Origin of the sequence: Kribbella sp. NPDC050281 (assembly GCF_040655855.1) — a bacterium.
In the GTDB taxonomy this organism is placed as follows: domain Bacteria; phylum Actinomycetota; class Actinomycetes; order Propionibacteriales; family Kribbellaceae; genus Kribbella.
On the sequence record NZ_JBFAKS010000002.1, the window covers coordinates 1 to 57,671 of the forward strand.

The following is a 57,671-nucleotide window of genomic DNA, read 5'->3' on the forward strand; positions in this document are numbered from 1 at the left end:
ATGTCACCGGAGCGGTCCTCGATGTAGGACTTGCCGTCGGAGAAGGTGTCCAGCGGCACCAGCCCGCCCTGCTTCTGGAACTGCGAGACCGAGGCAGGCGAGGTGTTGAAGATCAGGCAGGGCGCGTTACCCGCCGTGATCGCGGCGCCGATGACCTCCTCGGAGCTCTTCCCGGTCGGAATCTCCTGCGCGGTGATCTTCTGGTCCGCGTGGGCAGAGTTCCAGCCCGCGACCATCTGCTTGGCCCAGGCCACTTCCTCGGCGTTGTTCGAGTACCAGATGCTGATCGGCCCGCGGGCCGAGGCAGCGGCGTCGGCGTCACCAGAGCCACCGCCACTGTCGCCACACGCGGCGAGCGAGCCGGCCAGTACCAGCGCCAGCAATCCAGCTTGCAACTTCATGATGTTCCTCCAGCTAGGCAGGGGAAGGGGACCCCAGTGATGGTGGCGCGCCGGTGGAGCGCCGTACGACGAGCTGCGCCGGTGGCAACTCGACGTCGGGGACGTCGGTGGCGCCGTCGACGACCAGGTTGAGGGTTTGGGCCGCGGCCTCTCCGAAGGCGAACGGATCGGCGCGGACCGTGGTCAGGCCGGGGTGGACGTACTCGGCCAGTTCGCTGTCGTCGAAGCCGGCGATGCTCAGGTCGTCGGGCACGGTGAGCCCGGCGGCCTGGGCGGCACCCAGGCCCGCGATCGCCATCCGGTCGTTGGCGTAGACGATCGCGGTCGGCGGCTGCGACAGGGTGAGCAGCCGCCGGGTGGCTTCGATCCCACCAGCGGCGGTGAAGTCGCTGGTTTCCACCGCGACCGGCTCCAGGCCGGCAGCGGCGAGCGTTGAGAGCAGTGCGGTGGACCGGGCGGTCGCGTGCACGAACGCGGGCGGACCGGCGACGTGCGCGATCCGGGTGTGGCCGAGCTCGACCAGGTGCTCGACGACCGCGGCGGTTCCGGGCCGGTCGTCCAGGATGACGGCGGGGAACGGCGACGTCCCGTCGGGCCGGTTCAGCGTCACGGCGGGCAGGCCCAACTCCGTCAGCAGGGCGATCCGCGGATCGTCGTGCCGGAGGTCGGACAGGAACACCCCGTCCACCCGGGCGTCCTGCGCCAGCCGCCGGTAGCCGGCTTCCTCTTCCTCGCCGGCTGTGACGACCTGCAGCACCAGCGCCTGTCCTCGCGAGGACAGCACGCTCTCGACGCCGGCGATGAAGGCCGGGAAGAACGGGTCCGAGGACAGCACAGCCGGATCCCGGGTGATCACCAGTCCGAGGGCGAACGCCTTCGAGACCGACAGCGAGCGGGCGCGGTTGCTCGGTCGCCAGCCGAGGTCGTCGGCCGCGGCGAGGATCTTGTCGACGGTCGCCCGCGCCAGCCCCGGCCGCCCGTTCAGCGCGAACGAGACCGCGCCCTTGGACACGCCGGCCCGCTGCGCGACATCCGCGATCGTCGGCCGCTGCTTGCTCATCGACACCTCGTCTGGCGGGATTTAAACCGGTTTAAGGTCTATCTAAACCGGTTTAAACGGTGCTCGTCAAGACCACACCGTCGAGTGGTATGTCTCAGACCGCGAGCGCCGTACCGGCGGCTCCGAGGTCGCGCAGCAGGACCTGGCCCTGCGCCCGTGCGCGGCGGTCCGGAGCCGTTGCCAGCACGACCGCCTGCTCGTAGCGATCACCCAAGGCGGCCCAAGCGGCCGCCGCCTCCTCCCAGCGTCCGGCGAGAGTGGCGGCCCAGGGGCCGGGCGCTCCGGCCGGAGCAGCGACGTCGATGCCGGCTCGGACCAGGTAGGCAGACAGCTCGGCCTGCATCGTGCGGTGTTCCGCCTCCTTGACGAGGGTCAGCGCCAGCCGGGCGTCGTCGGTGAAGGCGCCGAGGGAGCCGTCCAGCCATCCGAGCTCGATCCGCGCGACCGCCAGCGTGCCCTCGACGTAGCCGTCGTCCGCGATCGGGCGGGCGGCCAGCGCCGCCGCCAGCACATCACCCGCTTCGCCGTCTCCGCGCCGGGCAAGAAGCCGAGCCAGCAGGTTGCCGGCGAGCGCTGCCATCACACCCGGCTCGCCCGGACTGTCCAGCAGGGCACGGAGGGCGGCGATGGCGCGGTCCCACTGTCCTCTGCTCGCCTGCACCGCAGCCGCGGTGAGGCGCAGGCGGTACTGGCCGGCGAAGAACTCACCGTCCGCCGCGGCCCGCAGGCCTCCGGCGACATACTTCTCCGCATCGTCGAACCGGCCGCTGCGGTAGGCGCCGCCGGCGGCGTTCACGTAGCACCGCACCACTGTCTCCACGCGGCTGTCCGCCCCTGCCAGCGAGATCGCGCGGCGCAGATCCTCGTCGCCGCGCAGGTCACCCCGGGCCAGCCGGGCGTCACCGAGGTAGCACCCGGCCTGTGCCTCCAGATCGCTCCGGCCCAGGCTCTGCCCGATGGCGAGCGCCCGCTCGGCGTAAGCCTCAGCCCGCTCGCCAGGCTCGGCGACAATCCCGATCGTCGCCAGATTGCTGTGAGCGCGGGCCTGCTCGATGAGCGCGGCCGCGAGCCGCGCGTCGTCACCCGTCGGCTCCAGCAGATCCGCAGCTTGCTCGGCCGCCCGCCGCGAGCGGAGCGGGCCGCTCGCGAACAGGGCCACCCGAGCGAGCACCATCAGCGCGTCTGCCTGGAGGATTGCGTCGCCGGCTGCCTCGGCGGCACCGACACCGCACTCGGCGGACTCCAGTGCGGCCTCGAATCGATTCACGACGTACAGCGAGTAAGCCCGTCGGGTGAACAGGTCGGCTGCCTGGTGATCGCCGAGCAGCTCGCGATGCCGCAGTACGACGTCCAGTACGCCGGCCGCCTGGCGGTGGGCACCGAGTCGGGCGGCTTCGAGCGCGGCGGACGGACCGTGCTCCAGGATGACGTCGACCCGTCCGCCGCGCTCCGCGTGGTGCACCAGCCGAGCGGGCTCCACCACAGGACGCCCGAGGAGTACGTCGACCACGACGCGGTTGGCCTGGACCCGCTCGCCCGCAGTGAGCGTGGCCTCGATCACCCGCCTGGCCAGCTCGTGGCGGAACGCGACCGTCGTGTCGGCCCCGATGACCATCCCGGAACGCTCGGCCTCGATCAGTACTGCTGGATCGCCCTCCGCGAGACTCTCGGCCAGCCACCGTTCCGCCCGGGTCGGGATGACCGACAGGCGTTCCACCAGCGTTCGCACCGGAGCCGAGAGTTTGCCCAGGCGCGCCAGTACGGCGTCGCGGACCGTCTGCGGTACGTCGCCACCCCCACCGGCGGCGAGCACCTCGGTGACGAAGAACGGATTCCCCTGGGTGACCCGATGGATCTCCTCGGCCTGACTCGCGGTGGCGGGCCCGAGTTGCCGCACAGCATCGACGGTCAGCGGCGGCAGCGTCACCCGTCGTACCGAGGAACCGGTCAGGCTTCCGAGCAGCTGCCGCAGCGGATGTCCCGGATCGACCCCGGTCTCCCGGAACGTCAGCAGGAGCACGGCCGGGATGCCCGGGAACCTGCGGGCGAGGAAGCGGATCGCGTCGAGCGTCGCATCGTCGGCCCAGTGGATGTCCTCCACCACGACGACCGAGGGACGCTCGGAGAAGACGCGCAACAGCGCGCCGTCCGGCCGATCGGCCGACAACGCGGCCGCGAGCTCAGTGTCATGCTCGGCCATGTCGCGGAACGGCCCGAGGCTGCGTGGCGCGAGCAGGTCGTCACAGTCACCGATCGCCACGTTGATCGCGGGCCCCAGCCCGTCGAGGAACGCGTGGACCAAAGCCGTCTTGCCGGCGCCCGCTTCCCCCGAGACCAGGATGACGACACCGCGGCCTTCGCTGACAGCGGCGCCGGCCGCGCCTCTGAGCTCCGCCAACTCGGCGTCCCGCTCGACCAGGGTCGAAGCGTGCGGTTCCGCGACCAACTCCGTCTGCTTCGATGGCGTCACGGACGTCAGAAGGCGTTCACGCAGTACGACGGCTTCGGGGCCTGGCGAGATGCCGAGCTCGGTGGCCAGGGCGCGTTCCATCCGGTCGTAGCGGCGGAGCCCGTTCGTTCGATCACCAGCCACGACCGCTTCGCGCAGGAGCTCGACGTGGGCCTCCTCGTTCGCCGGGTCCATCGCCAGGAGGTCCTCCCAGCGACCCGCGCACCGCAGCAGCCGCATGACTCGCAGCCGAAGCTGCTCGCGCGGATCGTCCAGCCACGGCTCGGCCAGGTCGTCCGGCAGCAGTTCACCAGCCAGGTCCAGAGCAGTGGCGCACAGTTCGGGCGACGCCGGCTCGCCTGCGAGCGCATCCCTGGCGGCCGCTTCGAACCGTCCGGCATCGACCTCGAGAGACGCGTCGGGAAAGAGCGCGACGACCTCGTCCTTCAGTACGACGGCGTCCCGGTCGTCGAAGACAGCCCGGGCATAGTGAGCGGCCTTGTGCAGCCGCGGAAGGGCGGCCTCCAGAGTGAGGTCCGGCCACAGCGCATCCACGACCCGGTCCCGATGCAGTCTGCCGCCGGGCGCCAGTGCGAGCAGCTTGACCAGCGTCGCGGCCTGGCGGCGGCTCCACCGTCCGTTGGGAATCGGCGTGCCGTCGACAACGACGGTGAACCCGCCCAGCAGCCGAACCCTGACCTGCACATCTCGGATCGTAGGCGCCTGGACGACCCCCAGCTACAGCACGGAGTACGGGATTGGCAGCGACTGCAGGTGTTCGACCTCGTCGCCCATCGCGGAGCTGACCTCCCGCAGCAGAAGCCGGACCTCGTCCATACTCCACGCGTACGACGCGACGCTCTCGGTGGCGTCGAAGAACCGGCGCGAGAGCTGGTCCCGCGTGGCCTGGTACCGCGTCAGCGCGACGGCCTCCGGGCCTTGGAGAATCGCGTCGGTCAGTAGCTCGGCGTCCCGCAGACCGTCCGTCATGCCGTGGGTGGTGATCGGGTCCTTGTAGTAGCCCGCGTCCCCGACCAGCGCCCAGCCCGGCCCCACCGACTGGCGCATGAACCCTGCGGCACCAGCCCAACCATGCAGGCGGCCAGTCGGCTCTGCCGAGAACACGCGCTCGGCCAGGCCGGTCTCCGTGAGCAGTGTGGCGAACGCTTCCTCGGCCCCGGCCCGGCGCAGGGCTCGCATCCGCACCGGAGTCGTCGCAACGAAAACGCAGGTCAGCTCCTCGTTGGTGGGCAGGAAGCCGGCGCCTGCACCGGGTGCGTACGCCCACTCGTACCCGGTAGTCCGCAGCCCGGCGTAGTACCGATAGAGGATGGCGCTGCGCGACTCGCCTCGCCGTACGACGGGAGCGTTGACTGCAGATGCGACGGCGGACCGGATGCCATCGGCGCCGATCGTCAACCTGGCCTGGAGGTCCGCGCTACGCCCGGCACGATCTTGAACGTGAGCACCAGTGACGCGTCCACTGTCGTCTCGCAGCATCATCGTGACCGCAGTTCGGTGCCGTACGTCGGCTCCGGCGTCAGCGGCCGCGTCGACGAGGATCCGGTCGAGCACCTGCCGGCGAGGTGCGTACAAGGCGTCCACACCACCCTTGGCACGGATCGTGACCCGCTGGTCCTCGCGATCGCTGTAGTGGAAGGTCGTCTCGCGGATCGGTGGTGTGCCGGCGGCGGTCAGCGTGTCCAGCAGGCCCCACCTCGACAGCTGCAGAACTCCGGCGCGCATGAGGCCATGGGTGGAGACAGTGTCGCTGCCATAGGCAGACCGCTCGACCAGAGCGACGCGAGCACCTGCCCTGGCGAGCAGCATGGCGGTCGAGGCCCCTGCCACCCGTCCGCCGACGACCAGGACGTCGTACGGCGTGCTCATCGTGCCGACTCCACCGTGCACGCCGTCAACAGGTGCTGTACGACGGTGTGGGCGTCGTGACGGGCGCCGTCGATGAAGCCCGAGTCACGCCGGTACTGGAACCGCTGCCCGACGACGTACACACCAGGAGCAGCAGTGATGCCGCGGTCCTGCTGGATGTAGCCGTCAGGACCGACGATCGGCAACCGGAGCCACGGGTACTCGGGCCGGTAGCCGGTGGCGACGAGCACGGTCCCGATACCCGACATCGACAGGTCGACGCTCTCCGCCGGTGCAGCGAGGCTGGGTAGGCGGATGCCCGGCGGGACCTCGCTGGTGAGGCCGGTGCACGCGATGTACTCGTCGACCGCGTCGAGCAGCCGATGCATCCGTAGATCGGCGGCCGCCGCGCTGTCAGCCAGGTCCGGCCGGAACAGCGCCCGCGATCCGTCCATACCGTCGAAGCGGCCGAGCAACCGAACCCCGGCACGCCGCAGTGTCGGCAGGTCGACCTCGCGCGGCCGCTCTCCCGGCCGGTGCCCGATCAACTGCATCGACGGCTCCCGCCGAGCAGCCGCCCGATCGGGTACGTCGTCGATCGTCCGGGCCAGCCGCCCGATGCTCTCCAGCCACCAGAAGATGTCCATGCCGCGGTAGCAGCGAGGCATCCTGGTGTGTCGGCCGACCGACAGGTGTACCTGCCGGCCGGCCCGGTTGAGCTCGTCGGCGATCTGCACACCGGACGACGAGGCACCGATCACCAGCACGCCTCCGGGAGCGAGCAGGCCCGGCGAGCGGTAGTTGTTCGCGGTCAGGACCTCAGCCGCGCCGAGTCCGGCCGGCACTCGTGGCGCACCGTGCGGCCCGGTTGCGATCACGACATGCCTGGCTCGCCAGCTACCGCGATCGGTGACCACTCGGTAACCCCCGGAGCTCGCCTGGGTGACCTCCAGCACCGTTGCTTCGGACACCACCGGGGCACCGAACGAATCGGCGTACTGCACCAGATGGCGAACGAACCGGCCGGCGCTCAGGTATCCGTCCGGCTCGGGGCCGTCGTACTCCCAGCCCGGCAGCCGCAGCATCCAGTTCGGATTGACCAGCCGGAGCGAGTCCCAGCGCTCGGTGCGCCACCGCTCGGCGATCCTGCCCCGCTCGATCACCACGTGGTCGCGACCGGCCCCGGTGAGCAGCCGGCTCACCGCGAGCCCCGCGTGCCCGGCGCCGATCACGATCGTGTCGATGGTCCGCATCGTGCTCCCCCTCCCTGGCTGCGGCTGAGGTGTCAGCCGGTGACCACGTCGATCACGACGGACGTCGGGTTGGCGAGTACGTCGTATACGGCCGAACGGCGCCGGGACTGCTCGACGATGCCGCGCAGGGTTTCGTCGTCGGCGTCGCCCTCGATGGCGAGCGACACCCGGATCTGCTCGTACCCGTTGCGGACGGACCCGTCCGACAGCCCCAGGATGCCGAGCAGGTCGATGTCGCCCTCGACCGTCGAGGTGACCTTGGTCAGCTCGACACCCCGTGCCGCGGCGATGTTGGCGATGCCGGCCGTCAGGCAGGCGGCGATCGCGTGCAGCAGGTACTCCACCGGAGTCGGCCCGTTGTCCGTGCCGACGAGGACGGCCGGGTGGTCGAAGTCGAGCACGGTGTCGGACTGGTGCCGCAGTTCCTGCATCGCACCGAAGAAGCCCGACGCCGTTGAGCGGCTGTGCGTGCCGGTCTGCCAGGTGTTGCTCGCCCTGAACTGGAACTTCGCGATCTCGTTCTGCCCCTTGACTGCGTCGAGGGTAGCGAAGAGCGTCGCGGTGTCCACGCCGTTGCGGCGTGGCTTCTCGGTCGTCGTGGTCATGAATCCTCCCCTGATCGCGCCGGATGTCCGGCGTCGTGGACAACTGCCGACGACGCTAGGAGGAGCACCTTCCCCGGACCTTCCCGCCCGCTTCCCGGCGGTTGCCTAGAGCAAGCGGGCGGTCGACTCCCGGACGACGAGCTCGGTCGCCAGTTCGATGTGGGACGTGTCCAGGGCACGGCCACCGACCAGACGCATCAGCGATGCGAACGCGAAGGCGCCCATCTGCTGCAGGGGCTGTCGCACGGTGGTCAGCGGCGGCGTCGACGACTCGGCCAGGAAGGTGTCGTCGAAGCCGACGACGCTCAGATCCGCCGGCACGGCAAGTCCCTGCAGCCGGGCCGCTTCGATCACTCCGATGGCGATCGGATCGTTGGCGGCGAGGACGGCGGTGGGCGGTCGCTCCAGCCCGAGCAGGCGCCGGCCCTCCGCGACACCGGTCGCGGTGATGTACAGGCCGTGCGAGATGAGCTCTGTGTCGACGTGCAGACCGGCGTTCGTCATCGCGGCGAGATAGCCATGCAGCCGGGCCTGTCCGCAGGACGACGACTCCGGCCCACCGACGAAGGCGATCCGCTCGTGCCCCAACCCGATCAGGTGCTCGGTCGCACCCAACGCCCCGGTCCCGTTGGTCGCGCCAACAGTGGCCACCTCGATCGAGGGAAGGCTCAGCGCGTCGATCGCCACCAGGGGCAGGCCGGCACGGTCGACGGCAGCGCCCTGCAGCTCGGTGAGTTCACAGGCGACGACGATCATCCCTTCGTGCCCGGCAGCGCGCAGTCGCCGTACCCAGGCATCAGACGACGAGCTGCCCAGGACATCATCGAGCAGGGCGACCACCACGTCGACCTCGGACTCCGCGGCGGCGCCGCTGACGCCGCGCAGGACTTCGACGGTGTACGGCGAGAGGAGGTCGTCGCAGACGAGGCCGACGGTTCGGATCCGCGTCTTCTTCCGTGCGCTCCGCTGGCGTTGCGGGACGTACCCGTGGTCGGCGAGCGCTCGCTCGACCCGAACCCGGGTCTCCTGGCCGACGTCCGGACGTGCGTTGAGAACCTTCGACACCGTCGCCGTCGACACCCCGGCCGCAGCGGCGACAGTCGCCAGAGTCGTCCGCCCGCTGCCCGGTGCCACCTGGTTCACTGGTTGCTCGCGGCCTGGAGGTAGGTGCGGTAACCGGCGAAACCTTCGAGGACCTCGGCGGCTGTCGGTTGGCCGGTGAGGGCGCCGACGCCTTGGCCCGCGTAGATCGACGCGCGGGTGGGGTCGGCGGCGCGGGTGCCCTCGACATAGTCCGCGTGACCGCTGTCCTGCGTCTTCAGTTCTTCCTCGCGGCCGACCCAGCTGTCGAAGAAGTCGTTGCGCAGGGCACGGCCACCGAACTCGTCCGGCCAGCCCGCGCGCGACGCCGCGTCGAAGACCGTGCCGTAGACGGTGTCGGTCTCGTCCGCCTCGATCACCCGACGGCGGACCGGCTCCGACGTCAACGCCTCGGCACAGGTGAGGAACGCCGTACCGATCCAGCCGCCGGCGGCTCCAGCGGCGAGTACGGCGGCCAGCCCGCGCGGACCGGAGATGCCGCCGGCCGCGAGCACCGGGCGATCGGTGAGGTCGAGGATCGCCTGCAGCAGCGGGAGTGTGGCGACCTCGTTGCGGCCGTGACCGCCGGCCTCGGCACCACGCGCGACGATCACGTCGACGCCGGCGTCGATCGCCTGCCGCGCGTCCGCGACGGTCCCCGCCTGGGTCGCGACGACGATGCCTTCCTTCTGCAGCGCCTCGACGTACTGCGTGTAGTCCCCGAAGCTGAGCGACACCAGGGCTGGTTTGAGCTCGAGTACGGCGTCGAGATGTTCGGGCCGCTCGTCCACCGACCAGGCCATCAGCCCGACGCCGTACGGGTTCCCGCCCGCCGCGGCCACGGCCCCCTCGGTCCGGATCCAGTCAGCAGTGACCGCCGACCCGGCCCCCAGCATCCCGAGTCCCCCGGCCGCCGAGATCGCGGCCGTCAGCTTCCCGCCACTCACGTTCGCCATGGGCGCCCCCACCACGGGCACCCCCAGCCCGAACCGCTCCCTCAGCCACATGCGTCCACACCACCACAGCAGTGTGGCTCCCGCCAAGGCGGGAGCCACACTGTGCAGAACTCGACAGGCGTCAGAACTTGTAGGCGTCCGACTGCGGGTCGCCATGGCAGCGCTTGTACTTCTTGCCCGAGCCACACGGGCAGGCGACGTTGCGCGGGGTGCCGGCGTACAACAGGCCACCCTCGTCGCCCGCGTCCTGGTGGAGCGAGACCTCGTCGTCGCCGTCGATGGTCGGAGCGGAGTACGACAGCCGCTGCGGGCGCCGTTCACTCAGGCCCTTGACCTGCAGGCGCGGGGTGTCTCGCGGCCGCGGCGCGTCCTGCGGACGGATCTCGTCCTGGAGCCGGCCCGGGAACTCCGCCACCGGCGCACCGGGAGTCAGGATGTCCTCGTCCTCGGCGACGACCTCGTCCGGTTCCGCGGTGAGCACCATCTGCTCCTGCATCGCCTTCACGTCGACGTTGAAGATGAAGGCGACCGACTCCTCCTTGATCGACTCCATCATCGCGGCGAACATGTCGTAGCCCTCGCGCTGGTACTCGACCAGGGGGTCGCGCTGCGCCATCGCGCGCAGCCCGATGCCCTCACGCAGGTAGTCCATCTCGTACAGGTGCTCGCGCCACTTGCGGTCCAGCACGCTCAGCACGACCTGGCGCTCGAGCTCACGCATCGACTCCTCGCCGAGCGTCGCCTCGCGCCGCTCGTACGCCTCCTTGGCGTCGAGGACGAACCGCTCGATCAGGAAGTCCGAGGTCAGGCCGGCCTTCTCGCCGCCGGCCTCCTCGATCAGGTCGTCCTCGGTCACCTCGGTCGCGTACAGCGTCTTCAGCGCGGTGAACAGGGCGTCCAGGTCCCAGTCCTCGGCGAAGCCGTCGGCGGTCGCGCCCTGCACGTACCCGGTGACGGTCTCCTCGAGCATGTCCTGCACCTGCTCGCGCAGGTCCGCGCCCTCGAGCACCCGGCGGCGCTCGTCGTACACGACGTGCCGCTGCCGGTTCATCACGTCGTCGTACTTGAGGATGTTCTTCCGGGTCTCGAAGTTCTGCGCCTCGACCTGGGACTGTGCCGACGCGATCGCCTTGGTGACGACCTTGTTCTCCAGCGGCTGGCTGTCGTCGTTGTTGCGCGACATCGCCCAGTCGACCATCTCGCGCTTGAACAGCCGCATCAGGTCGTCCTCCAGCGACAGGTAGAACCGGGACAGGCCCGGGTCGCCCTGCCGGCCGGACCGGCCGCGCAGCTGGTTGTCGATCCGGCGGGACTCGTGCCGCTCGGTGCCGAGCACGTACAGGCCGCCCGCCTCGCGGACCTCCTCCTGCTCGTCCTTCACCTGCTTCTCGAACTGCTCCAGCATCGTCGGGTACGCCGCCTCGTACTCCTCGATCGCCTCGGCCGGGTCGATGCCACGGGCGCGCAACTCCTTGTCGGCCAGGAACTCCGGGTTGCCGCCGAGGATGATGTCGGTACCACGGCCGGCCATGTTGGTGGCCACCGTGACCGCACCCTTGCGGCCGGCCTCGGCCACGATCGCCGCCTCCCGGGCGTGCTGCTTGGCGTTCAGCACCTCGTGCGCGACGTTCTCCTTGCGCAGCTGGGCGGACAGCCGCTCGGACTTCTCCACGCTGGTGGTGCCGACCAGGATCGGCTGACCGGTCTGGTGCACCTCGACGATGTCCTGGACCACCGCGTCGAACTTGGCGTCCTCGGTGCGGAAGATCAGGTCCCGCTCGTCGCTGCGGATCATCGGCTTGTTGGTCGGGATCGGGACCACGCCGAGCTTGTAGATCTTGGAGAACTCGGCCGCCTCGGTCATCGCCGTACCGGTCATACCGGCCAGCTTGTCGTAGAGGCGGAAGTAGTTCTGCAGCGTGATCGTCGCGAGGGTCTGGTACTCCTCCTTGATCTCGACGTTCTCCTTCGCCTCGATCGCCTGGTGCAGACCCTCGTTGTAGCGGCGGCCGTGCAGCGTCCGGCCGGTGTGCTCGTCGACGATCAGCACCTCGTTCTCGACGACCACGTAGTCCTTGTCGCGACGGAACAGGTCCTTGGCCTTGAGCGCGTTGTTCAGGTAGCTGATCAGCGGGGTGTTGGCCGACTCGTACAGGTTGTCGATACCGAGCCGGTCCTCGACCTTCTCGATACCGCGCTCGAGGATGGCGACGGTGCGCTTCTTCTCGTCCACCTCGTAGTCGGCGACCGGGCGCTGCTCCTCCGGCACCTTGTCGTCGGCGATCCGCGGCTTCAGCGTGCCGGCGATCCGCGCCATCTCGACGTACCAGCGCTGCGAGTCCTCGGCCGGGCCGGAGATGATCAGCGGGGTCCGGGCCTCGTCGACCAGGATCGAGTCGACCTCGTCCACGACCGCGTAGTTGTGCTCGCGCTGGACCAGGTCCTCGATCGAGTTGGCCATGTTGTCGCGCAGATAGTCGAAGCCGAACTCGTTGTTGGTGCCGTAGGTGATGTCCTTGGCGTAGGCGACCCGGCGCTCGGCCGGGGTCATCTCCGGCAGGATCACGCCGTAGTCGAGGCCGAGGAAGTGGTACACCCGGCCCATCCACTCGGCCTGGTACTTGGCCAGGTAGTCGTTCACCGTGACCACGTGCACGCCCCGGCCGGACAGCGCGTTCAGGTACACCGGCATGGTGGCGACCAGGGTCTTGCCCTCACCGGTCTTCATCTCGGCGATGTTGCCCAGGTGCAGCGCCGCGCCGCCCATGATCTGGACGTCGTACGGGCGTTGGTGCAGGGTCCGCTTGGCCGCCTCCCGGACCACCGCGAACGCCTCCGGCAGCAACGAGTCGAGCGACTCCCCGTTCTCGTGCCGTTGCTTGAACTCCGCGGTCTGACCGCGCAACTCCTCGTCGGACATGCCGACGAAGTCGTCCTCGATCGAGTTGACCATCTTCGCGATGCCCTGGAGCTGACGCAGGATCTTGCCCTCGCCGATCCGCAGGACCTTGTCGATCACCTTCATGGTGGGGAGTTCTCTCCTTGCTGCTGAAGCCTGGGTTGCGGCATGAGCCGACAGGCGCGTCCCACCCACGGGCGGGCGCGCGTGACCCATGGTACGGGGCCGGGTGTGTCAAGCCACGCCCGCTGCGTGCCGTAGGGCTTACCCGACCCACGCTCAGGGAGCCCGAAAAGTTCCGGCTCCGCGCTCAGAAACCGCGGAGTGCGTCACTCAGCGCAGGCGAGAGATCACCGCCACCGACCACCCGGACCTGGTCGAGACCGAGCCAACCCGCGAGCTGGACGAGCTCCGCGGCGAGCTCGTCCGGGGTCTCCACCGGCGCCTTCGGCTCCGCGTGCGCCGACTGGACCAGCAGTACGCCGGCCGTCCGGTCCGACTTCAGGTCCACCCGCGCGACCAGCCGGTCGCCGAGCAGGAAGGGGAGGACGTAGTACCCGTAGATCCGTTTCTCGGCCGGCACATAAATCTCGATCCGGTACCGGAAATCGAACAGCACCTCGGTCCGGGTCCGCTCGAACACCAGCGAGTCGAACGGGCTGACCAGAGCCCGCGTGTTCACCCGCCGTGGCAGCCGCGCGTCCCGGTGCAGGTACGCCGGCCGCTTCCACCCGTCGATCCGCACCGGCAGCAGCTCGCCCTCCTCGACCAACTCCTCGATCGCCTGCGCCGTCGGGTCCGGCGCGGTCCGGAAGTAGTCCCTCAGGCACTGCGCGGTCGCCACCCCATGCGCCTTGGCCGCGATCGACACCAACCCGCGGTGCGCCTCCGCGTCGGACGGCGTCGGCGTCGCCAGCACGGCGGCCGGCAGCACCCGCTCGGGTACGTCGTACTGCCGCTCGAACTGCTGGTTGCGGCGAGCCACCGTGATCTGGCCCGCGTAGAAGAGGAACTCGAGGGCCCGCTTGACGTCGGACCAGTTCCAGCCCCAGTTGTCCCGCTCGCGCTCGACGTCGTCGTCGATCTCGCGGGCGGTCAGCGGGCCGTGGTCGTGGACGTCGGCGAGCACCTGCTTGACCAGGTCCGGCCGCTGCTGCGCGATCGCGCGCGGGCCGCCCCAGGCCTCGGTCATCGCGCGGTCCATCCGCCAGCGCATCAGCGGATGCGTCTCGACCGGGATCAGCGACGCCTCGTGCGCCCAGTACTCGACCAGGCGCCGGGGCGCCTTGCCGCTCGCACGGTCGAGCAGCGCCCGCGGATACGGGCCGAGCCGGGAGTAGAGCGGCAGGTACTGCGCGCGGCTGAGCACGTTCACCGAGTCGATCTGGATCAGGCCGATCCGGCCGAGCACCCGGGCCAGCGCCCGGGCGTCCGGCACTCCCTTCGGCCGTGGGTCCATGAAGCCTTGGGCCGCCAATGCGACCCGCCGCGCCTGTGCCGTCGACAACACCTGCGTAGTCACGTTCGAGATTCTGCCCGACCCCACCGACAGAATCGGCTCAGCGCCGATCCTGGACCGGTACGACGACCAGCCTGTCGACCAGATCCTTGCTCGGCGGGCCGGACAGCAGCCCTCGGGACCACAGCTCGTCGACCGACCGGAAGCGACCCGTCTGCGTGCGGCTCGACACGATGGCCGTCGCGCGCTGCCGATCCAGCCCGGGCAGCGCCGACAATAGTTCGATCGATGCCTCGTTGAGGTCGACCATGCCGCCGTCCTTCCGGCCGCCGATGACCAGTGCGGCCTGGATGGCGGCCACGCCCATGCTGGCCAGCAGTATGAGGACGACGGCGTCAGGGGTCGGGTGATCCGGCTCGCCCCAGCCCGGCACCCAGAAGGCGACGGCCGTGCCCAGATAGACCAGCGCGGACACGGCAAGCAGCAGACTCCGCCGCCGGACGGCCAGGATGCCGAACATGATCGGACTGCCGACACCGATCGTCACCAGGGGAACGGCGGCGCCGGCCAGCTTCAGCCAGACCGTCTTCCAGTTGGTTCGGGGCGCGCGCACGGCCGAACTGTAGTGGGAGCCCGGGCCATAACTCGGAAGTTACCGTAAGTGGGAGGTGCGCTACAGAAGGTGTTCGGGGGACGCTCCAAGGAGGCCACGCCGCCCGTGTGGCCCCTATCAACCTGGAGTGAGGCATGACAGGAAGATTGCAGTTGGTCCGTGCTGCCCTGGCAGCCGGTGTGCTGGCCGCGGCGTCCCTCGGTGCGGTGGCCGTAGCCGGCTCCGCATCGGCCGCGGAAGCGCCGGACGGACCCAAGACCCGGATCGTCGGTGGCACCATCGCCCATACCGCCGACACCCCGTGGGCCATTCAGCTGTCGAACAGCGGCTCCCCCGATCCCACCGAGGAATGGTGCGGATCGACGCTGGTCGCGGCGAACAAGATCGTGACCGCCGCGCACTGCGCCCAGGAGTCGGCGAGCACCTACACCGCGATCCAGGGCCGCGACGTACTGACCGACACGTCCAGCGGCAAGGAGTCCAAGATCAGCAACATCTGGGTGGACCCGGACTACGGCAGTGCACCCGGTCACGACGTGGCCGTGATGACGCTGGCCACGCCGTTCGACGGTGTACCCACCCTGGCGCTGGAGACCGACGCGGGGGCGGACACGGCCGGAGCACCGTCGGTGGTCTACGGCTGGGGCGACACCGAGGGCACCGGACCGGCGGACACCTTCCAGAAGGTGGACGTGCCGGTGCTGGGTGACGCGTACTGCGAGCAGGCGTACGCGAGCGAGGGCTACACCGCCGACGGCGAGATCTGCGCCGGCTACGAAGACGGCGGCAAGGACTCCTGCCAGGGCGACTCGGGCGGGCCGCTGGTCCTGAACGGGCGTCTCTTCGGCGTGGTCTCGTGGGGCGTCGGGTGTGCGGACGCCGGTAACCCGGGCGTCTACGCGGAGGTAGCGACGTACGCCGCCGAGCTCCAGTCCCAGATCGATAGCTAGCCGGCGTTCGCAGGCAAGCGCGAGGGGCCGGGCTGGTCAGCCCGGCCCCTTCGTTGGTGCGCTCCTCCCGGAACCTCGGAGGTCGGCCTCACGCGACCGGAGCGGGGTGGATCAGACGGTCAGGCGGATCACGCCGTAGTCGTAGCCGCGGCGCCGGTAGACGACGCTGGGCTGGTTCTCGTCCGCATCCACGAAGAGATAGAAGTCGTGCCCGACCAGTTCGAGCTCGTAGAGCGCCTGGTCCAGGGACATCGGCTTGGCGGTGTGGGTCTTCTCGCGCATCACCAGGGGACCGTCCCCGGTGACTGTGAGGGATCCGAACTTGTACGTCGCCACTTCGTCGTCGGCGACTGTCTCCTCCACTGCTGGTGTGCCGTTGAGCGGCTGCTTCGCGTTCACGTGCCGAAGGCCTTCCGGCGAACGCTCACCGCGGTGCACCCGGCGCCGGTCCGCCGCCTTGCGGACCTGGGCCCGGAGCCGGTCGAGGCAGACGTCGAACGCCGCCTGCTTGGTCTCGCCGCAGGCTTCGGCGCGGACCACCGGCCCCTTGGTGTACATGGTGAGCTCGACACGCATCGCCCGATCGTGCTGTCGCGGGTTCTTCTCCTGGCTGACTTCTACCTCGCACCGCAGTACCCGGTGATCGACCTTCTCGATCCGCTCGAGTTTTTCCTCGACGTACTGCCGGAAGCGGTCACTGACCTCGCAGTGATGACCCTTGACAACGACGTCCACGGAAACCTCCATCGATCGGCGACTTCTTTTACGTCTCCGGACCCCCGCCAACTGGTGAAATCCACTCCGTCTCGCTGTGTCGGTTGCGGTTGGGGCGCCCGAAACGAGAACACCCGCCTCCACGCCCATCGGACTCCGCGGTGAGGATTCCGGCTGATCCGGTCCTGCACCACTTCCCTGCCCGACAAGCCCGTGCGGGTGTCATAGGCCAACGCTAGTCGGCTTCGGCGAAAACCGGTAGGGAAGTTCTCATGAACCAGACGGCCGGTGCCGGCGGGTCGCGGCCAGCACCGCGCAGCCCAGCACCGGAACACCCCCGGTTTCCAAGGCGCGGCAGGCTTCACTGAGCGTGGAACCGGTGGTGATCACGTCGTCGACCAGCAGGACCGGTTGATCGGTCAGCGTTTCAGCCCAGCGCGAACGAAGCGCGAAAGCCCCGGCCAGGTTGGCCGTTCGGCGTTCCGCGGACAGTCCGGCCTGGTCGTCAGGACGCCGTACGACCGACAGCGCGGGAGCCGGCCGGGCGTCGACGCCGCCGCGCCGGAGCGCCCGCACAGCGGCCTTTGTGATCCGCGTCAACGGGTCGTGGCCACGCTGCCGGACCGTCGAAGGCGCTGACGGGACAGGACAGACCCACACTCCCGGATGGTTGCCGAGAGCCGCGAGTACGGCGGTCGCCAGGACCTGCCCGAGCGGACGAGCAAGCGCGTATCGGGCCTCCTCCTTGTGCGCGATGATCAGCTTCCGCACCTGATCGGCGTACGGCGCTGCCGCTGTGGGTGGCGGCAGTCCGTCGGGACGCGGGTCAGGCCAGGCACGGAACGGAGTCAGCGAGGTCAGTAGCTCGCGGCAACCTCCACAGAGAGTGACTCCGGGCCGGTCGCAGCCCGCGCAGCGCCCACCCAGCACGAGATCGGCGAACGCGTCCCGGACCGACACCGCACCCACGATCGGCGACGCCGCCCCGGCACCGCAACCACCCCGGCCCAGGCCTGTGGATATCTCCGTCAGCCCGGGTAGACCGGAATGAACGGTATGGCGTTCGCGTCGTCCTCCATGGCGGTCCACGTCAGGTCGCGGGTCTGCCAGTGCACGTGCCCGTCGACGTCCTCGACCGCGGGCAGCGTGTCCTTGTTCGGGTTCGAGGCCAGCCGCTGGGTGATGAAGTCGGTGGACGCACCGGGCAGCAACTGGAGCTTGGAACCGTCGGGGTTGACCAGCCACGGCGCGCGGTCGGCGTTGCCCGACGCCCCGGCGACGAGGACGCCTTGCTTGTTCCAGGCCGCGTCGGTGATGTCGGTGAGTGCCAGCTCGAGCTTGCGGAGGCTGCCGAGCAGCAGCTGCTTACCGTCGGGCCCGGTCTGGATCGCCCCGGTCTCGACGTACGGCTTGCCGGTGGCCTTGGACCGCATCACCAGCAGCGCCCGGACACCGTCCGGCGCCATCCGCAGCACCAGCGGGGTGTCACCGCGGAAGTTGACCGTCACGGCGGTGAGCTTCCCGTCCCGGTTGCGGACCCGCAGCCGCGGCGTCGTCGCCTTGTCGGCCCGGTCCAGGATCCACAGGTTGTCGTCGTTGTCGTAGCTCGGCCGCAGCACCGTGCCCAGGGTCTTGATGCGGAGAAGGTCGTCGGTCTTGTCGCTGTTGTCGGTGTTGTCCAGCGGACCGTAGGCGACGACCTTCTCGCCGTCGATGGTGGTCACGATCGCGCCGGAGTCGCCACGCAGGTTCACTGCGAACGACTCGGCGATCTGCCCGTGCAGCAGGCTGGAGTCCAGTGGCCGGGCGGCGATGTCGGACGCTCCGTCCAGCCCTTCGACGCGCTGCACCCGGCCCTGCCGCAGGCCGTACAGCGTGGTCATCGCGCCCCCGGGGATGGAGGGGTCGTACTGGCTGAAGTTGCTGAACGGCAGTACGTCGGGATCGTCCGGAAGCAGCGGTGCGCCGCCGACCGTGATCCGGGTCCGGAGGTTGATCTGGTTGAGCGTCCAGACGATCTGGGCGGCGAGCAGCCGGCGGTCCTGGTCCCGCAGCGCGGCCGCCGTATCGTTCAGCGCCACCGTGGCGACGCCGAACTCGACCGGGACGGACACCTGCACCTCGGTGCCTGGCGGGGCCAGCGACACGACGCCGTTGCCGAGGCTCTTGGTCGGGCCCTTCAACAGCTCCTGGATCAGCTGCGTCGCGGCCTGGCCCTGGGACTGGTTCACCGACAGGTAGACCGGGTCCGGGACCAGCAACTCCCGGCCGGGGTTGAAGAAGTACAGATCGCGCGGGGCCAGCTTGAGGTCCACCTGGTTGCTGCCCAGGTAGACCCCGGGCGGTACCGAAGCGACCCGCAGCTGGCCGTCGACCTTCGCGACCTTGAACAAGAAGTCGGCCCGGTCGGCGCCCGGCGCCGCCGGGATCCACTCGCCCCGTTCGTCGACGGTCGCGATCTTCCGGGCGGTCAGCTTCACGCCACCGCCTGGTTGCGGCGACAGTGATCCGGGGCGCTGGTCGTAGACGATCGTCTGCGTCTCGGGCTTCCAGGCCGCGGCCGCGTCGGCCGTCATGTACTGCCGGGCGACGTCAAAGGCCCGCGTGTCCGACATCGCCTCCAGGAACCCGTTCACCAGCTCCAGCTCGGTGAGGTTGTCCCGCGGCGGCTTCGCCTCGACGCCGACCCCGATCCCGCCCTGGGTCAACCCCTCCCGGCTGCCCTGGCGGATGTTCCCCTGGGTCGGGACGGTCGCGCACCCGGTGACCAGCAACGTCAGCGCCAGCACGGCGCCGAGCAGTCTGCGCCTCACCGCTCCTCACCACCCGTCAGCTTCTGGTACGGCGCTCCGACGTCGACCAGCGACTTGTCGGAGACCACCCGGCTGGCGTCGGCGGGGCGGGCCGGCAACGGCGATCCGGACAGCGTCACGTCGGGCCGGCGCGGCAGGGTGAGGCGGAAGTAGGCGCCTTCGCCCGGTGAACCCCAGGCGTCCAGCCGGCCACCATGGAGCCGCGCGTCCTCCAGCGCGATCGACAGACCGAGGCCGGTCCCGCCGGTGGTCCGGGCACGGGCCGGGTCGGCCCGCCAGAACCGGCTGAACACCATCTCGGCCTCTTCGGCCCGGAAACCGACACCGTGGTCGCGGACCGCGACGGCGGCCGAGTCCTCGTCGTGCGCGGTGCTGATCCGGATCGGCAGGCCCTCGCTGTGCTCGATGGCGTTGCCGATCAGGTTCCGCAGGATCCGCTCGATCCGGCGGGCGTCCACCTGCGCGCGGCACGGCTCCGGCATGTCCAGCTGCACCTCACAGCCCTTGCGACGGAGCAGGGTCTCGTGGTTCTCGAGCACGCGGTTGACGATGTCGCGCAGGTCCACGTCCTCCAGGTCCAAGGCGGCCGCCCCGGCGTCGAACCTGCTGATCTCCAGCAGGTCGGCGAGCAGCTCCTCGAACCGGTTGAGCTCGTTCTGCAGCAGTTCGACCGAGCGACGGCTGATCGGGTCGAACTGGTCCCGGCTCTCGTGCAGCAGGTCGGCGGCCATCCGGACCGTGGTCAGCGGGGTCCGCAGCTCGTGCGAGACGTCGGAGACGAACCGGCGCTGCAGCCGGGACAGCTCCTCGAGCCGCCGGATCTGCCGCTGCAGGTTGCTCGCCATCTTGTTGAAGGAGACCGCCAGCCGGGCCAGGTCGTCGGTGCCGCGGACCTGCATCCGCTCCTCGAGCTTGCCCGCGGCCAGCCGCTCCGCGATCCGCCGCGCCATCCGGACCGGGGTGACGACCTGACGAGTGACCAGCCACGCCACCGCACCGAGCAGCACGACCAGCAGCAGGCCGGCAGTGACCAGCGCTCGCTGGACGACGTCGAGCGTCTCCTGCTGTGCGGTGAGCGGGAAGAGGAAGTAGACGGAGTACCGGTCGCCGGTGGAGTTCACCCGGAGCTGCGAGCCCATCACCAGACCGGGGACGCTGGGCCCGTCGCGGTAGTTGATCAGCGTGTAGGTGTCCCACAGCTTGGAGTCGTCGCTCATCACCGAGGACGCCAGCGCAGGCGGGATGGAGTCGCTGTCGACCAGTCCGGTGTAGCGGATCGCGTTCGAGGTGGCCGTGTCGGTCGGCACGAGCAGGACGTCGTACAGGCCGGGGCGGTTGGTGCCGAGGACCAGCGCGGACAGCTGCTGGTTGATCGTGGTGGGGTCGGCGGCGTTGATGGTGTTGGACAGCGAGCTCAGCTGCGCCCGCGCTTCCGCCTGCGCGCTGCCACGACGAGACTCCAGCACACCGTCGGTGACCTGGCTCATCATCACCCAGCCGACCAGGAGCAGTACGACGGTCGACATCAGCAGGGTGCCGGTGACGATCCGGGCCTGGATGGACCGGCGCCAGATGTCCGGCCAGTGCTTGGGATGCGTCCGCCACAGCGGCTGCGGGTAGGCAGGCCAATCAGCCGCGGCGGCGGTCAGCTCCAGCTCCGTGCCGCGGATCTCGGCCCTGTCCTGCTCGGGCAGGGCCGGCTGCTGCTCCGGCCCCGGCGTCGTTGCCGGGGCGTCCGCGACAGCCTGCGACTCCGGGTCGCGTCCGTACTCGATCAGTCCGCACCCGCCTTGTAGCCGACACCGCGGACCGTGACCACGATCTCCGGGTGCTCAGGGTCCTTCTCGATCTTGGAGCGCAGCCGCTGCACGTGCACGTTGACCAGCCGGGTGTCGGCCGCGTGCCGGTAGCCCCAGACCTGCTCCAGCAGCACCTCGCGGGTGAACACCTGCCAGGGCTTGGAGGCCAGGCAGACCAGCAGGTCGAACTCCAGTGGAGTCAGCTGGATGGTCTCCCCGGCCCGCTTCACCGAGTGCCCGGCCACGTCGATGGTGAGGTCGCCGATGGTCAGCGACTCCGGCCCGGGCTCGTCCATCCGGCGCAGCCGGGCCCGGATCCGGGCCACCAGCTCCTTCGGCTTGAACGGCTTGACCACGTAGTCGTCGGCACCGGACTCCAGGCCCAGCACGACGTCGACGGTGTCGCTCTTGGCCGTCAGCATCACGATCGGTACGCCGGACTCGGCCCGGATCGCCCGGCAGACGTCGATCCCGTCCATGCCCGGCAGCATCAGGTCGAGCAGCACCAGGTCCGGTTTGAACTCCCGGAACCCTGGTACCGCTTTGTCACCGGTTGCGCACAGATAGGTGTCATAACCCTCGTTGCGCAGCACGATGCTGAGCATCTCCGACAACGCTGTGTCGTCGTCGACGATGAGAACTCGGCCCCTCATCGTCCGGTTGCCTTCTGCCACGCCCTGCTCCTTGCCGTCCGATCGTTGTGCGCCCAGCGGATGCTGACCGTACGCACTACGGATAGTGTCCCATTCCCCCGGTAGTGCACACGCCGGATCGCCGAGTGACCCCGAGTTGGGCTGTGATCATGGTGCACTGCGGGTGTCCAAGACAACTCTGGGGACAAGCCTCTGGAGAATCACACGTCGGTGTGCGGCCGACGGTTCAGCGGGGACGGGAGGTGGACGGTGGCCAAGCAGACGGCCGGCGACATCACGCTGCACGAGGGTACGGCGACGGAGCCGCTGCGACCGTGGCTGCCCGCGGACCTGCTCGACAACGCGGCCCGGACCATCTCCGACAACAAGACGATCATGCTGGGCCTCCCGGTCCTCGCGGCGATCGCACTGATCGCGGTCCAGGCCGTGCTGACGGAGGTCGCCGTACCTGGGGGTCTGGGTGGGTTCTTCGGGTCCGATGACCCGTTCCAGCAGGCCGGTGCGGCATTGCTGCTCACGTACGGCGTCCAGCTGGTGCTGTTCACCGTGGTGTCGAGCATGATGGCCGGGATCATCGCCCTCGCTGCCGTGCGGAGCCAGCTCGCACACCGGGTCGGCCCGCGCGAGCTGCTGCGGCTGGTCCGGCCGTCACTGCCCGCTCTGGCGGCTGTCGGGCTGATCCAGTCGCTCTCGTTCGTCATCCTGATCGCCGGTTGGGGTCTGGCGGTGTTCGGTATCGGCGCCGGCACGGACGCGGCAATCTCCTCCGACGTGGCCGGTGCGGTGGCCGTGGTGCTGATGCTGGTCGGCGCTGTGCTCGTGCTGATCTTCGGCATCCGCCTGGTGCTGGCCGGAACCGTCGTACTGATGGAGGGCCGGCACGCACCAGACATCGGCCTCTACATCCCTGTCAGGGTGGGGATCTGGGGTTCGCTGAAGCGGTCCTGGCGGCTGGTGAGGGGCAAGTTCTGGCGGGTGTTCGGCATCCTGCTGTTCGCCGGTCTGGTGGTCAACATCGTCGGGTACGCCTTGCAGTTCGGGGTCACCACGCTGGTCCTCACGGTCGGCTCCTGGGCCGACAGCAGCGACGGCACAGGCGCGACGGTGGCCGCTGTGGTGATCGGTGTGGCGGCAGGCGTGGCGACTGCGATGACACTGATCGCCAGTTTGGCCTTCATGTCCGCCGTCCAGGCCCTGATCTACCTGGATCTGCGGGTCCGGCGGGAAGGCCTCGACCTCTGGATGCGTCCGGTCCTGCGGCCAGGAGGTACTGCGTGATCCCCGTGTTCCTCGAGGAGCCCCCGGTGGACATCGGCCGGGACCAAGCGGCTGCCGAGGCGGCCGAGGAGTTGTCGAAGTCGGCGTACCGGCAGTCCGGCGGTTCTCTGATCGAGAAGGCGCTCAACAGGGTCATGCAGTGGATCGGTGACATGCTGGACAGCCTCAGTGGTTCCTCCCCCAACGGCCACGCCGGTCTGGTCATGCTGATCGTCCTGCTCGCGCTCATCGTCGTCGTGGTGCTGTGGCGGGCCGGCGTACTCCGGACCAGTCATCGGGAGAAGCAGACCGTCTTCGACACCTCCAGACCGCGCACAGCGGCCGAGTACCGGGCTCAGGCGGAGCGGGAGGCTGCGTCCGGGGACTACACCCACGCGATCCGCAGCCGCTTCCGCGCCTGCGTGGCAGAGCTGACCGAGCGCACGATTCTGGACGATCGCGCCGGGCGGACGGCGTACGAGGTGGTCGCTGACGCCGGACGCGCCACACCGGCGTTGCGGGAGCCACTGCAGCCGGCTGCGCTCGCGTTCACCGAGGTTGTCTACGGCAACCGTCCGGGCACACCGGAGCGGTACGCCGCAGTCGTCGTCGCCGACGACGCGGCCCGAACTGCTCGGGTCATGGTGAGTGGATGAGTACCGCGGTTGGGCGGAGTGCTGGGGAGAGTTGGCGGGCGCTGCGGACGCCGCTGCTCGTGACCGGGGTGATCGTGCTGGCGGCAATCGTCGTACTGATCGCCACGACCGCACGGACCTCGGGCCCGTTCAGTCCGGACTCCACCGAGCCGGAGGGAGCGCGGGCGCTTGCGACGCTGCTGGGCAACCACGGCGTGAAGGTGACCGGCACCGACGTACTGGACGACGCGGTCCAGGCGGGCAGCGGCAAGACGCTGCTCATCGGCCCGGAGGGCCAGCTCGACCGCGACGACTGGCAGCGGATCGCCGACGCCGGCTGGAGCCATGTGATCCTGATCCGTCCCGGCACCAGAGCGCTGGAGATCCTGGCCCCGGGGGTGGAGGACAACGGACAGATCCTGTCCTCGGACAGCCGTGAGCCGGACTGCGATCTGCCGGCGGCGGTGAAGGCCGGCACGGTGACCGTCGGCGGCTCGACGTACTCCGCACCGGACGGCGCGCAGGCGTGCTACGGCGACGGCATCAACAACACCGTGATCCGGGTGGAGTCGAACGGCCGGATTGTCGACGTCGTGGGCACGACCCGCACGTTCACCAACGAGCAGCTCGCAGAAGAAGGCAACGCGGCCCTGGCTCTCAACCTGATCGGCACCGACCGGGAGCTGACCTGGTACCTGCCGCAGTGGGAGTCCAGCGGGTTCGCCGACGACGACGAAGACAGCCCTCCCCTGGTCCCTCCGGACATCCGCTACATCGGGTGGGCGTTGGCGTTCGCCGTACTCGTAGTGGCGTTGTGGCGGGGCCGACGGCTCGGACCGGTCGTCGCGGAGCGGCTGCCCGTCATCGTGCACGCCGCCGAGACCACAGAGGGCCGGGCGCGGCTGTATCGACGCTCACGAGCCAGAGACCGCGCTGCGGCCGCACTGCGCGAGTCGGCGCTCGGCAAGCTCCACAAGGCCCATGGCATCCCCCGGCGCGCCGATCCGTCGGCCGTCGTGGCGACAGTGGCGGCCCGCACCGGCCGGGACCCGGCCATGCTGTACGAACTCCTCTACGGCCTCCCGCCGCTCAGCGACGCCGCTCTGATGTCCTTGTCCCATGAACTCGACGTACTGACGCAGGAGGTACGACACCCGTGACGACTACCGAGGTCAGCGCCGACCAGGCCAGGCGGGCGCTGGTCGCGCTGCGGACCGAGATCGGCAAGGCGGTGGTCGGCCAGGACACCGCTGTGACCGCACTGGTACTCGCCCTGCTCTGCCGCGGCCACGTGCTGCTGGAGGGCGTGCCCGGTACGGCGAAGACGCTGATGGTGCGCGCCTTGTCGATGGCGATGCGGCTGGACACCAAGCGGGTGCAGTTCACGCCGGACCTGATGCCCGGTGACGTGACCGGATCGCTCGTGTACGACGCGAAGAGCAGCGAGTTCGAGTTCCGGCCGGGTCCGGTGTTCACCAACATCATGCTGGCCGACGAGATCAACCGGACTCCACCGAAGACCCAGGCGGCGTTGCTGGAGGCAATGGAGGAGCGGCAGGTCACCGTCGACGGCGTGCCGCGGATGCTGCCGGTGCCGTTCGTCGTCGCCGCGACGCAGAACCCGATCGAGTACGAGGGCACGTACCCGCTGCCCGAGGCCCAGTTGGACCGGTTCCTGCTGAAGGTCACGCTCGACATCCCGCCGCGGGACGCGGAGATCGCCGTACTCGCCCGGCACGCGCAAGGCTTCGACCCGCGTGACCTGGCCGCGGCCGGTCTGCGTCCGGTGGCTGGGCCGGAGGACCTCGCCGCCGGTCAGGCCGCCGTACGCCGGGTCGCGGTCCGGGAGGACGTGCTCGCGTACGTCGTGGATCTGTGCCGGGCGACGCGGCAGTCGCCGTCACTGCAGCTCGGGGTGTCGCCGCGAGGCGCTACTGCCCTGCTGGCCGTGTCCAGGGCGTGGGCGTGGCTGTCCGGCCGGGACTACGTGATTCCGGACGATGTGAAGGCGATGGCACGTCCTTGCCTTCGGCATCGGGTGCAGGTGCGCCCGGAGGCCGAGCTCGAAGGTGTCAGCGCGGACGCGGTGCTGGAGAGCGTCCTGGCGACCGTGCCGGTCCCCCGATAGCTCATGGTGCTCACCTACAGGGCGGCGCTGCTGGCCGCAGCCGGAGTCCTCTTCGTCGCTCTGGCGATGCCGAGCTGGGGTGGCGTCGGCCTGGTGATCCTGGTCGTTGTCCTGGTGTGCGTGGTGGACATGCTGCTGGCCGGTTCGCCTCGGCGACTCCAGCTGAGCCGCGAGGGCGACACCGCCGTACGGCTGGGTGAGTACGCTGCGGTGAACCTGCTGGTGGCCAACCCCGGCCGCCGGGTGCGTGGACTGCTGCGTGATGCGTGGCCGCCGTCAGCCGGCGTACTGGACCCGCCACACAAGTTGAACCTGCCGCATGGCGAGCGGCGACGGCTGACGACCAATCTGCTGCCGACGCGGCGCGGGGACCGGCAGGCGGATCGGGTGACGATCAGATCGATCGGTCCGCTGGGTTTCGCGGGCCGGCAGGGGTCGCACCGGGTGCCGTGGACAGTGCGGGCGCTGCCGCCGTTCAAGAGTCGCAAGCACCTGCCGTCGCGGCTGGCCCGGTTGCGGGAGCTGGACGGGCGGACCGCGTTGCTGGTGCGGGGTCAGGGCACCGAGTTCGACTCGCTGCGGGACTATGTGCCGGGTGACGACGTACGCAGCATCGACTGGCGCGCCACGGCCCGTCGCGGCAACGTCGTACTGCGGACCTGGCGGCCGGAGCGCGATCGCCAGGTCGCCATCGTGATCGACTCCGGCCGGATGTCGGCCGGACGGGTCGGCGACGCACCCCGGCTCGACCACGCGATGGACGCCGCGCTCCTGCTGGCCGCGCTCGCGACCCGGGCCGGAGACCGGGTTTCCTTACTGGCTTGCGATTCCGCGGTCCGGGCCGACGTACGACGTCCCGCGCCGGAGGACGTGCTGCCGTCGTTCGTGAACGCGTTGGCGAACGTGGAGGCCGAGCTCGTCCAGACCGATTTCCGCGTCGTCGTCTCGCAGGTGCTCGAACGGCTCGGCCAGCGTTCCCTCGTCGTACTGCTGACCGGCTTGGACCCGGCGGTGATCGAGGAGTCCCTCCTCCCGGTGATCGGCCCACTGCTGCGCCGCCACGTCATCGTCCTGGCCTCGGTCGCCGACCCGCGTCTCACCGAGCTCGAGTCCACCCGCTCCGACCTGCTCGAGGTCTACGGCGCCGCCTCCGCCGCCCGCACCCGCCTCGACCGCGAACGCGTGACCGCCGTCCTCACCAGAGCCGGCGTCACCGTCCTCGACGAAAACCCCGAATCCATAGCCCCCGCCCTAGCCGACACCTACCTCTCCCTGAAGAAGGCCGGCCGCCTGTAATACCGCGCGCTCACAGCTGGGTTGGGCGGGCTTGGATGAAGGTCCAGTGGTGGCCTTCGAGGTCTTCGGCGTCGTACGAGCGGTAGCCGTACTGGTGGATGTCCGACAGGATCTTGGCGCCGTTGGACTGAGCGTGGGCGAAGTGCGCGTCGAGGTCGTCGACGTACACCCAGACGTCGTGATCGGCTGCCGGTGCGGCCTGGTCGGTGCGCTTGAAGAGGAGGACCGCGGCGGAGCCGACGTGCAGCTCGATCCAGGACGGGTGCTCGCCCTCCGCGGGGATCGTGTCCCAGGAGTCGAGGCCGAAGACCGTGTGCAGCCAACGGGCCGCGGCGGCCGGATCCTCGTAGTACAAGCCGATGGCGAGCCGGTCGAGCTCACGCGGGGTCTGCTGCGCGGTGTCGCGGCGGGCGACCCAGGCGGGAATCCAGCGGATCACGTTCGGCCAGAAGTAGAAGGCCTTGTCGCCGCCCTCGACCAGCGACTGTACGACGGTCACGCGAGTACCACCGTCGATCGCGGCGAAGCTGACCCTCGTCTCGGTGTCGTCCACCGAACTGCGGTACGCGAGCAACTCGCCCGGCTCCCAGACCGTGATGGTGCCGAGCTCGAGCGCGTCCTCCGGCTCGGTCCGGTAGACCTCCAGGATGCGCCCGCCGACGCCCGGCTCCAACCGCATCGCGATCACCCGGCCGGAATCCCAGAAGTTGATCGGACTCCGCAACCACCACAGATCGATCTCCTCGGTGAACACCCGGAACGCGGTCGCCGGATCAGCCGCAACCTCAACCGAAGCCGTAGCCGACGGCTTCACAGATTCCTGCGTCACGATGACTCCTTCTGCTCGACGTGGCGTTTGAACGAGGTGAGTTGGTCTCGCCAGTGGGCTTGGACCTGGTCGAGCCAGGCCTGGACGGCGACGACGGGCTCCGGGTTGAGGCGGAAGATCCGGACTCGGGCGTCGTCGGGACCGCGTTCGTCGGCGACCAGACCGGCCGCCAGGAGGATGCGCAGGTGGCGGCTCATCGCCGGCGACGACGAGCCGGTCGCTGTGGCGAGTTGCCCGGCTCGCTGTGGTCCGTCGCCCAGCAGCCGAACCACCTGCCGCCGGGTCGGATCGGCCAGCACCTCGAAGAACCGATCGACCTGATCTTCCAGCATGTGGCAATAGTTCTACTTCTCGTTAACTATTGTCAACAGCTGGAAGGACTATCGGCTGAGGGGTGGGTGTGCATATCGACAGGTAGTGCCGGCGCAGTCGTAGTGCACCTGAGCGCACCCCGCACCCCGTGTACGGCGTCTCGGAGGCGCACTACCTGTCGAACTGCACGCTTCACCCGAGATCGAGCCAGCTGTCGTGGCGCCGGTGGGAGCGGCGGGGTGGGTTAGGTGGACACGCGTACGGGGGCCAGGTGGCAGGCGACTTGGGGGGTGTTGGTAGCGGGGAGGATGGGGAGGGTGGTGGTTTGGCAGGCGGAGGCGGCTTGGGGGGTGGCTGCTAGTTGGCAGCGGGGGTGGAAGCGGCAGCCGGTGGGGATTCGGGTGGGGTCGGGGGGCTCGCCGGTGAGGACGATGCGTTCCGGGGACTCAGGCAGGACCGATAGGAGGGCCTGCGTGTAGGGGTGCTGGGGATTGGTCAGGACGTCCTCGGCAGGGCCGGACTCGACGATGCGGCCGAGGTACATGACGGCGACCCGGTCCGCGATGTTCCAGGCGAGACCCAGGTCGTGCGTGACGACGAGCGCGGCCAGGCCCAGGTCGTCCCGGAGCCGGAGCAGCAGCGACAGGATCTCGCCCCGCACCGAGGCGTCCAGCGACGCGACCGGCTCGTCGGCGATCAGCACCTTGGGACTCAGCGCCAGCGCACCAGCGATCACCACGCGCTGCCGCTGACCGCCCGACAGTTCGTGCGGATAGCGCAGGAAGAACCGTTCCGGCGGCCGCAGACCCGCCCGCGACAACGCCTCCGCGACGACCGTCTCCTCGTCCGGCAGCCCGTGGATCCGCGGACCCTCGGCGACCGCCTCGTACACGGTCTGCCGCGGGTTGAGCGACCCCATCGGATCCTGCAACACCAACTGCACCTGCCGCCGGAACGCGCGCAGCCGACGTCCCGTATAGCTCAGCGGCGTCCCGTCGTACGAGACCTGGCCGGCCGTCGGGCGTTCAAGGCCGAGCAAGGTACGGGCGAGTGTCGTTTTGCCGCACCCGGATTCGCCCACGAGCGCGACGATCTCGCCCGGCGCGACGGACAGGTTGACCCCATCCACGGCCCGGGCCCGTCGACCACCACGGCCGGCGAACTCCACCTTCACATCAGTTGCCTCTAGCAAGATCCCTCCCCACGAGCAGACACGCGGCCGTCCGTCCGGGACCAGCCGGGCGCAGGTCGACGGCAGCCGTCGAGCAGTCGTCCAGAGCAACCGGGCAGCGCGGATGGAACGCACATCCGCCGGGCAGCTGTTGCGGATCCGGCGGATCGCCGGCCAGCCCGCGCGGCGCGAGCCGCGACTTCGGGTCACCCACTGTCGGGAAGGCCGCCGCCAGCGCCTGGCTGTACGGGTGCCGGAAATCCCCTGACGACGGACCCGCCTCGACCAGCCGACCGGCGTACATGATCGCCAGCCGGTCGCACACCTCAGCCAGCACGGACAGGTCATGCGAGATCATCAGCAGCGAGATGTCGTGCTCGGCGATCAACTTCCGGATCAACGTCAACACCTGCGCCTGCACCATCAGGTCCAGGGCAGTCGTCGGCTCATCGGCGATGATCAGCCGCGGCGAACAGGCCAGCGCCATCGCGATCATCACTCGTTGCCGTTGGCCACCACTCAGCTCGTGCGGATAGCTCTTCGTCCGCCAGGCCGGCAGCCCGACCTGTTCGAGCAACTCCCGCACCCTCAGCGAGGCCTCAGCCGGTGTCGCCAGTCTGTGCACGAGCAACGGCTCGGCGATCTGATCTCCGATCCGCTGCACCGGGTTCAGCCCGTGCTGCGCACCCTGGAACACGATCGACGCCTCCGACCAGCGAACCGCGCGCAGCCGGCCCCACTTCATCGCCAGCACGTCCTCGCCGCCCAGCAGGATCCGCCCCTCGACCCGCGCCGACCGCGGCAACAACCGCAGCAACGCCATCGCCACCGACGACTTGCCGGATCCCGACTCACCTGCCAGCCCGACAGCCTCCCCCGCCTCCAGCGACAACGACACTCCGCGTACGGCGGGAACGTCGCCGGTGGCAATGCGATACGTGACGGACACCTCGTCCAACTCGAGCAGGCTCATCACGCCGCCCTCGTCCGCAGCCGGGGATTGAGTACGGACTCCAAAGCCCTTCCACACAAGGTGAATGCCATCACCACGAGCACGATGCACAGACCCGGCAACAGGATGTACCACCACGCTCCCGCGGTGGCCGCACCCCAGTCGTACGAGCCGCGCAACATCGTCCCCCACGAGGTCTTGTTCGCGCTGACACCGAGAAACGCCAGCGTGGACTCGGTCACGATCGCGCTCGCCACCTCCAGCGTCGTACTTGCCAGCAGCAACGGTGCGACGTTCGGCAGCACGTGCCGGGTGGTGATGTGCCAGTGACCGGCGCCGAGAGCGAGCGACCGTTCGATGTACGGCCGCGCCTCCACCGCCAGCGTCTGCGCCCGGATCAGCCGGGCCGTCGACGGCCACGACGTCACGCCGATCGCGACGATGATGGTCGCCGTACTGCCGCCGAGGATCGCGGCCAGCACCAGCGCGGTGACCAGCGACGGCAGCACCAGGAACCAGTCGGTGATGCGCAGGATGATCGCGCCGATCCAGCCCCGGAAGTGCCCGGCCGTGATACCGAACACGGTCCCGATCACCATGCTGAGCAGCGCGGCCAGGAACCCGATCAGCAGCGAGGTCCGCGATCCCCACCAGATCATCAGCAGCACGGACCGCCCGGACTCGTCGGTCCCGAGCGGGTCGTCGATACTCGGCGGGGCCATCTTCTCGCGGGTCCCGCTGACCACGTTCGTCACGCCGGCGTCGATGAACAGCGGCGCGATCAGCGCGAGCACCACGGCGACCAGAAGGATGGCAAGCCCCACCATTCCGGCCCTGTGCATGCGGAACTCAGACCAGAACCGCCGCAACGCCCGCTGCCGCCGGACCCACGTCACGCTGCTCATGCCGACCTCACCCTCGGGTCAAGGACGTGGTAGACGACGTCCGCCAGCGTGTTCATCACGATCACCGACACCGTGATCAACAGGAACGTGCCCTGCATCAGCGTGAAGTCCGGCACCCGGATCGCGTCGTAGAACAACTGCCCGAGCCCCGGCCAACTGAAGATCGCCTCGACCGTCACCGCGCCGCCGACCACGAACCCGATCCGCATGAACACCAGCGTCACGGTCGGCAGCAACGCGTTCGGTACGGCGTGCCTCCGCCGGATGTCGTCGTCACGCAACCCCTTCGCGCGCGCTGTGGTGATGTAGTCCTGCCCGACCTCGTCCAGCACAGACGACCGCATCACCAGCAGGTATTGCGCATACACGACCGCGACCATGGTCAGGCAGGGCAACACCATGTGCTGCGCGACGTCGAGCACGTACCCGAACCCGTCCGGCGCATCCACGCTGGAGATACCGCGGGTCGGGAAGACGCCGGGGATCGGACCGATGCCGGCCGCGAACACCATCAGCAGCAGGAGCCCGAGCCAGAACGTCGGCACCGACCACAGCACCAGCGAGACCGCGGTGGAGAACTTGTCGAACCGGCTGCCCGGCTTCCACCCGGCCCGGGCTCCCTGCCAGATCCCGAGGCTGACCGCCATCACCAGCGCCGTACCCGTGAGCAGCAGTGTCGAGCCGATCCGCTCCCCGATCAGGTCGATCACCGGCCGCTTGTATTCGTAGGAGGTCCCGAGGTCGAACTGCAGCGTCTGCTTGACGAAATGCACGAACTGCTCGGGGATCGACTTGTCCAGACCGAGCCGGGCCCGTTCCAGGTCGAGTTGCTCCGGTGTCATGTTGCGGCCCTGGGCGAGTGCCCGCACCGGATCGCCGGGCAGCAACCGGAACAGGAAGAACGTCGCGACGATCACCATCGCGATGCTGAGCAGGGCCCCGCCCGCCTTGGCCGCCGCGTACCGGAGCAGACCGTAGCGGGCCGGGCTCTCCTCCAGAGCCTCCACGGCCGGCTGGGTGACCGTCATTCGCGCTCGTCGGCGACGTCCTGGCGGCGCCGCATCATCACGAAGGCGCCCAGGGCAACCACCACGGCACCACCAGCGACGCCACCGATGATGCCGGCGAGCTCCCCGCCGCCGATGCCGTCTTCACCACCGTCCGCCGTGACCGTGTCGACCGTGTAGAACGGCCAGTAGCCGCTGCCGCCGTACAGCAGGCCGTTGTCCTCCGGGATCGGCGTGATGCTGGCGATCCGGTCCTTGCGGTAGCCCTCGAGGTCGTTCGGGTAGTAGAGCGCGATCACCGGAGCATCGGTGTACAGCCGCTCCTCCATCTTCTTGATGATCGCGGCGCGCTTCGGCCGGTCGAGCTCCTTCTGCTGCTGCAGGTAGAGGTCCTCGTACTGCGGGTCGCAGTAGAACGACTCGGTACCGCCGCCCTCGCCGGACGCGGTCGGACGCCGGCTGCACAGGTGCGTGCCGAGGACCTCCTCCGGGTCCGGGTTGACCGACCAGCCGCTGATCGCGATGTCGAACAGCGCAGTGACGCCCGTCTCCTCGGTGAACTTGGTGGAGTCGAGCCGCTTGGTGCTCAGGCCGATGCCGATCTCCTTGAACCAGCCGGTCAGGTACTCGGCCAGCTTGTCCTCGATCGGGGTGTCGGTGTGGATGCTGAACCGGAACTGCAGCTTGCGCGACCCGTCCGGCATCGTCCGGATGCCGTCCGGCCCCTTCTTGTATCCCGCGTCGTCGAGGATCTTGTTGGCCTTGGCAACGTCGTACGTCACCTTCTCGCCGCCACTGGCCTCCCAGAAGAAGTCCTTGTACAGGGGCGGGACGATCGAGCCGTCGGCCGGCTTGGCCAGCCCGTTCTGCACCTCGTCGACCAGCTTCTGCTTGTCGATCGCGTAGTGCAACGCGGTCCGCACCCGCACGTCCTTCAGTGCCGGGTGCCCGTCACCGATCGGCTTGTTGTCGGTGGTGGTCGCGCCGTGGTTGATCTGCAGGTACGACGCCCGCCGGCCCTGGGTGTTCCACTGGACGATGTTGCCGTCGCCCTTGAGCGCCTCGAAGTCCGGCGGGTTCAGCCGGCCGATCAGGTCGATGTCGCCCTTCTTCAGACCGACGATCGAGGCGGCGGGGTTGTCGTAGAAGATCACCTGCAGTTCGTCGATCTTCGGCCGGCCGCGCCAGTAGTCCGGGTTCGCCTCGAGCCGGACGAACTGGTCCTTCTTGTACTCCACCGCCTTGTACGGGCCACTGCCGACGGTCGGGAACTCGTCGGCCTCGTACTTCGAGATGTCCTTGACCTTCTCCCAGATGTGCTTGGGCATGATCGGGACCGGGTTGTCCAGCATCGACGCCTGCGGAGTCTTGAGCTTGATCGTCAACTCCTGGCCGTTCGCGGTCACGCTCGCGAAGTTGGCCACCGCCGGACCGTTGCCGAACTTGGCGGCGTCGTCGGTGATCATCTTGTTGAACGTCCAGGCCGCGTCGTCGGCGGTGATCGGCTGCCCGTCGGTCCACTTCGCCTGCCGGATCGTGAAGGTCCAGGTCAGCCCGTCCGGCGACGTCTTCCAGGACTCGGCCAGATCCGGGCTGGGCTGCAGCGTCTTCGAGTCCGGCACGGTCAGGAAGCCGTACATCAACCGCTGGATCGCCCCGGTCACCAGCCGCACGGCCAGGAACGGATTCATCGAGTCGACCGACTGGGTGACCCCGACCTTCACGACCTTCTTCGCCGGCTCGGCGGCCTGCGCCGTACCGGGAGACACCACCAGCAGACCCAGCGCCGCGATCGCCGCGAACAGCTTCCTCATCCGCCCCACCTTCCACCCTGCGTGTTGGTTTGGTGACGAAACCACACCAGCAAGCGCTCTCCTGTCAACGAGATGCGGAATTTTGTCACAGATCTGTTTCCAGAAGTCGTAATCATTTTCCACTTGACTACACGCTCGTGTAGGAGTTTGCTCTTGCGTGTAGCGAGAGGAGCACCATGGACCGTCGGATCGACGACCTGACCGCGCGAGCCCGGATCCGGGACGCGGCCATCCGCCTGTTCGGCGAGCGCGGCATCGAGGGCGCGAGCATCCGCGACATCGCGGCCGAGGCCGGCGTCTCGTCGGGGCTGGTGCGGCATCACTTCGGGTCGAAGGAGGCGCTGCGCGACGCCTGCGACCGGTACGCGAAGGAACGGATGCTGGAGGTCGGCGAGGAGCTCACCGATGCGGGTGGAGTCGCCGCCCTCGACCCGGCAACCCTGCATCCCCGGGTGTTCCCGCTGCAGCTGTACCTGGTCCGCTCGATGATGGACGGCTCGGAGACCGCGGCCGCGCTGTTCCTCGGCGCCGTCGACAGCATCGAGGAGTGGTCCACCGCCTACGGCATCCACCCCACCGACCGCCGGGCCTACGCGGCGGCGATGGCCGCGATCAAGCTGAGCGTCTTCGTCTTCCGCGACCAGGTCTCGAAGGCGCTGGGCGAGGACATCACCACGCCGGCCGGGTACGCCCGGATCGGCCAGGGGCTGATGGAGGTCTTCACCATCCCCCTGATCACCGAAGAACAAGCCGAACAACTACGGAAGAAATCTGAGGAGAACTGATCATGCCGGCTGCGATCAGCACGGAAGGTCTGGTCAAGACATTCGGGCGAACCCGCGCTCTGGACGGCCTCGACCTCACGGTGCGAACCGGTGAGGTGCACGGCTTCCTCGGCCCCAACGGCGCGGGGAAGACCACCACGATCCGGATCCTGCTCGGGATGACCCGGGCAAGCTCCGGCACCGCACGGCTGCTGGACAGCGACCCGTGGTCGGACGCCACCGAGCTGCACAAGCGGCTCGCCTATGTCCCGGGCGATGTGACGCTGTGGCCGAACCTGTCCGGCGGCGAAGCGATCGACCTGCTCGGCCGGATGCGCGGCGGGCTGGACAAGAAGCGCAAGGCGGATCTGCTCGAGCGGTTCGACCTCGACCCGCGCAAGAAGGCCCGCACCTATTCGAAGGGCAATCGGCAGAAGGTCGCACTGGTCGCGGCGCTGGCCTCCGACGTCGAACTGCTGCTGCTCGACGAGCCCACCTCGGGCCTGGACCCGTTGATGGAGGAGGTGTTCCGCGAGGTCGTCCAGGAGGTCAGTGACCGAGATGGCCGGACGGTCCTGCTGTCCAGCCACATCCTGTCCGAGGTCGAGGCACTCTGCGATCGGGTCACGATCATCCGGGCCGGCCGCGCCGTCGAGAGCGGCACGCTGTCCGAGCTGCGGCACCTGACCCGGACATCGATCCGGGCCGAGCTGGTCGGCGCGATGAACGGCCTCGCCCAGCTCGACGGCATCCACGACCTCCGCGTCGAGGACGGCCTGGTCCGGTTCGACGTCGACACCGACGAGATCAACCCGGTACTGCGCCGGCTCACGGAGATCGGCGTACGGAGTCTGGTCAGCCAGCCGCCGTCGCTGGAGGAGCTGTTCCTGCGCCTGTACGAACCGGAGGCGGCGAAATGAAGACCCTCGCCGGCACCGGCGGTCTGATCCGGCTGATCCTGCGCCGGGACCGGATCATCCTGCCGATCTGGATCGTGGTGCTGTGTGCGATCCCGATGAGCTACGTCAAGCAGTACGGCGACCTGTTCCCGACCGCGCAGTCGCGCCTCGACTACGCGAACAACGCCGGCTTCATCACCTTGTACGGCGAACTGTCCGGGACGAGTCTCGGTGAGTTCGTCACCTGGCGACTCGGCTTCGTGCCCGTGATGGTCGGGCTGATCAGCCTGCTCACGGTGATCCGGCACACTCGCGTCGAGGAGGAGACCGGCCGCAGCGAGCTGCTCGGCTCGAGTGTGGTCGGCCGGCACGCAGGACTCGCGGCCGCCCTGCTGTCGGCGTTCGGTGCGAACCTGGTACTCGCCGTACTGCTTGCCCTGGGCATGCACAGCCAGGACCTGCCGTGGTCCGGATCCGTTGCCATCGGCGCCGAATTCGCCACCACCGGCTGGTTCTTCGCCGCGGTCGGTGCTGTCGCCGCGCAGCTGTCCGCGAACGCCGGAACGTCCAGGGGCATCGCGATCAGCGTGCTCGGAGCGGCGTATGTACTACGGGCCGCGGGCGACACGAGCGCGCACACGGACGGCCCCTTGGCCTGGCTGTCCTGGTTGTCGCCGATCGCCTGGGCGCAACGCATCCACCCGTACGGCGGGAACCGCTGGTGGCTGGCCGTGGTGATGCTCGCGGCAACCGCCGGACTCGTTGCCGTCGCCATCAATCTCGCCGTACGGCGAGACGTCGGGGCCGGACTGTTGCCGGCCCGATTGGGACCGGCCGAGGGCAAACTGGGTTCGCCGTTGGGACTGGCGTGGCGGTTGCATCGCGGACTGCTGGCGGCGTGGACGATCGGATTCGCCTTGCTGGGCTTGCTGTTCGGCGGTGTGGCCGAAGGGGTCGGCGACATCCTGCGTGACGAACCCAAGGCCAAGGAGATGTTCGAGCGGCTCGGTGGTTCGGCCGGGTTGATCGACTCGTTCTTCGCCGGGGTGATGACGATCCTCGGGCTGATCGCGTCCGCGTACGCCGTCCAGGCGACGCTGCGGTTGCGGGCAGAGGAGACGAGTGGACGGGCCGAGCCGGTGCTCGCCACCGCGACCGGCCGGCTGCGGTGGGCCGCGAGTCACCTGCTGTTCGGGGTGCTCGGTCCGGCGCTGGCGCTGTTCGCCTCCGGGCTCACCGCAGGGCTCGCGTACGGGCTGGCCGTTGACGAGGTCGGAAAGCAGATTCCCCGGCTGATCGGTGCGTCCCTGGGTCAACTGCCCGCCGTGTGGCTGCTGGCTGCGATCGCCCTCGCGATCTTCGGCCTGTTCCCGCGCATCTCCCCGGCGGCGTGGGCCGGTCCCGGCATCTGCATCCTGATCGGCTTCACCAACGCCGGCGTCCAACTCGCCGACTGGCTGAATGACATCTCCCCGTTCACCCACCTCCCCCGCCTCCCCGGCGGTTCGCTGTCCGCAACCCCGCTGATCGTCCTGCTGGCGATCACGGTCGTCGTCGGATTCATCGGCCTGGTCGGCTGGAGGCGCCGCGACGTACCGATCGGCTAGTTCGCCGAGGAACCGGGGACCGGTGTCCGGCATGAGAGCGCACCAGAGAGTCATCGAAGCCGAGCCGGCCTAACCCGCGGCTGATCACTTGCGGGCGTTGCGGGACCAGACGAACGCGTAGAGGGCGAAGGCGGCCAGGCCGAGGGCGAGAACGGTCAGCAGGACCGGACCGAAGGGCTGGTCCTTGACCGTGCGGAGCGCGGTGTCGAGGCCGCCGGCCTTCTGCGGGTCGTAGTCGATCGCGGCCCAGGCGAACAGGATGCCGACGATCACGAACGCGATGCCCTTGGCGGCGTACCCGATCCGGCCGAGCAGGATGGTCGTGTCGGAGACTCCGCCGACCAGGTCCTCGGTGAACTTCTTCGTCACCGCCTTGTACAGCTGGTGTACGCCGACGGCCACGATGCCGATGCCGATCGCGATGATCAGCACCCGGCCGCCGTCGTTCGCCATCAGCCGGGCGCTGAAGGTGCGCTGCTGACCGGAGCTGGAGCCGCCCGAGCCGATCGCGACCTTGACCGCGCTCGCTCCGAGCACCAGGCAGACGATCGCGCGCCCGACCGCCGACACGGTGTGCGAGAGGTCCAGATCGCCGTACGCGACGTCGAGGGCACGCCAGATCACCAGCGCGAACAGGCCGATCGCGACGATCCACAGCAGTACGCCGCCGAGCGGTTTGCCGGCCAGTTCCTGGAGTGCGCCCTGCTGGGACGCCTCCTCCGACGACTTGCCCCAGGCGAGTTGCAGTGCGATCCACGCGATCAGCAGGTACACGACGCCGTACGCGATCAACCCGACGGTGATCGCGACGCCGTACCACTGGTGCGTCCGGACTTCTTGGGCAGTCTTCACCCAACTCCGGTGCCCATGGGCAAACGGTCAGGCGGAGACGGGCGCGGTGGCTTCGCGGTCGGCTTCGTCGATGTCACCGTACTCGCCGGAGCGGGCGGCGCGGCGGCCGAGGGTCCAGACGTACACGAAGAAACCGAGCTCGGCCAGGATGCCGATCGTGATCCGGACCGGGCCTGGCAGGAACGGTGTGACGAACGCTTCGATCACACCGGTGACCAGCAGGATCGCGGCCAGGCCGATGGCCATCCCAACCGTCGCGCGGCCGGTCTGGGCGAGTGCCTGCATCCGGGTGCGCGGGCCGGGCACGATCCAGGACCAGCCGAGCCGGAGACCGGCCGCGGTGGCGACGAAGACCGTGGTCAGCTCGAGCAGGCCGTGCGGCGTGATCAGGCTGAAGAACAGGCCGCCCCGGTCGTGGCTGATCATCAGCCCGGCGCTGACGCCGAGGTTGAGCGCGTTGTCCCAGAGGATGAAGACGGACGGGATCAGGAAGATGCCGAGCGCGAGCACCGCGGCACTGATGGTCGCGTTGTTGATCCAGACCCGCAGCGCGAAGTCCCGGGCCGGGTTCTCCGAGTAGTACGACTCGAAGTCGTGGTCGACGAGTTGCTGGATCTGGTCCGGCGTACCGATGGAGTCGACCACCTCGGGGTGGGCGATGATCCGCCAGGCCGACCAGGCCACGACGACGTAGAAGATCAGGCCGATCGTGACCCACCAGCGTCTGGACGCGTACAGCGCGGCCGGGAAGCTGACCAGGAAGTACTTCGAGATGTCGCGCCAGACGGGTGCTTGCGCGCCGGTGACGGCACCACGGGCGTCCGCGATCAGGCCGGACAGCCGCCCGATGGAGACCGGGTCGGCGCCGGCGGCCCGGAGCGCGGCCAGGTGCGTGCCGACACGCTGGTACAGCGTGACCAGCTCCTCGGCCTCAGCACCGCTCAGACGCCGCTGACGACGGGTGAGATAGGCCAGCCGGTCCCACTGCGGCTGGTGCACCGAGACGAACGCCTCGACGTCCACAGCGCACCTCCTCCCCTGACTGGCTCCTTGCGCTGGCAGACTAGCTCGACAGGGTGTCGGGACAGGGAGGGGGCGACGGAGTGTCTCAGCTGGTCACCGGGGAGGCAGTCGTCCTCCAGGTGCGGATCGCGCGGATGCCGACGCGGGCGCTGGCGTGTGCGATCGACGTGATCCTGCAGCTCATCGTGCTGAGCGTCCTGATCTCGCTGCTGACCGGCTTCCTGATCGGTGGGGATGCGAGCGAGGCGCTCGCGGTGTCGCTGATCTTCATCGTCATCCTGCTGGTCGCGGTCGGCTACCGGGTGGTGATGGAGACGCTGACCCGCGGCCGCACCCTGGGCAAGATGGTGCTCGGGCTCAAGGTGGTCCGCGACGACGGCAGCTCGATCCGGTTCCGGCACGCGCTCGTGCGGACGCTGTTCTGGTTCTTCGTCGACTTCGCGCCGTGGTTCGCGGCCTGCCCGGGCATCGTGGCGAGCCTGATGAACAAGCAGGGCAAGCGGATCGGCGACATGGTCTCGGGCACCGTGGTGATCCGCGAACGGCACCAGCCGATGACGTCGCCGCCGCTGTTCGTGGCCGGCCATCTGGTGCAGTGGGCGCAGTCGCTGGAGCTGTCCCGACTGTCCGACGAGCTCGCCAACACCGCCCGGGACTACCTCGGGCGCTTCACCGAACTACAGCCGGACGCCCGGATCGCACTGGGTGACGCGCTGGCCTACCGCGTCAGCCAGGTCACCGCACCCGCGCCACCGGTGCCGCTCATCGCTCCGGCGTACCTGTCCGCCGTACTGGCCGAACGCCGGCGCCGGGAGCTGAACCGCCTGGCAACCGCCCGCCCGGCCCACACCGGTCCCTTCGCGCCTTACGCCCCACCCAGCCCGTACGGCGTCCTGCCCCCGCCGGCACCGGCTCCACCCGGCCCCTTCGCCGTACCCCGGCCGGTCCTGGATGTGCGTCCCGCTGCAGTCAACGCCCAAGGCTGGGCAGCGCCTGGCAGCAACGAGTGGTCCTAGCCAACAACGAAAAGGCGCCCCGCCGGGTGGCGGGGCGCCCTTCGTGGGGGTGGGGGGATCAGTAGCGGTAGTGCTCGGCCTTGTACGGGCCCTCGACCGGAACACCCAGGTAGCTGGCCTGCTCCTTGGAGAGCTCGGTCAGCTTGACGCCGAGGGCGTCGAGGTGGAGGCGGGCGACCATCTCGTCGAGGTGCTTGGGCAGCACGTACACCTCGGTCGGGTAGTCGGCCGTCTTCACGAACAGCTCGATCTGGGCCAGCACCTGGTTGGTGAACGAGTTCGACATCACGAACGACGGGTGGCCGGTCGCGTTGCCGAGGTTCAGCAGGCGGCCCTCGGACAAGATGATGATCGTGTGCCCGTCGGCGAAGCGGAACTCGTCGACCTGCGGCTTGATGTTGACCCGCTCGATGCCCGGCACCTTGTACAGGCCGGCCATGTCGATCTCGTTGTCGAAGTGGCCGATGTTGCCGACGATCGCCTGGTGCTTCATCGCGGCCATGTGGTCGGCGGTGATGACGTCCTTGTTGCCGGTGGTGGTGACGAAGATGTCGGCCATCCCGACCACGTCGTCCAGGGTGGTCACCTGGTAGCCGTCCATCGCCGCCTGCAGCGCGCAGATCGGGTCGATCTCGGTGACGATCACCCGGGCGCCCTGGCCGCGCAGCGACTCCGCACAGCCCTTGCCGACGTCGCCGTACCCGCAGACGACCGCGACCTTGCCGCCGATGAGTACGTCGGTGGCGCGGTTGATGCCGTCGATGAGCGAGTGCCGGCAGCCGTACTTGTTGTCGAACTTCGACTTGGTCACCGAGTCGTTCACGTTGATCGCCGGGAACAGCAGCGCGCCGGCCTTGTGCATCTCGTACAGCCGGTGCACGCCGGTGGTGGTCTCCTCGGTGACACCCTTGATGCCCTGGCCGATGGTGGTCCACAGCTGCGGGTCCTCGGTCAGCGTGCGGGTCAGCACCGACAGCACGACGGCGTACTCCTCGGAGTCCGCGGTCGACGGGTCCGGTACGGCGCCGGCCTTCTCGAACTCGGTGCCCTTGTGGACGAGCATGGTGGCGTCGCCGCCGTCGTCCAGGATCATGTTCGGGCCTTCTTCACCGGGCCACTTCAGGGCCTGCTCGGTGCACCACCAGTACTCCTCCAGCGTCTCGCCCTTCCAGGCGAACACCGGGACACCGGCGGGGGCGTCGGCCGAACCGTCCGGGCCGACGACGACCGCGGCGGCCGCGTGGTCCTGGGTGGAGAAGATGTTGCAGGAGACCCACCGCACCTCGGCGCCGAGCGCCGTCAGCGTCTCGATCAGCACCGCGGTCTGGATCGTCATGTGCAGCGAGCCCATGATCCGCGCGCCGGACAGCGGCTTGCTGTCGCCGTACTGCGCGCGCATCGCCATCAGGCCGGGCATCTCGTGCTCCGCCAGCCGGATCTCCTTGCGGCCGAACTCGGCCAGACCGAGGTCCGCCACCTTGTACTCGAACGTCATACCGTTGCGCTCCCCTGAAGACTGTTGATTTGCTTCCTGCGTGCCAGAGCCTAGAGGCCCGTACCCTACCGATTGATCGCCTGTGGCGCGTTTCTAACACCGAAATGTCAAGATTGTCCCCATGCGCATCACCGAGGCCGCCAAGCGACTGGGCACGACCCCCCGGATGCTCCGGTACCGGGAGGCCCTCGGCCTGCTTCCCCGCTCACGCTCCGGGCAGACCGCACAACGCCAGTACGACGACCGCGACCTCGCGGCCGTCCAGCTCGCCCTGGACCTCGAACGCCGGTACGACGTGACGCCGGCGGCGCTGGCGTTCGCCCTCAGGGCCCTGGCCGAACCGTCCGTCGCGGCCGACATCCGCAACCTCGGCTACCGCACCGGACGGCTCACCACACCGCCGACCCAGTCCCAGATCGACCGCGACCGCGCGCTGCGCTGGCTCGGCCGCTCCGGCGTCCTCCCGCCGAAACCGCGTTAGTGCGACGGCGCCTCGGGGACGGCGGGGCGCTCGTCGGGGACGTGGTTCTCCTCGTAGACATCGGGCTCGAGGTAGATGTGGACGGCCATCGGCTCGGCCGCGCGGATGGCGCGTTCGGCGGCGTCGATGGTCTCGGCCACGACCGCGGCGTCGGCGGTAGGCTCGACGCCGAGCTTGGCGGCGACCAGGACCTCCTCCGGGCCGAGGTGCAGGGTCTTGATGTGGATCAGCCGCTGGACGCCGGACGTGTTCTCGATCGCGTCGACGATCTTCTGCTGTGCCTCGCGGGTCGCGGACTCGCCGAGCAGCAGCGACTTCATCTCGATCGCCAGGAAGATCGCCACACAGACCAGCAGCGCGCCGATCGCCATCGAACCCAGGCCGTCGAACACACCGTTGCCGGTGGCAAGCGTCAGGGTGACGCCGATCAGCGCCAGCACCAGACCGGTCAGGGCGGCGAAGTCCTCCAGCAGAATCACCGGCAGCTCGGGCGCCCGGGCGTTGCGGACGAACCTGGTCCAGGACACGTGCCCACGCAGCTTGTTCGCCTCGACGATCGCGGTCCGGAACGACAGCGATTCCATCACGATCGCGACCAGCAGCACCGCGACCGGCACCCACTTCCAGTTGTCGATCGGGTGCGGATCGTGCACCTTGTGCCAGCCCTCGTACAACGCGAACAGGCCGCCGACGCTGAACAGCACGATCGCGACGATGAACGAGTAGACGTAGCGCTCGCGGCCGAACCCGAACTGGTGCAGGTCGTCGGCCTCCCGCTTGGCCCGGTTGGCGCCGACCAGCAGCAGCACCTGGTTGCCGGCGTCGGCGAGCGAGTGGATCGCCTCGGCCAGCATCGAGGCCGACTGGGTCAGGGCCCAGGCGGCGAACTTGGTGACCGCAATCCCGGTGTTCGCCAGCAATGCCGCCACCACGGCCTTGTTACCGCCACCAGCCATGTTCTCCAGGTCCTCCGTATGGTTTCAGCGCGCGGACACGACGAACGCCGTGCCGGAACCACGCAAGATACAGGGTCCTTCGGGTCCCGAGGCGAACGCGGACTGACCGGCGGACAACGTCACCTCCGGCTCGGTGCCTCCGGCCCCTACTTCGACCGATCCCGCCACACAGCAGACGATCCGCGGACCGACACCGGCCACCGTCCGTTCGCTGTCGTCGAGGTCGACCCTGTGGATGGCGAAGTACTCGGCCCCGGTCTCGTACGTCGCCACGCCGTCAACCACCGGGGGCGCGGTGAGCACCGGATCGGTCAGCGGCTCGAAGTCCACCACTGACACCAGTTCCGGTACGTCGATGTGCTTGCTGGTCAGGCCGCCGCGCAACACGTTGTCGGAGTTGGCCATCACCTCGAACCCGAATCCGGACAGGTAGGCGTGCACGTTCCCGGCCGGCAGGTAGACGGCCTCGAACCGCTCCAGCCGCACCCGGTTGAGTAACAGTGCCGCGAGTACGCCGGGATCGTCCGGGAAGTCCGCGCAGAGCTTGGCCAGCGTCTCGCGCTCGACGGCGAACGCTTCCCCGGCGTACTGCGCGCAGGCCTCACCGAGAGCCGAGACCAGCGGACGGATCGTGTCCCGGTCGCTGCCCATGAACTGGGTGAAGGCGTCCTGGAGCTTGCCGTTGCGCAGCAGGTTGGTGAGCTCCTCGAACCCCACCGGCGCCAGCGCCTCCAGCAGCGCGACCGTGCCTCCCAGCGGCCGGAACCCGACCAGCGCCTCGAACGGCCCGAGCGCGATCAGGATCTCCGGCTTGGGCCACGCGTCCTTGTAGTTCCGGTCGGCCGCGTCCCGCGGGATCCCGGCGGCCTCGTCCCGCGCGTACCCGTCGATCGCCTGCTCCCGCGAGGGGTGCGCCTGGATCGACAGCGGCTGCGCGGCGGCCAGCAGCTTGGCGAGGAACGGGAACCGCCCCTCGAACCGCTCGGCCGTCTCCTGCCCGAGTACGTCGGCCGGCCCGGCGGACACCACGTCGTACAGGGAATCGCCCCACGGCAGGACGGACGACGCGGACTCGTGAGCGCCCATCCACAGCTCGGCCTGCGGGCCGCCGTCCGGCTCCGCGCCCATCAGCTCGGGGAGCGCTGTCCGCGAACCCCAGGCGTAGTCCCGGATGGTGTTCAGCAACGGCACTACCACGCTGGATCCTCCGCTGGATTCCCCGGCTCGTCCGGGGCGGCGTCGATCGGAGTGCCGTAGCGACCCAGGCCGATACCCAGGTACGCCGCGGCGTAGCGGCCGTGCTGCGACAGAGCGGCGTACCGGGCGATGTCCGTGCCCTCGGCCTGCGTGACCACGTTGACCCGCACGTCGTGACGCGCTGCCTTGTCCTCCAGCTTGTGCCGGTGCTCGGTGACCCCGGGGTCGTCCGTGCCGTCATCCAGGATGACCAGGGCTGGCCGCAGCTCCTCCGGCTTGTCGAACGGGTCGGCGAACAGGTCGCGCGGCGGCTGGTTCAGCACCGGCAGCAGGTGCCCGGCGTCAGCGGCCAGGGCGGGCCGACCACTCGCCAGCCGGATCGCCTCCACCACCCGGCGTGCGGCCCGCGCGGCGAGGACGGATCCACCCCACACCAGCGGCAGCGCGTCGGCCAGGATCAGCGCGAGGTCCTTGGCCGGGTTCGAGGCGACGTCGGTGTTGGGCGAGCACTCGATCGCGACGTCGTCCAGGATCGACGCGACCGACTTGGCGTCCACCACCGGACCGAGCTCCATCTGGTGCAGCCCCTGCAGTACGGCGACCGCCGAGGCCAACTGGTCGTCGGACTGCGACGGCAACCGGATGGCGTGCCGTGACCCTGCGGACGCGCGCGCGACCGGGGAGTCCGGCGGGCAGGCCACCATCAGGCCGGTGCCACGCCGTTCTGCCTCGGACGCGGCCGACTCCGCGTCGGAATCGGGGCCGACTCCACCGAGAACGACCACCAGGTCGAGCGGACCCGCCCAGCCGGGCAGTCCCGGACCGGGCCAGGCCACGAACGGCACCGGGCAGACCGGCTCCAGCACGGCACGGACCAGGCGGGCGTCGCGGCCCGCGGCCAGCACCGCGCGCGGCCGGAACCCGTCGGTGTCCACCTTGGACAGGGCCTCCTCGGCCGCGTCCAGCTCGGCCCGGACGCGCGCACCGGCCATCGCGAGTCGCCGCAGCAGATGATCGGTCGCCTCGAGTGCGGCCGGGTCGTCCAGCCGCGAGTCGTCGAAGGAACTCATCAGCTGTCCGCGGATTCGGTGTCTCTCGTGTCCCGGGCCTCGTCGATCAGCAGCACCGGGATGTCGTCACGGACCGGGTAGGCCAGGGCGCAGGCGGCGTTCGTACAGACCAGTTCGTTCGCCTCGTTGTCCACGCGGAACTCCGAGCGGCACTTCGGGCAGACCAGGATGCTCAGCAGGTCCGGGTCCAGGTTGACAGCCATTCAGTTCTCCTCCACCGATGCACCGGTGATCAGGGCCAGTACTTCGTCACGGACACGTTCCATCGTGGACCGGTCCTCGGCCTCGACGTTCAGCCGTAGCAGCGGTTCCGTGTTCGACGCACGGACGTTGAACCACCACTGTGGCGCCGACACGGTCAGACCGTCCAGATGGTCAACGGTAATGCCGGGCTTGTCGCCGTAGGTGTCCTCGATCGCCGCGACCGTGGCCGCGGCGTCGTCGACCTTGTTGTTGAGCTCGCCGGACGCGACGTACCGCTCGTACTCGGCGAACAGCTCACTGGCCGGCTTGTCCTGCTCACCGAGCGCGGCCAGCACGTGCAGCGCGGCCAGCATGCCGGTGTCGGCCCGCCAGAAGTCCCGGAAGTAGTAGTGCGCCGAGTGCTCGCCGCCGAACACCGCGTCGGTCTCGGCCATCTTCTGCTTGATGTAGGAGTGCCCGACCCGGGACCGGACCGGCGTCCCACCGTGCTCAGTGATCAGCTCGGGCACGGCCCTGGAGGTGATCAGGTTGTGGATGACCGCCGACCCCGGGTGCTTGGCCAGCTCCCGGACCGCGACCGCGCCGGTGACCGCGCTCGGCGAGATCGGGTCGCCCTTCTCGTCCACCACGAAGCAGCGGTCCGCGTCGCCGTCGAAGGCCAGGCCGAGGTCGGCGCCGGCCTCGCGGACCTTGGCCTGCAGGTCGACCAGGTTCTTCGGGTCCAGCGGGTTGGCCTCGTGGTTCGGGAAGTTGCCGTCCAGCTCGAAGTACAGCGGGATGATCCGCACCGGGCCGGAGGCGAACACGGCGGGAACGGTGTAGCCGCCCATCCCGTTGCCGGCGTCGACGACGACCGTGAGCGGACGGATGCCGCTCAGGTCGACCAGGTCGTTGAGGTGGTCGGCGTACGCGGTCAGCAGGTTCTTGCGAGCCACCTTGCCCGGTACGGCGACCGGCGCCGGGCCGTCGGCGACGGTCTTGGCGACCAGGTCCGCGATGTCGCGCAGACCGGACTCCGAACCGACCGGGGACGCGCCGGCGCGGCACATCTTGATGCCGTTGTAGCGGGCCGGGTTGTGGCTGGCGGTGAACATCGCACCGGGCAGCTGGAGCCGGCCGGACGCGAAGTACAGCTGGTCGGTGGAGGCCAGGCCGATGTCGACCACGTCCGCCCCGGTGCTCGTCACACCCTCGGCGAACGCGGCCGCCAGCGCCGGGCTGGACGGCCGCATGTCGTAGCCGACCACAACCGCCCCCGGGGACGCGAGGACGTCCAGGACCTCGACGAACGCCGCCCCGGTCGCCCGGGCCACCGACTCGTCCAGCTGGTCCGGGACGACCCCTCGTACGTCGTACGCCTTGAAGATCGCCGCAACGTCAACCATGCGTGGACCCTATCCGGCCCACCGGCAAAGTCGTATTTCAGGCCGGATCTCAGGCCTTGTCGAACCAGCCGATGTCCTTGCGGTGGTGGACCTCGGGGAGCCGGCGCGGGCTGGTCGGAGCGGCCCACTTGGCCGCGTTGGCGATGATCTGCTGGACCTCGGGCTGGTGGTACGTCGGGTACTCCTGGTCGCCCGGGCGGAAGTAGAACACCCGGCCCTGGCCGCGGCGGTAGCAGCAGCCGGAGCGGAACACCTCGCCGCCGGTGAACGAGCTGACGAACACCAGCTCGTCCGGCTGCGGGATGTCGAACAGCTCGCCGTACATCTCCTCGCGCTCGATCACCAGCGGGTGCGGGATGCCCTGCGCGATCGGGTGGCCGGCCGCGACCGTCCAGATCAGCTCGCGGTCGTTCTCGGCCCGCCAGTCCAGCGAGCAGGTGGTGCCCATCAGCTTGATGAAGATCTTGCTGAAGTGCGCCGAGTGCAGCGCGATCAGGCCCATCCCGGACAGCACGTGCTTCTGCACCCGCTCGACGATCGCGTCGTCGACCTCGCCATGAGCCGCGTGACCCCACCAGGTGAGCACGTCGGTCTCGGCGAGCACCTCGTCGGTCAGGCCGTGCTCGGGCTGCTGCAGCCACGCGGTCCGCACCACCACGTCCTGGCCCAGCTTGGCCCGCAGCGCGGCCGCGATCGTCTCGTGCATCGTGTCCGGGTAGACCTTCTGGACCGAGGCGTCGCGCTGGTCGTGCACGTTCTCGCCCCAGACGGTGACGCGAATCGGATCAGTCATGGAGAACAACCTCTCGTCCCGCCTTCGCCGAGGCGTAGCAGGCGTCGATGACCTCGGTCCTCAGCAGCGCCTCGGACCCGTTCTGACCTTCCCAGTCGCCACTGCGGACGATCCGGACGAACTCCCGCACCACTCCGCGGTGGCCGAGTCCCGCACCGGTCGCGGGCTTCACCTCGGCCGGGATGCCGGCCACGTCGGTGAAGATCCGCAGCGTGTCCTCGGTGGTGTAGTTCTGCACCTCGATCTTGGCGCCGCCCTCGGTGCCGAACAGCTCGATGCCGAAGTTGTCGCCCGGCGCCCGGTAGGTGGCCCAGCTGGTCTCCAGCTGCAGCGCGCCGCCGCCCTCGAGCCGCAGGTACGCCGTGGCCAGGTCCTCGACCTCGAACTTCGAGCCGAGCGTGTCGACCGTCGGCCGGATCGCGCTGCTGACGCTGCCACGACCGCGCGGACCGAGCTCGGCGAACGTGTTCGCCGAGACCGTGGTCACCGACGGCTCGCCCAGCAGGTGCAGCGCGAGGTCGAGGATGTGGACGCCGAGGTCGATCAGCGGGCCGCCGCCGGACAACTCGCGGTTGGTGAACCAGCCGCCCATGCCGGGGATGCCGTTGCGGCGCATCCAGTGCGCCTTCGCGTAGTAGATCCGGCCCAGCTGCCCCTCGTCGATCTGGTGCTTCAGCGCCGCGACGTCACCGCGTTCACGGTGGTTGAAGACGACCTTCAGCACCCGGCCGGCCTGCTTGGAGGCCTCTACCATCGCTGTGCCTTCGGCGACCGTCCGGGCCAGCGGCTTCTCGGACAGCACGTGCAGGCCCTTCTCCAGCGCCTTCAGCGCGATCGGGGCGTGCAGCTGCGTCGGCGTACCGATGCTGACCGCTTCGAGACCCTCGGTCTCGAGCAGGTCTTCCCAGTTCTCGTAGAGGTGCGGTACGCCGTGCGTCTCGCCGAGGCTGGTCAGGAGGTCCTTCTCCAGCCCGGCCAGCGCCACCACCTCGACGTCCGGCAGTTCCGAGAACGCCTCGAGCGCCGTACGCCCGGCGAAGCCCAGCCCGACAACCCCGACCCGCAGTTTTTGATCGTTCACACCCACGATCCTCTCGCACTGACAACGACGGACACAAACCGCTTCCCACAGTACGAAACATGTTCGAACACCGGCGGATCCCCGGGCCTGTCGCGCGGGTCAGTCGTCGTCGGGGTCGAAGTCGGGGTCGATCTGCTCCGGGGACAGGGCCAGGACGTCGGCCAGTTCGAGCACCAGCGCGGACCGGACCAGCCAGGCCAGGCTGGTCGCGGAGCGCTCGGCCCGCAGCTCGATCGGGCGGCGGAACACCACGATCCGGTACGGCTCGTGCGACGTACCCCCGGTGGAATGGGTGAGCGGGATCTCGCGCGCGTCCAGGTCCAGGTTCGGCACGTCCTCGATGGCGAACTCGACCCGGGCAACGACCTGCGGCAGCCGCTTCTCCAGCCGGGTCACCTCGATCGCGACCACCTCGTCGAACTGCGCGGCGCCGGAGCGCTGCAACGGCAGACCGCGTGGCGCGAACCGGCTCGGCCGGCTGATCGGGCCGAGCATGCCGCGGCCATGGCGGTCGATGTGCCTGCGATGACGGCGAGCCTCGGTCACGCGTTCAGCCTAGTGGGCGTAATGTCTGGTCGTGAGCATCGCCAGGATCTGTTCGCGCGCCGCCTGTCATCAGCCGGCCGTGTCGACGCTCACCTATGTGTACGCCGACTCCACCTGTGTGCTCGGCCCGTTGGCGACGTACGCCGAACCGCACTGCTACGACCTGTGTGCCGACCACGCGGACCGGCTGACGGCTCCGAACGGCTGGGAGGTCATCCGGCTCGCTCCGGACCCGGCCGCGGCGGGACCGTCGTCGGACGACCTGGAGGCGCTGGCCAACGCGGTCCGCGAGGCCGCCAGGCCGCTACCGCCCCGGGAGCCAGGTGCCGGTACGACGGGCGCACCCGTGGAGGTCGCCCGTCGCCGACACCTACGGATGCTGCAGGACCCGGGCGCCAACACCTCCGAGGGCTGACTACCTCAGCGCAGCCCGCGCGTCCGGCTCGGCGCCCAGTTGGGCCCGGAACACCAGCGACGTCGTCAGCGGCCAGGCCGCCACCTCTGCGATGTCGTCGTCGTCCGGCTTCGCGGCCGGCATCAGCGTCACCCCGGCCACGATCTCCCCGCGGGCCTGCTCCACCATCAGGTACGTCGGCCGCGGCTGGGCCTTGAACGAGATCTGGCTGGTGGCGCCACCAAGGACGTCGAGCGTCCGCGTGCTCAGCACCCGGCCGGCCGCGTCCCGTAGCTCGAACTTCACGCTCGCTGGCTTACCCGGCGCCGTCACCTGCAGCACCGCAGCCTGCTGATGCGCCGGCAGCACCAGGTACGCCGGTCCGGTCAGCGGCTCGGCCGACCCGAGCGACGCGAAGTCGCTCCCACTCGCATCCACCATCCGCATCGCGGCGGTCACCGGCTCGTCCGACGCCAGCGTGATCGCACTGGGATCACCATGCAGCACCGGGTCCAGCTTGATCGTCTTCACCGCCCCGGCCGGGACCTGCACGGTCTCCAGCCCGGCCGGCTTGAACGGACCGTTCGGCCCGTTCACGGTCAGGCTGACCGTCGCCTGCAGGTCGGTCGGGTTGGCGATCGAGAGTATCCGCAATCCGGCACCGGGGGCGGCAGCCGGGACGGAAACCTTCGTCGCCGGCGGGGCGGACGGGCTCAGCCAGTCCACACCGCCGGGCTCGCCGTTCGTCTTGGTCGCATTGCTCCGCAGCGACGCCGCCACCCGGCCACCGGTCGACTGGACGTGCAGCGCGACATCCTTCGCGCTGGGGGCGATCTGCCGGAGGTACAGCGGGATCGTCCCGCGCGCCGGCACGACCAGACCGCGGGCGTTCGGGAGGTCCAGCTGGCCGTTGCTCGAGTAGACGGTGACGTTGACCTCGGCGTTGATGCTGTCCAGGTTCGTCAGCACCAGTGTGTCGCGCCGGTCCGTGCTCGCCCCGGCGAACCAGAAGTCCGAGCCGGGCACCTGGCACGGCGCACTCGCCATGCCCAGGTTCACACCTTCGGCGGAGACCGTCGTACTGGTGCCGACCGTGCCCGCGGCGAGCGGACCGGTGCCCTGGATCGACAACTCGGCCGGTTTGGTGACCGCACCGGTCGAACCGACCTTGCCGCGGACCAGCACCGACCCGACCGGATTCGCGGTGCTCGGCAGCGGCGTGATCTGCAGCGGCACCTCCTTGCCGGCCGCGACAGGCGTGCCCTCCGGAAGGGTCGGCGACACCGCACTCACGATGCTGGACGTCTGCCCGCCGGGGGCCAGCGCCGGGCAGGACAGCGCCGTACGGTTCACCACTGAACGCGCGGGTTCGGTGACACCCTCGGCCCGGGCCTTCGGCTCCTTCGCGTGGGTGGCCACACCGAGGCCGCCGATGGCAGCCATCGCCAGCACACAAGCTCCGACCCGGACGCGCACGTCCGACAGCAACCGGCTCACCGGTCCCTCCTCGCGTGGGTGCCGTGCGGGACCGCGACAGTACGCCGTACGGTCGGCAGGCAGAAGATCAGCGCGATGATCCAGGCGATGATGCCGAGGATCCGCCACAGCGTGTGGGTCTGGTCGTGCAGCGGCGTCTCGCCCTTGATCTTCGACCGGTCCACCAGCCAGGACGCGTCGCCGTCGGCCGCACTGGCCCGGGTCAGACCGGGCAGCGAGTCCAGCGTCGACTGCAGGTTCTGGTCGACCGGAGCGGGCAGGTAGACGTAGTCGATTGCCAGTCCGGCCAACTGCCGTCCCTCTTCACCACTACCGCCACCACCGAGCGTCGACAGTACGTCGGTGATCGGCTTGGACTGCTGCGCCGTCGGCGCCGCCTCCAGGGCGCCCATCCGCGGGCCACCGTCCTTCACCAGCGAGTACCGCATCGCGTTGCCTGGGTCCTTGCGCACAACCAGGATCGACGCGTTCTCTGGCGGCGCCTGCGACGACGCCAGGTACGCCGGCAGGTCCTGCGCCGGGCCACGCCACAACGGGCCATCGGCGCCACGCACCAGCCAGAACCCAGCCGTCACGATCGTCGTCACCAGCACGATCCCGAGCACACCCTGCACGATGATGTCGGTGGACTTGCCGACCGAGTCCCAGGCCACCGCCACCGCCACGATCCAGCCCGCGGTCATCAGGAACATCAGCGGTCCACTGCCACCACCCAGCCGGCTCGCGATCAGCGTCCCGGCCAGACCGGCCAGCGCGGCGAACCACCCGAGCAACTCGTACCGCTGCCGCGACTGCCGCAGCAGAGCGGCCAACGCCACCAGGATCAGCGGTACGGCGAACCACCACGGCGCGGGCGCACCGATCGGCGTACCAGTCAGCAAGTGCGCCAGGCTGTCGCCCGGGCCGATGAAGGCGGTAGGCGGACCACCGGCCTCCTGACCCAGCCGCGCCGGATGCAGCACCAACTGGATCGTCCACGGCAACACCAGCAGCAGACCCAGTACGACGGAGAAGACAAGCTGGCGACCCTGCCGACGCCAACCGAGTCGGAGCACGCCGCCGAACACCAGCGTGATGCCGACGAGCAGACCCAACGCCGGTGTGAACGCGAACAGCACGGCCTGGCAGATCCCCGCGAACCACGCGGCCCGCCAGCTGCCTTGGACGACCACTCGACGCCGCCGAGCGATGGTGTGGACGGCGGCGCCCAGCAGCGGCAGCACAATCGCGGCCACGCAGGTCCCGATCCGGCCTTGCGAGACAGCGCCATTGGTGAAGACAGCCAGTCCGTACGCCGACGCGCCCCAAGCTCGCGCCACCCGGTCGACGACGAACGAACGCAACATCACCCACGCGGCCAGACCGGCCAGCGGGACCGCACCGAGGAGCAGGATGTTCGCCGCGCCGGTCGGACCGAACATCACCGTGGAGAAGGCCCAGAACTGCGCCAGCCAAGCAGGAGGCGTGACACCCGGTGGCGCGGCGGAGGCCGCATGCCATAGCGAGGCAAGGCTTTCGTGCGCAGGCAGCAACACGTTGGAGCGCAGGACACCGCCACCGATCAGACTGCGGGCAGCGATGAACGCACCGAGGGCGAGGACAACCCACGCGACCAGGAACGGCCGGCGGATCAGCTGACGGCGCCACCGCGGCTTGTCGGCGGCCACGCGGGCGGTCGACTTCGCCCGCCTCGCACTGGTGACGACCTGCTCTTCCGGCTCGTCCGCCCAGGCCTCGCGGATCCGCTCGGAGATCGTGCCGGTCGTCTCCTCCAGGTTGTGCCGCAAGGCGTGCACGGACCGGGAGAACAGTCCCTTGATGTCGTCGTACGGGACGCGATCGAGGCTGCGGCGATTCTTGCGCGCCTGCGTCCAGCCACCGGCCAGCAGCGTGCCGAGCAACGCAGTCCACTCGTCGACCGCGCCGGACGGCGTCTTGCCGATGACGAACCAGATCGAGCGAAGGATCGTCCCGAGGAGAAAGCGCAGGATCAGTAGCGGTAGTAGCTTGCCGGGCGCGTTGGCCAGGACGGTGTAGTACGCGTGTGCACGGTCGAGTTGGTAGGCATGCCGTCGGGTGCCGGCCAGCGCACGCTCGCCGGTCGCGGCGGCCTGTGCGTGGTAGATGACGGCGTCGGGTGCGACGCCGACCTGGAAGCCGGCCCGGCTGGCCCGCCAGCCGAAGTCGATGTCGTCGCGGAACATCGGCAGCCGCGGATCGAAGCCGTGCAAGGCTTCCCAGACATCGCGGCGGACCAGCATGCCGGCCGAGCTGACCGCGAGAACGTTGCGCGGCTGGTCGTGCTGACCCTGGTCGAGCTCACCGGTCTCGATGCCGGTGTCGCGGCGGCCGCCGAGCGACGTGGTGACACCGACCTCGAGCAGTTCGCGGTCCCGCGGCCAGAGCCGCAGCTTCGGGCCCCAGACACCGACGCCCGGTGTAATAGTGGCCTGGAGCAACAATTGCTCGAGCGCCTTCGGGGCCGGTGCGCAGTCGTCGTGCAACAGCCACAGCCACTCGACCACCGGCATGTGACCGTCGTCGCCGTACGGGCCGACCGCGGACGGTATCGGTGCGAAACCGACCGCCTCCAGGCCACGGGCGACCGCCACGCCGAAACCTGTCCGCGCGGACACGCTGACGACCGGCTCGGCACCGGGCATCGCGGCCAGCAGTTCGGCCGTCTCGTCGGTGGAGCCGGTGTCGACCGCGATCAGCCGGTCCGGGCGCGGGTTCAGCGCCCAGAGCGCCTCGGACAACCGGGGCAGCCAAGCGGCGCCCTCGTGCCCGACCACGACCGCGGTGACGACGTGCCGGACTCGCGGCCGACCCATCGGGTCGTTGATGTGGTCGGTCGGGAAATCGACGGAGTCGAAGAATTCCCAGCCGGCCGGAGCTTCTTGTTCCATGCGGAGCTGTGACCTCGATGGTTGCGGAATACCTCACCACGACCGGAGTCGTAGCGAGGACTCACCATACAGCCGTCGACCCAGCCCCCGGACAGCCGCGGGCCCCGGCGACTGTACGTCGGCGGGGCCACGCGGAAAGTCCTGATGAACTTGTGTGCCGGGTTTTGACCGTCAGACGGCCTTCTTCTTCAGCTTGCGGCGCTCCCGCTCCGACAGGCCGCCCCAGATCCCGAAGCGCTCGTCGTTCTGCAGTGCGTACTCGAGGCATTCGCCCCGCACGTCACAGCCGAGACAGACCTTTTTCGCCTCGCGGGTGGAACCGCCCTTCTCCGGGAAGAAAGCCTCCGGGTCGGTCTGGGCACACAGCGCCCTTTCCTGCCAGTTCGGCTCCTCCTCGATCGCCTCACCGTCGACAATCGCCATCAGCTCTGTCACGGTACGACCTCCTCGACCCTGTTCGTTCCCCTGTACATGTGGGTTTGCGGTCCACATGCCTGACCTCGTCCGTCCTGCGCTCTGCAACGGTCCCCGATACCGAGTGTCCAACGAACGACACGGTTGAAATTACATTCCTGCAATCCACGAAAGTCAAGCCGTGGTCTGCTATTGGCATCATCCGCAACACGGCTGCAAAAGAACGAGAGGCCCGTCTGCACAGGCCTCTCGTCTTCGTGCGCTACCGCGCGAACCGGGGTGAAGAATTTTCGCCACCAGCTCGGTAAGGGCTTGCTGCCTTGTCAGCAAGGCGTTTCAGCCCCGCTGGGACCACCAGCTCAGGACGGCTGGGACCACCAGCCCTGCTGACCCTGGCCCTGCTGGCCCTGATCGTCCTTGTCTGACTCGGAAACCCGCGGATCCACGCGGGTTTCGTCGGCAGCGGCCTCGGTCGCCTGCGGCTGCTCCGGCTCTGCGCTGGGCGCCGGCTCGGCGGCCGGAGCCTCTTCGGCCTGCCAGGACTGCTCACCCGGCTGCCAGGACTGCTGTGCCTCCGGCTGCGCCGGCTCGTGCTGGCTCTGCTCCTGCGGGGCCGGCCACTCCGGCTGCGCCTGCTGGCCGTACTCGTCGGCGGCCGGTTGCGCCTGCTGGCTGTACTCGTCGGCGGCCGGCTGTGCCTGCTGGCCGTAGTCCTGGCCGGACCACTGCTGCTGACCGGCGTCGGCGCCGCCCCACTGCTGCTGCTCCTGCGGCCACTGCTGGCCCTGGTCCTGGCCGCCCCACTGCTGCTGGCCTTCGGAGCTCCACGCCTGGGTCGGCTCGGCGCCCTGCTGGGCCTCGGCGGCGGGCCAGGCCTGCTCAGCCGGCTGCTGGCCGGCCTGCTGCGCCTCGGCTTCACCGGCGGACCAGTTCTGCTGCTGCTCGCCCTGGTTCCAGCTCTGCTCCTGCGGCCACTGCTGGTCGCCCTGCGCTGCCGCGTAGCCACCGACCGCACCGGCACCAGCAGCCGCGCCGTAACCGCCGTACTGCCCCTGGGCCTGGCCCTGGTCGTAGCCGTACTGGCCTTGCTGGCCCTGCTGCTGGCCGTAGCCGGCCTGCTGCTGACCGTACGGCGCCTGCTGCTGGCCGAACTGCTGCTGCGGGTACTGGCCACCCTGCTGCTGGGCGAACTGGCCCTGCTTCGGCGCGCGGACCGGCACCGGCAGCGCTTGGAAGGTCTTCATGACGTAGAGGCCGACAGCGCCGTACAGGGCGAGGCCGGCGAGTGCGTAGACGAAGCCGACGATCTTCAGGCCGGCGGTACTGGTCTCGGCGAAGCCCGCGAAGGCCGTGATCAGGCCGATCAGCAGGGCTACACCGGTGATCACGAGCGCGACGAGAGTCACGGTCCGGGCATTCGCTGTCCGTTCACCTGCCTCGTTCACCAGCCAGACCGCGGCAGTCAGCGCTATGAGGAGCAGCACTGCACCGAAGGACGGCGGGGTGAGAATGCTCTGCACTCCACCGGCGGCCGCGGTGAATCCGGCGCCGCCGACGAACAGCCGGATCAGCGATGCCAGCACGATCAGACCGGCGAATGCGAGCAGAATATACGCGACCGGCTCTCTGAGCTTCTTGGTTGCGTCGGTGACCACGAGGGCTCCTCGGGATGTTGGGGGCCGTACAACTGAGCTGTGCGGATGTTCGGACCCACCGCAGCATAGTCGTGCGGTGGTCCGTTGCATTGACGACTCGTGCAGACTCTTCCCATGCGACTGACAGTGCTGGCCGGTGGCGTCGGCGGTTCCACCTTCCTGCGCGGGCTGCTCAAGGCTCGCCCGGATGCCGAGATCACCGTGGTGGGGAACACCGCGGACGACATCACCCTGTTCGGGCTGCGGGTCTGCCCGGACCTCGACACGGTGATGTACACCCTCGGTGGCGGTATCTCGGCCGAACGCGGCTGGGGCCGCGAGGACGAGACCTGGGTGATCAAGGAGGAGTTGGCCGCGTACGGCGTGGAGCCGACCTGGTTCGGCCTCGGCGACCGGGACGTGGCGACCCACCTGGTCCGGACCCAGATGCTCGACGCCGGCTACGGCCTGACCGCGGTCACCGAAGCCCTGTGCCAACGGTGGAAGCTGCCGGTCCGGTTGCTGCCGATGAGCGACGACCGGGTCGAGACCCATGTGGTCGTCGACGACCCGGACAACCCCGGCCGGCGCAAGGCGATCCACTTCCAGGAGTACTGGGTCCGCTGGCACGCCGAGATCCCGGCGCACCAGATCATCGCGGTAGGCCAGGAGAAGGCGAAGCCGGCCCCCGGCGTGCTGGAGGCCATCGCCGACTGCGACGTACTGATCGTGCCGCCGTCGAACCCGGTGGTCTCGGTCGGCACCATCCTTGGCGTCCCGGGCATCCGCGATGCGGTCCGGGAGACGTCCGCTCCGGTCATCGGCCTCTCGCCGATCATCGGGAGCGGTCCGGTCCGCGGCATGGCCGACAAGGTGCTGGCCGCCGTCGGTGTGGCCTCCACCGCCTCGGCGGTCGCGCGGTACTACGGTTCGCGCGCGTCCGGCGGCGTACTGGACGGGTGGCTGATCGACCTGTCGGACTACGCCCAGCAGGATTCGATCGCGGGAGCCGGAATTCACGTGCAGGCAGTGCCGTTGTGGATGACGGACGAGACAAAAACCGCCGCGATGGCTGACGCGGCACTGAACCTCGCGGAGGCCGTACGGCGATGAGGAAGCACCTGGAAGTCTTCCCGGTGACCGGTCTGCCCGAGGTGGCGACCGGAGACGACCTGGCGGAGCTGATCGGCCAGGGGGCGGACCTGCGGGACGGTGACGTGGTTTCCGTCACCTCCAAGATCGTCAGCAAGGCGGAGGGGCGCCTGACTCACGGCACCCGGCAGGAGGCGATCGACGCCGAGCTCGTGCGCGTCGTGGCCCAGCGTGGCGAGACCCGCATCGTGCAGACCCGCCACGGCCTGGTGATGGCCGCCGCCGGCACTGACACGTCCAACACCGCGCCCGGCACGGTCCTGTTGCTCCCCGTCGACCCGGATGCGTCGGCCCGGCAGCTACGTGAGGCCCTGAAGCAGCAATACGACGTCAACGTCGGCATCGTGGTCACTGACACGCTCGGCCGCCCGTGGCGCAACGGCCAGACCGATCTGGCGATCGGCGCGGCCGGTGTGCGCGTGG

52 protein-coding genes (1 of these 52 running past the window's edge) are annotated in these 57,671 nt (G+C 69.4%); 14 read left to right on the top strand and 38 right to left on the bottom strand.

The annotated features are described in order from the left end of the window. The 11 genes from AB0I34_RS02555 to AB0I34_RS02605 form a co-directional block, all read right to left on the bottom strand. A partial coding sequence (locus AB0I34_RS02555) for an extracellular solute-binding protein (RefSeq protein ID WP_360438155.1) occupies nt 1-401 on the bottom strand: 401 nt, incomplete at its 3' end. Between the two features lie 13 nt (nt 402-414). Beyond that, nucleotides 415-1,461, bottom strand: a complete 1,047-nt coding sequence (locus tag AB0I34_RS02560) for a LacI family DNA-binding transcriptional regulator (RefSeq protein WP_360438158.1) — start codon at nt 1,459-1,461, stop codon at nt 415-417. A 94-nt stretch (nt 1,462-1,555) separates the two neighbouring features. Beyond that, nucleotides 1,556-4,615 carry an AAA family ATPase gene (locus AB0I34_RS02565; RefSeq protein ID WP_360438161.1) on the bottom strand — a complete coding sequence of 1,020 codons (3,060 nt, stop codon included), beginning with the start codon at nt 4,613-4,615 and terminating at the stop codon, nt 1,556-1,558. A gap of 33 nt (nt 4,616-4,648) precedes the next feature. Next, on the bottom strand, nt 4,649-5,800 hold the full coding sequence (locus tag AB0I34_RS02570; RefSeq protein ID WP_360438164.1) for an NAD(P)/FAD-dependent oxidoreductase: 1,152 nt from the start codon (nt 5,798-5,800) through the stop codon (nt 4,649-4,651). Continuing rightward, nucleotides 5,797-7,032, bottom strand: a complete 1,236-nt coding sequence (locus AB0I34_RS02575; protein ID WP_360438167.1) for an NAD(P)-binding domain-containing protein — start codon at nt 7,030-7,032, stop codon at nt 5,797-5,799. Before AB0I34_RS02575 ends, AB0I34_RS02570 begins: the two co-directional genes overlap by 4 nt. Nucleotides 7,033-7,064: 32 nt before the next feature. Then, the gene (locus AB0I34_RS02580) at nt 7,065-7,637 is read right to left on the bottom strand and encodes an OsmC family protein (RefSeq protein WP_360438170.1); all 573 of its coding nucleotides are present in this window, start codon (nt 7,635-7,637) and stop codon (nt 7,065-7,067) included. Nucleotides 7,638-7,742: 105 nt separating this feature from the next. Continuing rightward, nucleotides 7,743-8,780 carry a substrate-binding domain-containing protein gene (locus tag AB0I34_RS02585; RefSeq protein WP_360438173.1) on the bottom strand — a complete coding sequence of 346 codons (1,038 nt, stop codon included), beginning with the start codon at nt 8,778-8,780 and terminating at the stop codon, nt 7,743-7,745. After that, nucleotides 8,777-9,673 (bottom strand): nitronate monooxygenase, encoded by an 897-nt coding sequence (locus tag AB0I34_RS02590; protein WP_360438176.1) that lies wholly within the window; start codon nt 9,671-9,673, stop codon nt 8,777-8,779. Before AB0I34_RS02590 ends, AB0I34_RS02585 begins: the two co-directional genes overlap by 4 nt. Nucleotides 9,674-9,794: 121 nt before the next feature. Further along, the gene (gene secA / locus AB0I34_RS02595) at nt 9,795-12,698 is read right to left on the bottom strand and encodes a preprotein translocase subunit SecA (protein ID WP_360438179.1); all 2,904 of its coding nucleotides are present in this window, start codon (nt 12,696-12,698) and stop codon (nt 9,795-9,797) included. A 184-nt stretch (nt 12,699-12,882) separates the two neighbouring features. Continuing rightward, entirely contained in the window at nt 12,883-14,031 is a 1,149-nt protein-coding gene (locus AB0I34_RS02600) for a crosslink repair DNA glycosylase YcaQ family protein (protein WP_360439106.1), read from the bottom strand. Nucleotides 14,032-14,131: 100 nt separating this feature from the next. Continuing rightward, nucleotides 14,132-14,644, bottom strand: a complete 513-nt coding sequence (locus AB0I34_RS02605; protein WP_360438182.1) for a helix-hairpin-helix domain-containing protein — start codon at nt 14,642-14,644, stop codon at nt 14,132-14,134. Nucleotides 14,645-14,778: 134 nt separating this feature from the next. Here AB0I34_RS02605 and AB0I34_RS02610 point away from each other — a divergent pair, with 134 nt between their 5' ends. Next, nucleotides 14,779-15,594 (top strand): serine protease, encoded by an 816-nt coding sequence (locus tag AB0I34_RS02610; RefSeq protein ID WP_360438185.1) that lies wholly within the window; start codon nt 14,779-14,781, stop codon nt 15,592-15,594. A gap of 111 nt (nt 15,595-15,705) precedes the next feature. Here AB0I34_RS02610 and raiA read toward each other — a convergent pair whose 3' ends face one another. The 5 genes from raiA to mtrA all read right to left on the bottom strand — a co-directional run bounded on the left by raiA (nt 15,706) and on the right by mtrA (nt 21,573). After that, nucleotides 15,706-16,329 carry a ribosome-associated translation inhibitor RaiA gene (raiA, locus tag AB0I34_RS02615; RefSeq protein WP_202873214.1) on the bottom strand — a complete coding sequence of 208 codons (624 nt, stop codon included), beginning with the start codon at nt 16,327-16,329 and terminating at the stop codon, nt 15,706-15,708. A gap of 249 nt (nt 16,330-16,578) precedes the next feature. Beyond that, a complete protein-coding gene (locus AB0I34_RS02620) occupies nt 16,579-17,268 on the bottom strand; it encodes a phosphoribosyltransferase family protein (RefSeq protein ID WP_360438188.1) in 690 nt (229 codons plus the stop codon). A 68-nt stretch (nt 17,269-17,336) separates the two neighbouring features. Then, nucleotides 17,337-19,121: an LpqB family beta-propeller domain-containing protein gene (locus AB0I34_RS02625; protein WP_360438191.1), complete on the bottom strand. Its 1,785-nt coding sequence runs from the start codon at nt 19,119-19,121 to the stop codon at nt 17,337-17,339. Beyond that, complete coding sequence (mtrB, locus tag AB0I34_RS02630) at nt 19,118-20,791, bottom strand: MtrAB system histidine kinase MtrB (protein ID WP_360439109.1); 1,674 nt, start codon at nt 20,789-20,791, stop codon at nt 19,118-19,120. The genes AB0I34_RS02625 and mtrB overlap by 4 nt, the downstream gene beginning before the upstream one ends. 104 nt (nt 20,792-20,895) lie before the next feature. Further along, nucleotides 20,896-21,573, bottom strand: a complete 678-nt coding sequence (gene mtrA / locus AB0I34_RS02635) for an MtrAB system response regulator MtrA (RefSeq protein ID WP_360439112.1) — start codon at nt 21,571-21,573, stop codon at nt 20,896-20,898. Between the two features lie 249 nt (nt 21,574-21,822). Between mtrA and AB0I34_RS02640 the strand changes: the two genes are divergently transcribed. From AB0I34_RS02640 to AB0I34_RS02660, 5 genes are read left to right on the top strand one after another with little or no spacing between them, the layout of a single operon-like run. Beyond that, entirely contained in the window at nt 21,823-22,851 is a 1,029-nt protein-coding gene (locus tag AB0I34_RS02640; RefSeq protein ID WP_360438194.1) for a hypothetical protein, read from the top strand. Next, nucleotides 22,848-23,486, top strand: a complete 639-nt coding sequence (locus AB0I34_RS02645) for a DUF4129 domain-containing protein (RefSeq protein ID WP_360438197.1) — start codon at nt 22,848-22,850, stop codon at nt 23,484-23,486. The genes AB0I34_RS02640 and AB0I34_RS02645 overlap by 4 nt, the downstream gene beginning before the upstream one ends. Beyond that, nucleotides 23,483-24,625, top strand: a complete 1,143-nt coding sequence (locus AB0I34_RS02650) for a DUF4350 domain-containing protein (RefSeq protein WP_360438200.1) — start codon at nt 23,483-23,485, stop codon at nt 24,623-24,625. Before AB0I34_RS02645 ends, AB0I34_RS02650 begins: the two co-directional genes overlap by 4 nt. Further along, on the top strand, nt 24,622-25,593 hold the full coding sequence (locus tag AB0I34_RS02655; RefSeq protein WP_360438203.1) for a MoxR family ATPase: 972 nt from the start codon (nt 24,622-24,624) through the stop codon (nt 25,591-25,593). The genes AB0I34_RS02650 and AB0I34_RS02655 overlap by 4 nt, the downstream gene beginning before the upstream one ends. A gap of 3 nt (nt 25,594-25,596) precedes the next feature. Further along, a complete protein-coding gene (locus AB0I34_RS02660; protein ID WP_360438206.1) occupies nt 25,597-26,889 on the top strand; it encodes a DUF58 domain-containing protein in 1,293 nt (430 codons plus the stop codon). A 10-nt stretch (nt 26,890-26,899) separates the two neighbouring features. On the opposite strand, the gene AB0I34_RS02665 is transcribed toward AB0I34_RS02660, so the two are convergent. The 7 genes from AB0I34_RS02665 to AB0I34_RS02695 all read right to left on the bottom strand — a co-directional run bounded on the left by AB0I34_RS02665 (nt 26,900) and on the right by AB0I34_RS02695 (nt 33,879). Beyond that, complete coding sequence (locus tag AB0I34_RS02665) at nt 26,900-27,718, bottom strand: VOC family protein (protein WP_360438208.1); 819 nt, start codon at nt 27,716-27,718, stop codon at nt 26,900-26,902. Then, nucleotides 27,715-28,050 carry a metalloregulator ArsR/SmtB family transcription factor gene (locus AB0I34_RS02670; protein ID WP_360438211.1) on the bottom strand — a complete coding sequence of 112 codons (336 nt, stop codon included), beginning with the start codon at nt 28,048-28,050 and terminating at the stop codon, nt 27,715-27,717. Before AB0I34_RS02670 ends, AB0I34_RS02665 begins: the two co-directional genes overlap by 4 nt. Before the next feature lie 224 nt (nt 28,051-28,274). Next, on the bottom strand, nt 28,275-29,222 hold the full coding sequence (locus tag AB0I34_RS02675; protein WP_360438214.1) for an ABC transporter ATP-binding protein: 948 nt from the start codon (nt 29,220-29,222) through the stop codon (nt 28,275-28,277). Next, nucleotides 29,206-30,174, bottom strand: coding sequence for an ABC transporter ATP-binding protein (locus tag AB0I34_RS02680; RefSeq protein ID WP_360438217.1), 969 nt, complete (start codon nt 30,172-30,174; stop codon nt 29,206-29,208). The genes AB0I34_RS02675 and AB0I34_RS02680 overlap by 17 nt, the downstream gene beginning before the upstream one ends. Beyond that, nucleotides 30,174-31,058, bottom strand: coding sequence for an ABC transporter permease (locus AB0I34_RS02685; protein WP_360438219.1), 885 nt, complete (start codon nt 31,056-31,058; stop codon nt 30,174-30,176). The genes AB0I34_RS02680 and AB0I34_RS02685 overlap by 1 nt, the downstream gene beginning before the upstream one ends. After that, nucleotides 31,055-32,086, bottom strand: a complete 1,032-nt coding sequence (locus tag AB0I34_RS02690; RefSeq protein WP_360438222.1) for an ABC transporter permease — start codon at nt 32,084-32,086, stop codon at nt 31,055-31,057. Before AB0I34_RS02690 ends, AB0I34_RS02685 begins: the two co-directional genes overlap by 4 nt. Continuing rightward, the gene (locus AB0I34_RS02695; RefSeq protein ID WP_360438225.1) at nt 32,083-33,879 is read right to left on the bottom strand and encodes an ABC transporter substrate-binding protein; all 1,797 of its coding nucleotides are present in this window, start codon (nt 33,877-33,879) and stop codon (nt 32,083-32,085) included. Before AB0I34_RS02695 ends, AB0I34_RS02690 begins: the two co-directional genes overlap by 4 nt. A 176-nt stretch (nt 33,880-34,055) precedes the next feature. On the opposite strand from AB0I34_RS02695, the gene AB0I34_RS02700 reads away from it, so the two are divergent. Genes AB0I34_RS02700 through AB0I34_RS02710 form a run of 3 tightly spaced genes read left to right on the top strand, consistent with a single transcriptional unit; the run spans nt 34,056 to nt 37,149 of the window. Then, nucleotides 34,056-34,664 carry a helix-turn-helix domain-containing protein gene (locus AB0I34_RS02700; protein WP_360438228.1) on the top strand — a complete coding sequence of 203 codons (609 nt, stop codon included), beginning with the start codon at nt 34,056-34,058 and terminating at the stop codon, nt 34,662-34,664. Nucleotides 34,665-34,666: 2 nt separating this feature from the next. Then, nucleotides 34,667-35,563, top strand: coding sequence for an ABC transporter ATP-binding protein (locus tag AB0I34_RS02705; protein ID WP_360438231.1), 897 nt, complete (start codon nt 34,667-34,669; stop codon nt 35,561-35,563). Continuing rightward, nucleotides 35,560-37,149 (top strand): ABC transporter permease, encoded by a 1,590-nt coding sequence (locus tag AB0I34_RS02710; protein ID WP_360438234.1) that lies wholly within the window; start codon nt 35,560-35,562, stop codon nt 37,147-37,149. Before AB0I34_RS02705 ends, AB0I34_RS02710 begins: the two co-directional genes overlap by 4 nt. An 84-nt stretch (nt 37,150-37,233) precedes the next feature. Here the strand turns inward: AB0I34_RS02710 and AB0I34_RS02715 are convergent, their stop codons facing one another. After that, entirely contained in the window at nt 37,234-38,001 is a 768-nt protein-coding gene (locus tag AB0I34_RS02715; RefSeq protein ID WP_360438237.1) for a DUF1206 domain-containing protein, read from the bottom strand. A gap of 27 nt (nt 38,002-38,028) precedes the next feature. Continuing rightward, on the bottom strand, nt 38,029-39,024 hold the full coding sequence (locus tag AB0I34_RS02720) for a stage II sporulation protein M (protein ID WP_360438239.1): 996 nt from the start codon (nt 39,022-39,024) through the stop codon (nt 38,029-38,031). An 80-nt stretch (nt 39,025-39,104) separates the two neighbouring features. Here AB0I34_RS02720 and AB0I34_RS02725 point away from each other — a divergent pair, with 80 nt between their 5' ends. Beyond that, nucleotides 39,105-40,040, top strand: a complete 936-nt coding sequence (locus tag AB0I34_RS02725; RefSeq protein ID WP_360438242.1) for an RDD family protein — start codon at nt 39,105-39,107, stop codon at nt 40,038-40,040. 58 nt (nt 40,041-40,098) lie between these two features. Here the strand turns inward: AB0I34_RS02725 and ahcY are convergent, their stop codons facing one another. After that, on the bottom strand, nt 40,099-41,535 hold the full coding sequence (gene ahcY, locus AB0I34_RS02730; protein WP_360438245.1) for an adenosylhomocysteinase: 1,437 nt from the start codon (nt 41,533-41,535) through the stop codon (nt 40,099-40,101). Between the two features lie 121 nt (nt 41,536-41,656). Here ahcY and AB0I34_RS02735 point away from each other — a divergent pair, with 121 nt between their 5' ends. Next, nucleotides 41,657-42,016: a MerR family transcriptional regulator gene (locus tag AB0I34_RS02735; RefSeq protein WP_131516767.1), complete on the top strand. Its 360-nt coding sequence runs from the start codon at nt 41,657-41,659 to the stop codon at nt 42,014-42,016. Here AB0I34_RS02735 and AB0I34_RS02740 read toward each other — a convergent pair. The 8 genes from AB0I34_RS02740 to AB0I34_RS02775 form a co-directional block, all read right to left on the bottom strand. Then, the gene (locus AB0I34_RS02740) at nt 42,013-42,972 is read right to left on the bottom strand and encodes a cation diffusion facilitator family transporter (protein WP_360438249.1); all 960 of its coding nucleotides are present in this window, start codon (nt 42,970-42,972) and stop codon (nt 42,013-42,015) included. The genes AB0I34_RS02735 and AB0I34_RS02740 overlap by 4 nt on opposite strands. 24 nt (nt 42,973-42,996) lie before the next feature. Beyond that, nucleotides 42,997-44,169: a mannose-6-phosphate isomerase, class I gene (manA, locus tag AB0I34_RS02745; RefSeq protein WP_360438252.1), complete on the bottom strand. Its 1,173-nt coding sequence runs from the start codon at nt 44,167-44,169 to the stop codon at nt 42,997-42,999. After that, entirely contained in the window at nt 44,163-45,239 is a 1,077-nt protein-coding gene (locus AB0I34_RS02750) for an SIS domain-containing protein (protein ID WP_360438255.1), read from the bottom strand. Before AB0I34_RS02750 ends, manA begins: the two co-directional genes overlap by 7 nt. Next, complete coding sequence (locus AB0I34_RS02755) at nt 45,239-45,442, bottom strand: Trm112 family protein (RefSeq protein WP_360438258.1); 204 nt, start codon at nt 45,440-45,442, stop codon at nt 45,239-45,241. Before AB0I34_RS02755 ends, AB0I34_RS02750 begins: the two co-directional genes overlap by 1 nt. Beyond that, complete coding sequence (locus AB0I34_RS02760; protein ID WP_360438260.1) at nt 45,443-46,828, bottom strand: phosphomannomutase/phosphoglucomutase; 1,386 nt, start codon at nt 46,826-46,828, stop codon at nt 45,443-45,445. A 49-nt stretch (nt 46,829-46,877) separates the two neighbouring features. Further along, the gene (locus AB0I34_RS02765) at nt 46,878-47,621 is read right to left on the bottom strand and encodes a ThuA domain-containing protein (protein WP_360438263.1); all 744 of its coding nucleotides are present in this window, start codon (nt 47,619-47,621) and stop codon (nt 46,878-46,880) included. Then, nucleotides 47,614-48,702: a Gfo/Idh/MocA family oxidoreductase gene (locus AB0I34_RS02770; protein WP_360438266.1), complete on the bottom strand. Its 1,089-nt coding sequence runs from the start codon at nt 48,700-48,702 to the stop codon at nt 47,614-47,616. The genes AB0I34_RS02765 and AB0I34_RS02770 overlap by 8 nt, the downstream gene beginning before the upstream one ends. Before the next feature lie 99 nt (nt 48,703-48,801). Beyond that, nucleotides 48,802-49,248 carry a metallopeptidase family protein gene (locus tag AB0I34_RS02775; RefSeq protein ID WP_360438269.1) on the bottom strand — a complete coding sequence of 149 codons (447 nt, stop codon included), beginning with the start codon at nt 49,246-49,248 and terminating at the stop codon, nt 48,802-48,804. Nucleotides 49,249-49,279: 31 nt separating this feature from the next. Here AB0I34_RS02775 and AB0I34_RS02780 point away from each other — a divergent pair, with 31 nt between their 5' ends. Next, entirely contained in the window at nt 49,280-49,663 is a 384-nt protein-coding gene (locus AB0I34_RS02780) for a DUF3499 domain-containing protein (RefSeq protein WP_360438272.1), read from the top strand. Here the strand turns inward: AB0I34_RS02780 and AB0I34_RS02785 are convergent, their stop codons facing one another. The 4 genes from AB0I34_RS02785 to AB0I34_RS02800 form a co-directional block, all read right to left on the bottom strand. Continuing rightward, nucleotides 49,664-51,139 (bottom strand): DUF5719 family protein, encoded by a 1,476-nt coding sequence (locus tag AB0I34_RS02785; protein WP_360438275.1) that lies wholly within the window; start codon nt 51,137-51,139, stop codon nt 49,664-49,666. It abuts the gene before it with no gap. Continuing rightward, complete coding sequence (locus tag AB0I34_RS02790; protein ID WP_360438278.1) at nt 51,136-54,048, bottom strand: glycosyltransferase family 2 protein; 2,913 nt, start codon at nt 54,046-54,048, stop codon at nt 51,136-51,138. The genes AB0I34_RS02785 and AB0I34_RS02790 overlap by 4 nt, the downstream gene beginning before the upstream one ends. Before the next feature lie 171 nt (nt 54,049-54,219). Beyond that, a complete protein-coding gene (locus AB0I34_RS02795; RefSeq protein WP_130382502.1) occupies nt 54,220-54,483 on the bottom strand; it encodes a WhiB family transcriptional regulator in 264 nt (87 codons plus the stop codon). A 338-nt stretch (nt 54,484-54,821) separates the two neighbouring features. Next, nucleotides 54,822-56,117 carry a hypothetical protein gene (locus tag AB0I34_RS02800; protein ID WP_360438281.1) on the bottom strand — a complete coding sequence of 432 codons (1,296 nt, stop codon included), beginning with the start codon at nt 56,115-56,117 and terminating at the stop codon, nt 54,822-54,824. 114 nt (nt 56,118-56,231) lie between these two features. On the opposite strand from AB0I34_RS02800, the gene cofD reads away from it, so the two are divergent. Further along, complete coding sequence (gene cofD / locus AB0I34_RS02805) at nt 56,232-57,209, top strand: 2-phospho-L-lactate transferase (RefSeq protein WP_360438284.1); 978 nt, start codon at nt 56,232-56,234, stop codon at nt 57,207-57,209. Next, nucleotides 57,206-57,671 carry the beginning of a coenzyme F420-0:L-glutamate ligase gene (locus AB0I34_RS02810; protein WP_360438287.1) on the top strand. Its footprint extends 509 nt past the window's final position, so only the first 466 of its 975 coding nucleotides appear in the window; its start codon is at nt 57,206-57,208; the stop codon falls past the right edge of the window. The genes cofD and AB0I34_RS02810 overlap by 4 nt, the downstream gene beginning before the upstream one ends.

Coding starts and splice junctions, on each gene's coding strand:
- AB0I34_RS02690 (WP_360438222.1), bottom strand. CDS start 32,086: ATGACGGTCACCCAGCCGGCCGTGGAGGCTCTGGAGGAGAGCCCGGCC.
- ahcY (WP_360438245.1), bottom strand. CDS start 41,535: ATGACGTTCGAGTACAAGGTGGCGGACCTCGGTCTGGCCGAGTTCGGC.
- AB0I34_RS02790 (WP_360438278.1), bottom strand. CDS start 54,048: ATGGAACAAGAAGCTCCGGCCGGCTGGGAATTCTTCGACTCCGTCGAT.
- AB0I34_RS02705 (WP_360438231.1), top strand. CDS start 34,667: ATGCCGGCTGCGATCAGCACGGAAGGTCTGGTCAAGACATTCGGGCGA.
- AB0I34_RS02765 (WP_360438263.1), bottom strand. CDS start 47,621: ATGACTGATCCGATTCGCGTCACCGTCTGGGGCGAGAACGTGCACGAC.
- AB0I34_RS02575 (WP_360438167.1), bottom strand. CDS start 7,032: ATGCGGACCATCGACACGATCGTGATCGGCGCCGGGCACGCGGGGCTC.
- AB0I34_RS02600 (WP_360439106.1), bottom strand. CDS start 14,031: ATGGACCCACGGCCGAAGGGAGTGCCGGACGCCCGGGCGCTGGCCCGG.
- secA (WP_360438179.1), bottom strand. CDS start 12,698: ATGAAGGTGATCGACAAGGTCCTGCGGATCGGCGAGGGCAAGATCCTG.
- AB0I34_RS02760 (WP_360438260.1), bottom strand. CDS start 46,828: ATGGTTGACGTTGCGGCGATCTTCAAGGCGTACGACGTACGAGGGGTC.
- AB0I34_RS02670 (WP_360438211.1), bottom strand. CDS start 28,050: ATGCTGGAAGATCAGGTCGATCGGTTCTTCGAGGTGCTGGCCGATCCG.
- AB0I34_RS02755 (WP_360438258.1), bottom strand. CDS start 45,442: ATGGCTGTCAACCTGGACCCGGACCTGCTGAGCATCCTGGTCTGCCCG.
- AB0I34_RS02680 (WP_360438217.1), bottom strand. CDS start 30,174: ATGAGCCTGCTCGAGTTGGACGAGGTGTCCGTCACGTATCGCATTGCC.
- AB0I34_RS02610 (WP_360438185.1), top strand. CDS start 14,779: ATGACAGGAAGATTGCAGTTGGTCCGTGCTGCCCTGGCAGCCGGTGTG.
- AB0I34_RS02740 (WP_360438249.1), bottom strand. CDS start 42,972: ATGGCTGGTGGCGGTAACAAGGCCGTGGTGGCGGCATTGCTGGCGAAC.
- AB0I34_RS02660 (WP_360438206.1), top strand. CDS start 25,597: ATGGTGCTCACCTACAGGGCGGCGCTGCTGGCCGCAGCCGGAGTCCTC.
- AB0I34_RS02590 (WP_360438176.1), bottom strand. CDS start 9,673: ATGGCGAACGTGAGTGGCGGGAAGCTGACGGCCGCGATCTCGGCGGCC.
- AB0I34_RS02650 (WP_360438200.1), top strand. CDS start 23,483: ATGAGTACCGCGGTTGGGCGGAGTGCTGGGGAGAGTTGGCGGGCGCTG.
- AB0I34_RS02750 (WP_360438255.1), bottom strand. CDS start 45,239: ATGAGTTCCTTCGACGACTCGCGGCTGGACGACCCGGCCGCACTCGAG.
- AB0I34_RS02580 (WP_360438170.1), bottom strand. CDS start 7,637: ATGACCACGACGACCGAGAAGCCACGCCGCAACGGCGTGGACACCGCG.
- cofD (WP_360438284.1), top strand. CDS start 56,232: ATGCGACTGACAGTGCTGGCCGGTGGCGTCGGCGGTTCCACCTTCCTG.
- AB0I34_RS02700 (WP_360438228.1), top strand. CDS start 34,056: ATGGACCGTCGGATCGACGACCTGACCGCGCGAGCCCGGATCCGGGAC.
- AB0I34_RS02695 (WP_360438225.1), bottom strand. CDS start 33,879: ATGAGGAAGCTGTTCGCGGCGATCGCGGCGCTGGGTCTGCTGGTGGTG.
- AB0I34_RS02570 (WP_360438164.1), bottom strand. CDS start 5,800: ATGAGCACGCCGTACGACGTCCTGGTCGTCGGCGGACGGGTGGCAGGG.
- AB0I34_RS02735 (WP_131516767.1), top strand. CDS start 41,657: ATGCGCATCACCGAGGCCGCCAAGCGACTGGGCACGACCCCCCGGATG.
- AB0I34_RS02710 (WP_360438234.1), top strand. CDS start 35,560: ATGAAGACCCTCGCCGGCACCGGCGGTCTGATCCGGCTGATCCTGCGC.
- AB0I34_RS02685 (WP_360438219.1), bottom strand. CDS start 31,058: ATGAGCAGCGTGACGTGGGTCCGGCGGCAGCGGGCGTTGCGGCGGTTC.
- AB0I34_RS02560 (WP_360438158.1), bottom strand. CDS start 1,461: ATGAGCAAGCAGCGGCCGACGATCGCGGATGTCGCGCAGCGGGCCGGC.
- mtrA (WP_360439112.1), bottom strand. CDS start 21,573: ATGAGGGGCCGAGTTCTCATCGTCGACGACGACACAGCGTTGTCGGAG.